This window comes from Asticcacaulis aquaticus, from assembly GCF_028550415.1.
Classification (GTDB): domain Bacteria; phylum Pseudomonadota; class Alphaproteobacteria; order Caulobacterales; family Caulobacteraceae; genus Asticcacaulis; species Asticcacaulis aquaticus.
In genome coordinates, this window is sequence record NZ_JAQQKX010000022.1 from 1 (window position 1) to 44,537 (window position 44,537).

General features: G+C 60.0%; 39 protein-coding genes and 1 pseudogene. 27 read left to right on the forward strand and 13 right to left on the reverse strand.

Going from position 1 to position 44,537, the window contains the following annotated elements:
* Both PQU92_RS17780 and PQU92_RS17785 read right to left on the reverse strand, forming a co-directional pair.
* On the reverse strand, positions 1-1,150 hold a 1,150-nt coding region (locus tag PQU92_RS17780; RefSeq protein WP_497006756.1), incomplete at its 3' end, for an exo-rhamnogalacturonan lyase family protein.
* Positions 1,151-1,359: 209 nt separating this feature from the next.
* Positions 1,360-5,013, reverse strand: coding sequence for a TonB-dependent receptor (locus tag PQU92_RS17785; RefSeq protein ID WP_272749644.1), 3,654 nt, complete (start codon positions 5,011-5,013; stop codon positions 1,360-1,362).
* A gap of 932 nt (positions 5,014-5,945) precedes the next feature.
* On the opposite strand from PQU92_RS17785, the gene PQU92_RS17790 reads away from it, so the two are divergent.
* On the forward strand, positions 5,946-7,922 hold the full coding sequence (locus PQU92_RS17790; protein WP_272749645.1) for a rhamnogalacturonan lyase: 1,977 nt from the start codon (positions 5,946-5,948) through the stop codon (positions 7,920-7,922).
* A gap of 209 nt (positions 7,923-8,131) precedes the next feature.
* Positions 8,132-8,854 carry a sensor histidine kinase gene (locus tag PQU92_RS17795; RefSeq protein WP_272749646.1) on the forward strand — a complete coding sequence of 241 codons (723 nt, stop codon included), beginning with the start codon at positions 8,132-8,134 and terminating at the stop codon, positions 8,852-8,854.
* A 19-nt stretch (positions 8,855-8,873) separates the two neighbouring features.
* Here PQU92_RS17795 and PQU92_RS17800 read toward each other — a convergent pair whose 3' ends face one another.
* Both PQU92_RS17800 and PQU92_RS17805 read right to left on the reverse strand, forming a co-directional pair.
* Positions 8,874-9,338, reverse strand: coding sequence for a response regulator (locus tag PQU92_RS17800; protein WP_272749647.1), 465 nt, complete (start codon positions 9,336-9,338; stop codon positions 8,874-8,876).
* Positions 9,335-10,771 (reverse strand): PAS domain-containing sensor histidine kinase, encoded by a 1,437-nt coding sequence (locus PQU92_RS17805; RefSeq protein WP_272749648.1) that lies wholly within the window; start codon positions 10,769-10,771, stop codon positions 9,335-9,337. The genes PQU92_RS17800 and PQU92_RS17805 overlap by 4 nt, the downstream gene beginning before the upstream one ends.
* A gap of 285 nt (positions 10,772-11,056) precedes the next feature.
* On the opposite strand from PQU92_RS17805, the gene PQU92_RS17810 reads away from it, so the two are divergent.
* Genes PQU92_RS17810 through PQU92_RS17820 form a run of 3 tightly spaced genes read left to right on the forward strand, consistent with a single transcriptional unit; the run spans position 11,057 to position 14,192 of the window.
* On the forward strand, positions 11,057-12,283 hold the full coding sequence (locus PQU92_RS17810; RefSeq protein WP_272749649.1) for a cytochrome P450: 1,227 nt from the start codon (positions 11,057-11,059) through the stop codon (positions 12,281-12,283).
* A 56-nt stretch (positions 12,284-12,339) separates the two neighbouring features.
* Positions 12,340-12,564, forward strand: coding sequence for a hypothetical protein (locus tag PQU92_RS17815; RefSeq protein ID WP_272749650.1), 225 nt, complete (start codon positions 12,340-12,342; stop codon positions 12,562-12,564).
* A 59-nt stretch (positions 12,565-12,623) separates the two neighbouring features.
* Complete coding sequence (locus PQU92_RS17820; RefSeq protein ID WP_272749651.1) at positions 12,624-14,192, forward strand: hypothetical protein; 1,569 nt, start codon at positions 12,624-12,626, stop codon at positions 14,190-14,192.
* Here the strand turns inward: PQU92_RS17820 and PQU92_RS17825 are convergent.
* Positions 14,189-15,247 carry a hypothetical protein gene (locus tag PQU92_RS17825; protein ID WP_272749652.1) on the reverse strand — a complete coding sequence of 353 codons (1,059 nt, stop codon included), beginning with the start codon at positions 15,245-15,247 and terminating at the stop codon, positions 14,189-14,191. The two genes, PQU92_RS17820 and PQU92_RS17825, sit on opposite strands and share 4 nt — an antisense overlap.
* Before the next feature lie 307 nt (positions 15,248-15,554).
* On the opposite strand from PQU92_RS17825, the gene rnk reads away from it, so the two are divergent.
* Positions 15,555-15,947, forward strand: coding sequence for a nucleoside diphosphate kinase regulator (rnk, locus tag PQU92_RS17830; RefSeq protein ID WP_272749653.1), 393 nt, complete (start codon positions 15,555-15,557; stop codon positions 15,945-15,947).
* Here the strand turns inward: rnk and PQU92_RS17835 are convergent, their stop codons facing one another.
* Positions 15,948-17,270, reverse strand: coding sequence for an oligogalacturonate lyase family protein (locus tag PQU92_RS17835; RefSeq protein WP_272749654.1), 1,323 nt, complete (start codon positions 17,268-17,270; stop codon positions 15,948-15,950).
* Positions 17,271-17,383: 113 nt separating this feature from the next.
* Between PQU92_RS17835 and PQU92_RS17840 the strand changes: the two genes are divergently transcribed.
* From PQU92_RS17840 to PQU92_RS17850, 3 genes are all read left to right on the forward strand, one after another.
* The gene (locus tag PQU92_RS17840) at positions 17,384-18,268 is read left to right on the forward strand and encodes an alpha/beta hydrolase (protein ID WP_272749655.1); all 885 of its coding nucleotides are present in this window, start codon (positions 17,384-17,386) and stop codon (positions 18,266-18,268) included.
* A gap of 49 nt (positions 18,269-18,317) precedes the next feature.
* Positions 18,318-19,847: an AMP nucleosidase gene (locus PQU92_RS17845; protein WP_272749656.1), complete on the forward strand. Its 1,530-nt coding sequence runs from the start codon at positions 18,318-18,320 to the stop codon at positions 19,845-19,847.
* Positions 19,848-20,311: 464 nt separating this feature from the next.
* Positions 20,312-21,718 (forward strand): anthranilate synthase component I family protein, encoded by a 1,407-nt coding sequence (locus tag PQU92_RS17850; RefSeq protein WP_272749657.1) that lies wholly within the window; start codon positions 20,312-20,314, stop codon positions 21,716-21,718.
* Between the two features lie 31 nt (positions 21,719-21,749).
* Here the strand turns inward: PQU92_RS17850 and PQU92_RS17855 are convergent, their stop codons facing one another.
* The 5 genes from PQU92_RS17855 to PQU92_RS17875 all read right to left on the reverse strand — a co-directional run bounded on the left by PQU92_RS17855 (position 21,750) and on the right by PQU92_RS17875 (position 24,057).
* Entirely contained in the window at positions 21,750-22,055 is a 306-nt protein-coding gene (locus tag PQU92_RS17855; protein WP_272749658.1) for a type II toxin-antitoxin system RelE/ParE family toxin, read from the reverse strand.
* Positions 22,055-22,312, reverse strand: a complete 258-nt coding sequence (locus PQU92_RS17860) for a type II TA system antitoxin, ParD family (RefSeq protein WP_272749659.1) — start codon at positions 22,310-22,312, stop codon at positions 22,055-22,057. Before PQU92_RS17860 ends, PQU92_RS17855 begins: the two co-directional genes overlap by 1 nt.
* A gap of 65 nt (positions 22,313-22,377) precedes the next feature.
* Complete coding sequence (locus tag PQU92_RS17865) at positions 22,378-22,956, reverse strand: TadE/TadG family type IV pilus assembly protein (protein WP_272749660.1); 579 nt, start codon at positions 22,954-22,956, stop codon at positions 22,378-22,380.
* Positions 22,956-23,513: a TadE/TadG family type IV pilus assembly protein gene (locus PQU92_RS17870; protein ID WP_272749661.1), complete on the reverse strand. Its 558-nt coding sequence runs from the start codon at positions 23,511-23,513 to the stop codon at positions 22,956-22,958. The genes PQU92_RS17865 and PQU92_RS17870 overlap by 1 nt, the downstream gene beginning before the upstream one ends.
* Positions 23,514-23,628: 115 nt before the next feature.
* A complete protein-coding gene (locus PQU92_RS17875) occupies positions 23,629-24,057 on the reverse strand; it encodes a pilus assembly protein N-terminal domain-containing protein (protein ID WP_272749662.1) in 429 nt (142 codons plus the stop codon).
* Between the two features lie 382 nt (positions 24,058-24,439).
* Between PQU92_RS17875 and PQU92_RS17880 the strand changes: the two genes are divergently transcribed.
* The 13 genes from PQU92_RS17880 to PQU92_RS17940 all read left to right on the forward strand — a co-directional run bounded on the left by PQU92_RS17880 (position 24,440) and on the right by PQU92_RS17940 (position 37,072).
* Positions 24,440-24,616 (forward strand): Flp family type IVb pilin, encoded by a 177-nt coding sequence (locus tag PQU92_RS17880; protein ID WP_272749663.1) that lies wholly within the window; start codon positions 24,440-24,442, stop codon positions 24,614-24,616.
* A gap of 76 nt (positions 24,617-24,692) precedes the next feature.
* Positions 24,693-24,860 (forward strand): Flp family type IVb pilin, encoded by a 168-nt coding sequence (locus tag PQU92_RS17885; RefSeq protein ID WP_272749664.1) that lies wholly within the window; start codon positions 24,693-24,695, stop codon positions 24,858-24,860.
* 31 nt (positions 24,861-24,891) lie between these two features.
* Positions 24,892-25,068, forward strand: a complete 177-nt coding sequence (locus PQU92_RS17890; RefSeq protein ID WP_272749663.1) for a Flp family type IVb pilin — start codon at positions 24,892-24,894, stop codon at positions 25,066-25,068.
* Between the two features lie 219 nt (positions 25,069-25,287).
* On the forward strand, positions 25,288-25,464 hold the full coding sequence (locus PQU92_RS17895) for a Flp family type IVb pilin (RefSeq protein ID WP_272749665.1): 177 nt from the start codon (positions 25,288-25,290) through the stop codon (positions 25,462-25,464).
* A 161-nt stretch (positions 25,465-25,625) separates the two neighbouring features.
* A complete protein-coding gene (locus PQU92_RS17900) occupies positions 25,626-26,141 on the forward strand; it encodes an A24 family peptidase (protein WP_272749666.1) in 516 nt (171 codons plus the stop codon).
* Between the two features lie 202 nt (positions 26,142-26,343).
* Positions 26,344-27,270: a Flp pilus assembly protein CpaB gene (gene cpaB, locus PQU92_RS17905; RefSeq protein ID WP_272749667.1), complete on the forward strand. Its 927-nt coding sequence runs from the start codon at positions 26,344-26,346 to the stop codon at positions 27,268-27,270.
* A 65-nt stretch (positions 27,271-27,335) separates the two neighbouring features.
* Entirely contained in the window at positions 27,336-29,084 is a 1,749-nt protein-coding gene (locus PQU92_RS17910) for a type II and III secretion system protein family protein (RefSeq protein WP_272749668.1), read from the forward strand.
* 9 nt (positions 29,085-29,093) lie between these two features.
* The gene (locus PQU92_RS17915; protein WP_272749669.1) at positions 29,094-29,771 is read left to right on the forward strand and encodes a CpaD family pilus assembly protein; all 678 of its coding nucleotides are present in this window, start codon (positions 29,094-29,096) and stop codon (positions 29,769-29,771) included.
* 8 nt (positions 29,772-29,779) lie between these two features.
* Positions 29,780-31,213 (forward strand): pilus assembly protein CpaE, encoded by a 1,434-nt coding sequence (locus PQU92_RS17920; RefSeq protein WP_272749670.1) that lies wholly within the window; start codon positions 29,780-29,782, stop codon positions 31,211-31,213.
* 8 nt (positions 31,214-31,221) lie between these two features.
* Positions 31,222-32,862 (forward strand): TadA family conjugal transfer-associated ATPase, encoded by a 1,641-nt coding sequence (locus tag PQU92_RS17925; RefSeq protein WP_272749671.1) that lies wholly within the window; start codon positions 31,222-31,224, stop codon positions 32,860-32,862.
* Between the two features lie 6 nt (positions 32,863-32,868).
* Entirely contained in the window at positions 32,869-33,849 is a 981-nt protein-coding gene (locus PQU92_RS17930) for a type II secretion system F family protein (protein WP_272749672.1), read from the forward strand.
* 12 nt (positions 33,850-33,861) lie between these two features.
* Complete coding sequence (locus PQU92_RS17935; RefSeq protein ID WP_272749673.1) at positions 33,862-34,839, forward strand: type II secretion system F family protein; 978 nt, start codon at positions 33,862-33,864, stop codon at positions 34,837-34,839.
* Between the two features lie 97 nt (positions 34,840-34,936).
* Entirely contained in the window at positions 34,937-37,072 is a 2,136-nt protein-coding gene (locus tag PQU92_RS17940; RefSeq protein ID WP_272749674.1) for an exonuclease domain-containing protein, read from the forward strand.
* A gap of 34 nt (positions 37,073-37,106) precedes the next feature.
* Here the strand turns inward: PQU92_RS17940 and PQU92_RS17945 are convergent, their stop codons facing one another.
* Positions 37,107-39,212, reverse strand: a complete 2,106-nt coding sequence (locus PQU92_RS17945; protein ID WP_438263835.1) for a M3 family metallopeptidase — start codon at positions 39,210-39,212, stop codon at positions 37,107-37,109.
* Positions 39,213-39,386: 174 nt separating this feature from the next.
* Between PQU92_RS17945 and PQU92_RS17950 the strand changes: the two genes are divergently transcribed.
* The 5 genes from PQU92_RS17950 to PQU92_RS17970 all read left to right on the forward strand — a co-directional run bounded on the left by PQU92_RS17950 (position 39,387) and on the right by PQU92_RS17970 (position 44,146).
* Positions 39,387-40,238, forward strand: a complete 852-nt coding sequence (locus PQU92_RS17950; protein ID WP_272749676.1) for a glutamate racemase — start codon at positions 39,387-39,389, stop codon at positions 40,236-40,238.
* Positions 40,239-40,526: 288 nt separating this feature from the next.
* Entirely contained in the window at positions 40,527-40,730 is a 204-nt protein-coding gene (locus PQU92_RS17955; RefSeq protein ID WP_272749677.1) for a hypothetical protein, read from the forward strand.
* Positions 40,731-40,809: 79 nt separating this feature from the next.
* Positions 40,810-42,153 (forward strand): glycosyltransferase family 2 protein, encoded by a 1,344-nt coding sequence (locus tag PQU92_RS17960; protein WP_272749678.1) that lies wholly within the window; start codon positions 40,810-40,812, stop codon positions 42,151-42,153.
* Between the two features lie 431 nt (positions 42,154-42,584).
* Entirely contained in the window at positions 42,585-43,688 is a 1,104-nt protein-coding gene (locus PQU92_RS17965; RefSeq protein WP_272749679.1) for a hypothetical protein, read from the forward strand.
* A gap of 11 nt (positions 43,689-43,699) precedes the next feature.
* Positions 43,700-44,146 (forward strand): hypothetical protein, encoded by a 447-nt coding sequence (locus tag PQU92_RS17970; protein WP_272749680.1) that lies wholly within the window; start codon positions 43,700-43,702, stop codon positions 44,144-44,146.
* 119 nt (positions 44,147-44,265) lie between these two features.
* On the opposite strand, the pseudogene PQU92_RS17975 reads toward PQU92_RS17970, so the two are convergent.
* Positions 44,266-44,430 (reverse strand): annotated as a pseudogene (locus PQU92_RS17975) (integrase core domain-containing protein); the annotation flags it as partial.
* Positions 44,431-44,537: the final 107 nt, after the last annotated feature.

Genomic DNA, 44,537 nt, shown 5'->3' on the forward strand with positions numbered 1-44,537 from the left:
TGACGCCGCCGACATAGGCTAGACCCTTGGTGCGGGTGCCCGCATTCGAGTCGATCCAGGCATGACCGGCGCGGGTGCGCTTTTTCAGCGTGTAACCGTCCGGCGTCAGCTGCGACAGGCTGAAATCGCCCCACTCCGGAATCCATTTCAGACCGTCCTGCACGGCCTTCGACAGGTCGGCCACGGCGACGGCCTTACCCTCGATCTGAGCGGCCTTAGGCGCCTTGCCCGCATCGCGGCGCAGGCCGGTGATCGGACGCACAGCCTCACCCCAGACGCCGACACCATCGCCCGACAGGCGGATATGACGGTTGTGTGTCTCTTCGGTCATCGGCGTCTTGGCCGTGACGCCCAGACCGCGGATGAAGTCCTTGGCCGGATCACCATCATAGATGAAGGAGTGGACGATGCGGACGCTTTCCGAACCGGCATAGAAGTAGAGACGGACGCTGAAAGGCAGCCAGTCGCGGCCATTTCCACCCCCCTCTTTACTTGAGTGCGTGCCTTCGACCTTGAGCACGGCACGGACCGGGCCGGTCTGTTCGACCGTGACCTTGGTCACCTTGCTGGTGAATTTCTGCTGGTTGACGCTGCCCGTAGCGTCGAGATCCGGCTGATCCTGCCACAGGGCAACCAGTTTGGCTTCTTTCAGCGTCAGGCGGCCCGCCCGAGTCGCCGAGGCGATCAGATACTCGCCCGAGGTCGGCACGACCCAGACGAGGTCGCCGGACGTCACGGTGACGGCGTCCGCCGCCTGTTTGACGCTCACGGCCTTGGCAGACGTGGCCGCCTTACCGGCGGTCAGCGACAGGCCGTCGGTCGGTGCACCACCGGCCACAGCGTGGGCGGTCCATTTGAGTGAGCCGTCGGGCCAGTAGGCAATCGGCCACGACTGTACCGGCACGTCACCCAGCTTGAACTCCGGCGTCTTGCCCTTGCTCAGCTTCACCGTGCCGCGCGGCCACGGCACGCCCAGCGTCCCGCCTTCGAACGCGTTCGGTTTACCATCCAGCCATTTGAGGTCGGTCGACGACACCGGCTTGGCGGCAACGGGCGCGGCCGCTTCGGCGACCCAGGGGACCGACGACAGGGCGCCAAAAGCGGTGGCCACCTGCAGGAGATGACGGCGCGAAAGCGAAAGGTTCGGCATGTTAGATTTCCCAGCCTGATAAATTGGTCTGCCGGTTTAACGGCACACACAGGGGTTTCCGGCGCGTGGTTGACCATTTTAGCGCCATTTTGATCGTAAATGACGCCAATGCGCATTTCATGTCAACATCAATCGGCAGGAGCGATACGGCATAAAAAAACCGCCGCCCGGAACCCCGGACGGCGGCATTTGGTTGTTTGGCTTATCGACTATTGCAGACGATAGGTCATACCGAAGGTCATCCGACGCCCGGCATAAACCGTCGACCAGGCATTCACTGTTCCATCCGAGAAGCCACGATCGGCAGAACCGATGCTGACCGCACCCTCGTTAAGCAGGTTACGACCTTCGACGTAGATTTCAACGCTTGGGCTCAACTTATGCGTAAGTTTGGCATCAAGATAACCGTACTTTTGCGCATAGACCGGTTCACCCGGGTTGTAGGGCAGACGTACGCCATTGATCGGGTTGAGGATCGGGAAGTTATTGACCGAGTAGTTTTCAATATTGGTCGGGAACGAGGTCGAGTTGGAGTTCGCCGACACGCTGCCGTTACCCGAGACGAAGTTCAGGACCTCATCACGCGCTTGATATGCCACGCGAACATTAGTCTTGCCGTCATCGTACCACAGAACCAGATTGGCGTAGTAATTGGGGCGACCCGTGACGCCGACGTTTTGCCCAGTGAGCGGATCGGTGTAGCCACCGGCGCCACTGGCCTTGTTCGTCGAGATGTTGAAATCAACACCCGTATAACGCAGGCGCCACGGCAGGAAGGTGAGCGCCGTCTTGGTCGCCAACTCCCAACCCGACATCACATAGCCGGGGCCGTTGATGTAGGTGTTGTAAGCGAAGGTGAAGTCCGAAATCGGACGACCGGTGGCCGGATCGATTTCATCCGTACCCGCAAACAGCGGCACATCCACAACGCGAACCACGACCGGTGCACCGATCTTCACCTTCTGGCGATAGTAGGCCAGAGACACGAAGGTGTCCTTGTTCGGATACCATTCGATCGAGGTGTTGTTTTTGGTGGCGGTATAGGGCTGCAGTTCCGGATTGCCGAAGGTAGTGCAGGTCATGTCCTCTTCAGCGCCCGCATCGACACGATCCTCGACGCGTTCGTCAACCGTACAGGTGCCGGCCGGCCACAGGCGGCCAATCGGAGGACGAGCAACGGTCTTCGACCAGTTGTAACGGGCCACAAGCTTGTCGGGGATAACCCAAAGAGCCGCGTTATAGCTGGGCAGCCAGTCGGTATAGGAGCGGTCGATATTGATCGGCTTAGTAATCGTCGTCGTCGTAATATTAGCCGCCGGATTGGTATCAACCCAGTTGGCATTCTTACGAATAGACGTCAAACCGACGAAGCCCGAGCCCTGAACGGAAGACTTGACATAGCGCACACCGAAGTTGCCGCTGAACTCCATCCCCAGCGGAAGCTGTTGCTCGAAGTCGAACATATAGTAGGCGGCGGTGACCTCTTCGTTCGACTTGCTGACCGGCTGGTCATACATGATGCCATCGCTACCCGCGCAGCGCTTGATACAGTCGAAGTTATAGTTCCTCGTGCTGGACAGCTGCGAGAAGGCTTTGTCGATATCGATGCTGTCCCACAGTTCGAGGCCATCGACACCTTCATAGCCGTTCATGAAAGCACCGTCGTTGTATTCGATGCTATTTTGCAGGATCGACACGAGCTGCGCACGGGTTACGGTTTCCGTACCATAGAGGAAGGTCGTACCCGTTGTGGCGTTCGGCACATAACCATAGACGCAGGCATTGGCGGCCGTCGTCGTCGAGATATTCTCACACGCACGCACAGAGCTACGGCCCGCCAGGGTAGGAACGAAAACGTTCGGCTTCGGCGAGAAGCCACCCGCACCCCAGTAATCGTTAAGAACCTGACGATAGCTGACGCCGGCCTTGAAACGCTTCAGGATCGGGAAGTCGTTCATGCTGTAAGTCGCATCGATCTTGGCGGCGTTTTCCGTCGTTTCGACCAGGCGCGGATTGTACTGCAACGTAATGCCGCCGGTATATTGCGGCATGCCCACCGCCGAAGCGGCATTAAGCTGAACATAATTGTTCATGTCGTTGAAGTCGAAGTTGGACGGCAGAACGAAGTCCCAGATACCGCTCGGCAGGACCTTCATCGTCGCCGTGCCGTAGTTCGTGCTACGCGACATGCGCTTGTCGTAACGCGTGTAGGTGGCTTCGGATTTGCTGCCCTGGAATTCAACCAGCAACGGACCGTCCTTATAGGTACCGCCCGCCAGAACGTAGTTATTTTTCCAGATCTGCTCGTTGTGGATGTGGTCCACACCGTAGCTGGCATTGGTCAGATCGAACTGCGTCAGGTGATGGTTGCTGTCCATCACAATGCTGGTCGGAACAATGTTCAGCGCCACACCATTCACCGGGAACGCCATATTGACGACCGAACCGGCCAGCGTCTGATCCAGAGTAGCCGCTTTGGTCGGCGTACCGGCATTATAGATATAATAGCCATTCCCAGCGACCGGCGTCAGAACAACTGGCGTACCCGTCGCAATATTGGTATTACTGACCAGATTCTGCGTGGTAATGCCGGTCACGCCGGCATAATAGGCGTTGATACTACCGCGTGTGCGCTGACGGTTATCTTCCGTCTGCAGACGATCCGCAACCTGATACTTGACGTAAACCGAGAGATGGTCATTGACCTTGTAATCGAAGCGAATATCCCAGTTGAGACGATCTTCATACTGGGTCAGGTTCTTGTCACGCACGAGGTTCGGAGCATAGTCGTTCCACTGATTCATGCAGGTGATCTGCTCTTGAATCCGCTGAGACTGAGCGGCGGCGCGGTTGGCGTTGCTGGTCCCCGCGACAATCGTGTTGAGCTGCGCATCCGTATAAAGCGGGAATTGCGTCAAGCATTCAGCTTTGGTCTTGGCCGCTGCCGAACGCGTCAGGATTTCCACTGGCGTCAGCGAATTGAACTTGCCACCCGCAGTAAGATCCCATGTGGCGACGGGATCATTGGCACCTGCGCCATTGGCCAGAGACGGATCAAAAGAGAAGGTCTTGTTGGGCGAATTGTCGAAGTCGAAGGCGCGCAGATATCCGTAAGCGTTATTCGTGCCGGCAACGTTGAGCTGATGGCTGTCATTCAAACGGCGTGTCTTGGTAACGTTAAAGATCACACCGAGACGGTTGTCGAAGAATTTGCGCGAGGCGACGATATTGACGTCAGGCGACCACTTCTGGCTCAGCGAATTCTGATCCAGACCCACCCGCATCGAGAGGTAGGGCTTTTTGAAATCCAGGCCCGAACGGGTCTTGATCTGTACCGTGCCGCCCAGACCGCCTTCGGTCTGATCCGGTGTTTGGCCCTTGACGACGTCGACGCTCTTGATCAGGTCGGCCGGAAGCTCGCGCAGGTCCGAACCGCGCCCCCCGCCATTGCCGCCGTTGACCGCCAGGTCAAAGCCCGACGAGTTGACCGACATGCCGTCCATTTCAACGCGCGTCAGGTCAGGGCCGTTACCGCGCAGCGTCAGGCCTTCGCCTTCACCGCCTTCACCGCGGTTCACTGACATACCGGCGATACGCGAAATGGCTTCATTGAGGTTACGGTCAGGGAAGGAGCCGACATCTTCAGCCACGATCGAATCTGTTGCCGTCTTGGCCTTTTTCTTACGGTCAATAGCCGACTGCTGAGACGCACGCGTACCAACAATAATAACTTCGGTGACTTCGTCGCCCTTGGCAGCGACCGGCGCTTGCTGCGCGAAGGCCGGGGCCGAAACGGCCAGCATGGCCAGGCCGGTGCCGGTCATCAGATAACGGGCGAACGCGCCCTTGGGTGATTTGTGCATTTATATTCCTCCGAATGCCGTGCAGACGGCATGCCCCTTAGCGATGGCGTTAGTCCTTAGACTGTACGAAGGAAAGCGACGGACCGGCGCGGGAAACGCCGAATCCATATGCCGGGATCGGATATCCGTTCCATTGACCGCCTAAGCGGTCGAACCACGTACCCTTCGTCTGTGCAAAGTGGCACTTAAATGGTGTTGGAAACGAACCTCGCGGTCCGGTTTTCACTCCCCTGCCAGGGTCCTGTTTTTGGTGGACCTCTGACCTAACAACCTGTTGGATGAGGTTGACCTTTGATTGACCGATAGTGATAAGTCAAGCCACATTACGATCACATTCGGGCATTCATCAGACAATATTGCAATATTTGGTCGGCAAAGTTACCCAAAAACCACAATCCTCGCCATCCGCGCGCAAAATGCTGCATCTGCGTCCACCTCCACCAGTGTCGACAGAGATCACTTCCATTGAAACGTGGTTCCAAAAAGAAGGATGAAATGGTTTCCTAAAAATAGATATAAATTAAATTCTCTTTATTTATCAAATAATTAATGAAAATTCACACATGCTGATTGCAGGTCACCCTCTGCGCGAATCGAGCTAGGCGCGACCCGTATGCAGCGCCCATATGTCCAAAACGATACAAGAGCGCCCCTCACAACCAATTGTAATATATAAATAAAATTATCAAGCCTTTTCAATTTCTTGCCAATTCCTTAACTTTAGGCGCAAATTGCGTCACCAGAGACAAATCATGTCCATCCTGCGATAAATATGTCGGACATTGTTAGCGCTAACAGATCAACTTCAATCACGTTCGCGCACCTTCTGTACAGTCCTGAACATTTATGAGATAAAAAACCGACAGGTAGGGGCGCATTCTGCGTAGAACCGCCAGACGCGGGCATTCGGGACACCGCACGGAGGACACATAATGACAATTCTGAAACGGCACCTGAGGCTGGGGGCCTGCGCCGTGGCACTGGCAGGAACCGGTATCGGCCTGGCCTTGCCCGCCAGCGCCCAGAACGCCAGCTCGACGAACATGCAGGTCGAATATCTCGACCGCGGTGCTGTCGCCGTGACGGCAGACAAGGGCGTGCTGGTCAGCTGGCGCGCGCTGACGACCGACGACGCGAAGCTCGGCTTCAACGTCTATCGCGACGGCAAGAAGCTCAATGCCAAGCCGATCAGCGACCGCACCAACTTCACCGACGAAACCGGTACGGCCAAAAGCGCCTATGAGGTGCGCGAAGTCTCGGGTGGCAAGGAAGGCAAGGCCTCGAAAGCCCAGATCATCGATGGCTATCTGACCATCCCGCTGAACAAGCCCGCCGACGGCACGACACCCGACGGTCAGGTCTATGGCTATACCGCCAATGACGCCTCGGTCGGCGATGTCGATGGCGACGGCCAGTACGAGATCTTCCTCAAGTGGGACCCGACCAACTCGCACGATAACGCCCATACAGGCTATACCGGCCCGGTGCTGATCGACTGCTACCGCCTCGACGGCACGCAACTGTGGCGCATCAATCTGGGCCGCAATATCCGCGCGGGCGCTCACTATACGCAGTTTCAGGTCGAGGATTACGACGGCGACGGCAAGGCCGAGCTGATCGTCAAGACCGCCGACGGCACGACCGACGGTCAGGGCAAGATCATCGGCGACGCCAATGCCAACTGGGTCGAAGGCGGCGGTGAGATCGAAAACAAGGACAAGACCGGGTCGCGTGTCGCCGCCGATGGCAAGCTGATGGCGGGCCTGACCGGGCGCATTGTCAAGGGGCCGGAGTATCTGAGCGTCTTCGAAGGCGCGACGGGCCGCGTCGTTGACACCATCGCCTATCCGTCGCCGCGCGGGCCGAACGGACCGGATGCGACGCCGGACGAGCTGAAAGAGCGTTGGGGCGACGCCTATGCCAACCGCTCGGACCGCTATCTGGCCGGGACAGCGTGGCTGGACGGCGTACATCCGTCGGCGGTCTTCGCCCGCGGTTACTATGCGCGCACGACCATTGCCGCCGTCGACTATAAGGGCGGCAAGCTGGTCAATCGCTGGTACTTCGATTCCAAGGAAAATGGTCTGGCCGAAAAATATTCGGGTCAGGGCAACCACCAGTTCTCGGTCGCCGATGTCGATGGCGACGGCAAGCATGAGATCATCTACGGCTCGCTGGCACTTGACGACAACGGCAAGCCGCTGTGGAGCACGGGCATGGGCCATGGCGATGCGCTCCACGTCTCCGACTTCGACCCCAGCCGTCCGGGTCTGGAGCGCTGGGGCGTCCACGAAAACATGAAGATGTCGGAAAACCACGGCTCGGCTCTGGTCGATGCCCGGACCGGCGAGATCATCTTCCGTATTCCGGCCGAAAAGGATACCGGTCGCGGCGTGGCGGGCGACATCGATCCGCGCCACCCGGGTGCCGAATTCTGGGGGTCGAACTCCGGCGATCTGTACGACGTCAAGGGCAAGGTGATCGGCAAGCGTCCGGGCCAGATGAACTTCATGATCTGGTGGGACGGTGACGCCCTGCGCGAACTGCTGGACGGCACGAAAATCTCCAAGTGGGACTGGGCAGCGGAAAAAGCCAATGTGCTGCTCGACGCGCAAGGCACTGACAAGAACAACGGCACCAAGTCGAACCCCGCCCTGTCGGCCGATCTGTTCGGTGACTGGCGCGAGGAGCTGATGCTGCGCAGCGCCGACAATACCGCCCTGCGTATCTATTCGACGGCAATCCCGACAGCGATCAAGCTGACCACCCTGATGCAGGATCCGCAATACCGCGCGGCGATCGCCTGGCAGAACACCGCCTACAACCAGCCGCCCTGGCCGTCCTACTTCATCGGCGACAAGATGAAAGCGCCGCCGAAGCCGAACGTCACGGTCGTGAAGAAACCCTGATAACCCTCACCCTCCGGAGCCTGCCTTCGGAGGGTTTTTACATCTGAAACGGCACAACCCCCGGACGGATAAGCGAAAAATTCGTCCGATCAAATTTATGTGCTTTTAATTCCGCTTTGAATCCCTATAGATTCACGATTAAGTTGCGTTTCTGGCTGTATCATACCGCTCAGGTATCGACGTTACCAACTTCAGGACGAGGACAGAACGTGCAGAAATATCAGATCAGGGGGATGACGGAGATGGACCCGGCCGAGGAGTTCAAGGACTTTGCCTATATCGTGTCCCATGATCTGGCCGGTCCCGTGCGTTCTCTGGTCGAGTTTTCGCGTCTGCTGGTCGAGCAGGCCCCCGTGCCGCAAACCGACGAAGCCAAGACCAACCTGTCCATGGTGCTGGAAAGCGGTGAAAAGCTTCAGGAAATCCTGCAGGGCCTGCTGCAGTTTTCCCGGCTCAATACCGTGCCGCGCCTGAACCAGAAGGTCGATCTGGAAGAGGTCGTCGCCCGCGTGCACATGAACCGTCAGGAAGACCTCGACATGATCAAAGGCACGCTGAACCACAGCAAACTGCCGGAGGTCAGCGGCGACCCCAACCGCCTGTATCAGCTGTTTTACATGCTGATCGACAATGCCATCAAATTCCGCAGCCATGAACGCCCGTTGAGCATCGACATCGCCTGCGAAGACACCGAGCGCGATTACTGGATCTCCATCGCCGACAACGGTCTGGGCATCGACCCGATGTTCTATGACGACGTCTTCCGTCCGCTGCGCAAGCTGCACACGGACGAGCTCTATGACGGCTCCGGCATGGGGCTTACTCTAGCGCGCAAGATCGCCATCATGCACGGCGGTCAGATCGGCATCGGCTCATCGGAAACCGGAACGGTAATCTCGTTCAGCTTGCCGAAAAAGGGCGTGGCGGCCTAGGGTCTTTACATCCACCCGCTCAGGTCTGACGGCCAGCGAAACGGTCCGGACCGCCCAGGATCGCCATGTCGAAAAAAAAATCGGTCACCGCGCTGACAAAGCGTTTGAACTGATCGAGGCTGCCCGGCTTGATGACGTAGCCCGAGGCGTGCAGACCGTAGCTGACCGTCACGTCGCGCTCGGCCCCCGATGACGACAGGATGATCACCGGAATATGCCTCAAGGCCGCATCGGCCTTGATCTGCGTCAGGACGTCGGTGCCGCTCATCTTCGGCAGGTTGAGATCGAGCAGGATCAGGTCCGGCAAGGGTGCATCGGCGTATTCCCCTTCACGCGCCAGAATGGCCAGCGCTTTTTCCCCCGTATCGGCCACCGTCAGGTTCGACTCCAGATCGGCGGCCTTGAAAGCGCGCGCGGCCAGGATCGCGTCGCCGCGATTGTCGTCGACGACCAGTATTTCCGCCGGGCGGTTCAAACGGGTCATGGATGGGCCTCCGTGGAATGAACTGGTTTTATCAGGGATTTCGCTATGGTGAAATAGAAGCGGCTGCCGTCACCGGGCGCCGAATCGAGCCAGATACGTCCGTCATGATTTTCGACGATCCGCCGGCAGATGGCCAGACCCAGACCGGAGCCCTGCACCTTTTCCCACTGCTGCAAGCGACGAAACGGCTCGAAGACGTCTTCGTGGAAGGCCACGTCGATGCCGACTCCGTTGTCGGCGACGCAAAACCGCCAGTGCGGGCCTTCGTCGCGCGCCGATACCGCCACATAGGGGACGTTGTCGTCGGGCTGATACTTGATGGCATTGGCGATCAGGTTCTGGAACAGGCGCAGCAGCTGCACCGCATTGCCATGGACGCGCGGCATGGGCTCTATGCGCACCACCGCCCCGGATTCGCGGATCATTTCCCCCAGATTTTCGCGGACGTGGCCCAGCTGATCGTACAGGTCGATCTCGCCATAGGTCAGGCCTTCGCGCCCCAGTCGCGCATATTGCAGCAGATCGCGGATCATGGCCTGCAACCGCTCGGCCGACCCGGCAAGGATATCGAGATAGTCCCGGCCATCGGCGTCGAGCCGCTCGGCATAGTCCTCGCGCACGATCTGGCTGAAATTGGCGATCATGCGCACCGGCTCCTGCATGTCGTGCGACGCGACATAGGCAAAGCGTTCCAACTCCGTATTGGAGTCGATCAGTCTGGCCAGAAGGGCCTCGCGCTGCCGCGCCTCGGCCTCGCTCGCCGTCATGTCGCGGACAATGCCGCAAAACCCGATCGCGTCATCAAGCGTGAACTGCCGGAACGACATCTCCATCGGAAAGGTCGTCCCGTCCTTGCGCCGCCCCTGAGGCGTCTCCGGCGCGTCGCCCGTGGCCGCCCGCGCCGCCTGACTCGCCTCGAAATAGCGGATGAAGCCGTCATGTCCCGAATGATAGGGTTCCGGCAGCAGGGTCTTCATATGCCGGCCGATGACCTCGGCAGCCGCATAGCCGAACATGGCCTCGCAGGCCGGGTTGAAGCTGTCGATCACCCCGTGCGCGTCCAGCGTCATAAGACCGTCGGGCACGTGGTCGAACACGGCTACGGCCCGCGTCCGCGCCGCCCGGGCCAGAGCCTCCGCGGCCTGCCGCTCACCCGCATCGCGCAGGATCAGGACCGCGCCGTCCGCATGAGTCGAGACAGAGACATCCAGAGGGACGGGCCGCCCCGAACGGTGTCGGGCGATGAGGTCGCCCCGGCTGAAACCGGTCGCATCGAACCCCTGACTCAGCAACAGGGCCTGAAAACCGTGTCCGTGCAGTTTCTCCGGCCTGTAGCCCAGCAGGCGGCCCGCCGCCGGATTGACGTAGCTGATCACGCCTCCGGTATCGAGGGTCATGAAACCATCGGGCGCCGCCTCGAAAAGAACCTTCACATCCACCGCCATACGGCAGCTTTCCCTTACGCTTCGATGAACTGAACGGGTACGCGGACACTAACAACGGATTGGCAACACATTTCGCGACTCATTTCGCCACGCATTTCGCGACTCTGGCGCATCGCCGGACTATACGCCCTAAAGGCGAAATGCCGCCTCACAATTACGGGAAGTGCGTTTTTAATCAAGAGGCTTGATAAAGCACAAGGTAAGTGGTCGGTGGGCGTCGGGACTTGACGCTGCGCATCGTGTCTGAAATCGTCGCCTTTTGCGGAGAACCGGATGCACCTGCCGCCGAAACAAGGCGCCGCCTTCGATCCCCTGAGCGAAGCCTTTGCGCGCGATCCCTATCCCGCCTATGCCGCCCTGCGCGCCACCGCTCAGCCGGTCTATTACGCCCCCTTCGATATCTGGCTGTTGTCGCGGTATGCCGACGTGCAGGCGGCGGCGTTGAACCCGCTGTCCCTGCGTTCGCTCGATCACCTGATGAGCGCGGACGAGATGGCCGAAGAGCGCCGTGCCCAGAACTGGCACGACATGCCGTTTCACGCGCGCTTCGTGCAGTTTTCCATGCTCAATGCCGACGGCGAGGTCCATCAGCGCCTGCGCAAGCTGGTGTTTCGCGAATTCACGCCGGGTCAGATCGAGCGTCTGAAAACGGGGGTCGCGACCTATGTCGGCGGGCTGTTCGATCGGCTGGGCGGGCCATTCGACTTCATCGAAGACCTGGCGGCGCATGTGCCGGGACTGGCCATCGGGCGCTTTCTCGGCGTGCCGGACGAGGATTGTCCGCAGCTACGCGGCTGGTCCGACGACATCGTGCAATATTTCGATATCGATCGCACGGACGCCCGCAAGGCCCTGGCCGAACGCACGACGAAAACCTTTTACGACTACCTCACCGACCTGTCGAAACACCGGCGGCGACACCCGAAAGACGACCTGATCTCGCGCCTGATCGCCCGCTGGGACACCGGTGAGCTGAGCGAGGACGAATATATTTCGACCTGCATGCTGATCCTCATGGCCGGGCACGGCTCAACGATCGATGCACTTGGCAATGGCCTGACGGCGCTGCTCCGTTTTCCGGATCAACGATTGATGTTAAGCGCCGATCGGACGCTGATGCCGACCGCGATTCAGGAGATGTTCCGCTACGACGCGCCCCTGCCCTTCTTCCATCGGTACGCCTCGGAGGATATGGAAATCAACGGCTGGGAGCTGCCGAAAAGCACGAAGATCGGCCTGCTCTACGGTTCGGCCAATCGCGATCCGGAGGCCTTTGCCGACGCCGATACCTTCGACATTACGCGGACGCCGAACCGGCATCTGGCCTTTGCCGCCGGGCCGCATTTCTGCCTCGGCAACCATCTGGCGCGCCTGAATATGGAGGCGGTGTTTTCGCAACTCCTCGATCGCTACCCTCGGATCGAGCCCGTGACCGAACCCGTCTTCAAACCGGGCCTGTCGTTACGCGGGCCGAAATCCCTGCCGATCGCCGTGCGTTAACCTTTCGTTAACCCTAAGCGTTCACGGTTTGTGCGAAAGCTTCCGTGAGAGTTCCCATGCGTAAATCCCGTCCCCTCGGCCTTAGGCTGTACGACCGCGCCCTGGTCGAAATCCTCGGTCAGACCCGACCGCAAACCGCCGAACGCGATGAAACCCGAGCCGGCCTTTATCGTATCGGTGGCTTCGTTTACCGCGAAAACGGCACGCCCCTGCCGTCGAAGCCGCCCGCCCCGCCGGTCCTGCTTGTCTATTCCACGGGGTGTAGATTGGTGAGGGGATAAGGGGCTGACAAACGGCCCGGCCCGTCTTACATAAGAATCCAGGCCGGAGGGGGAATACCATGACGATCAGACACGCTACAGGACGGGCGGGGGCGCTGGCTTTCGCACTCGTTTGTACTCTGGGAAGCACATTGGGCGGCACGCCCGCGGCGGCGGCACCCGCGGCACCGGCCCATCCGGCGACGGTCGAGACCGATTTCGCCTCCCTGACCCGCCTGATGACCCAGGCTTCCGAGCAGTTGGACAAGGGCGACACCGAAGGCGCCGCCGACACCCTTCTGGCGGTCATCCGTCACCCGCGCTTTGCCGACCTGCCGCCCGACGGCCACTACGCCACCTTTGCCGCCCTGGCTCTAACCCTGTATGCCAACGGCCAGACTCAGGAGGCCTATGACCGGATGAAGCAGGCCGGTCTGGCCGCGCCCGCCCTGCGCGACGCCGACTACTGGTTCGGCATGGCCGATATTTGCAGCGAACTGAACCGCGAGGAAGAGGCGCTCGACGCCATCATCATCGTGGCGCAGAAATGGCCCGAACCGTTCAGGGCGCTGGAAAGCGAATATGTGTTCAGCCTGCTGACCCGAGCCAAGGCACTGGACGACGGCGGCGCGCGGCGACTGAAGCTGCTGGAGGCGATGTACGCCGGAAAATATGTACCGGAAAATCCGTTCATGCTCGCCGAAGGCCTGTGGTTCGACCTGTTCGATATCTACGTCAACAAGGGCGAGACCGAAAAAGCCGCCGCTCTGGCCCGGACTTTCGTCGAATTCAGCAGTCTGGTCCGTATCCGCATCGACCACCGCTACGCCGCCTTCCGGGCCGCGGCGCCGCTCGACCTGTCCGGGGCGGTAGCGCAGTCGGTGCAACGCGCCCGGGCCCGGACCGAGGCGCATCCCGACCTGATCGAAGGCGTCAATTTCTATGCGCTCGAACTGCTCGACGCCAATCGCCCTGCCGAGGCGCTGAAGGTGATCGACGCGGCACTGAAAAAGGCGCAAGGTGCCAAACCGCCCTTCACCGATCTCGATGAGCATCTGAACTGGGCGCTGGACGCGCGCAACTCGATCCTCGGCAAGCTGGGCCGCTGGAAGGAGGCCGAGGCGGCGCAGGTCAAGGCCCGCGACCACGCCCTGGCCAAGGGCGAGGATATCGTCAGCCAGAAGATCAATCTGGGTGGCTTCTATTATCTTCAGGGCAAGCCCGATCTGGCGCTGGAAGAGGTCGCGGGCGTCGACCTGACCCAGACCAGCCCCTACGGCATCATGGCCGCCGAAGAGGTCCGCGCCTGCGCCTACGCGCAAAAGGGCGAGCCGGACAAGTTGAAAGCCTCGCTCGATTTCATGAAGGGACAGGCGAAGGACGGCTATGGCCCGCTCCGCTCGGCGCTTCTGTGCGCCAACGATCAGGACGCTCTGGCGGCGCTGATCGTGGCGAAGCTGGACGATCCGGATACGCGCGCCGATACCCTGATCGACGTGCAGACCTACCTGCCGGAACCGGCACCGACGCCGATCATGGCCGAACTGGACGCCCGGCGCGCTCACGTCATCGCCCGCCCGGACGTACAGGCGGCGGTGGCCAAGTACGGCATCATCCTGTCACTGCCGACGTTCCGTCCGACGAATTAACGCGGTTCCGGGGGTGCACGCGGAATGAGCCTGAAGCCATATCCTTTAGACGTGCCGTAATTTGGCAGGGTATCGATTAGAATATAATCCGGGTCACCGAAATTTACCGAAATGCCGCTAATGGCCTCCAGCTTTGGATATGGGGTTCGCGAGACAAGTTTGCCGTCCTTGAATTGGTAGACCCCATTCTCGCCCAGAGCCACGAGCCGATCCCCCACTGCCAGCAGGTCGTAGAAGCGCATGTACCGCTCCGGTTCATATCCCGGACGTTCATACAGCACACTGCCTTGACGACCACATAATTTGAGTATGCCCGCTTCGGGCATCATGGGCATCGAAGCCGCCAAGGCAAAACACTCTCGCTGCCAAGGCACATAGGTCATGGCATAGATGTTATGGCACATAATGGAATTGATATTGGAACAGCTATCATCACGTTCGGCCATACCCATAGCTATGGTTTGAGCCGTCTTGCGGTTGATTAAATATAGCCCGGTAGCAAATTCACCGGCATTCAGCCCCGCATACAGATAGTCAGCGTTTTTGAACAAGGCCGTGTTTAATTCACTGGAATCATCTTGAATCTGGATGGGCTTTTCAAGAGTCTGAACCTTCACTTCGCCCTTATGAATTTCGGCGATCCGCTGACGGGTTAAAACCGTTATGGCATCGCCGGTACAGTCCATTCCAACCAAGGGTGCCGGATCATCCGGCAAGTTAGCCTCCGTGCGCCACTCTGAACCTACCTTGCGCCTGAGCACACGCCGGGGACTGTCAGTGACCCCTGTCAGCATCCAAAGCGCGCCGTCCCGCAGACACATATCGCGCCCGCGTTCAGGCAGGGCCTGATCGACACGCACCCCCTTTTCCCGATTGAGGGTCGCAAGCCGTCCCTCATTATCGAGAATCCATACCTGTCCTTCATAATAAAAGGCTCGCTGGATACCGGGCGATTCCGGCGCACTTTGCCGTACAGGCGTATCCGACGGTTCGGCATAATCTGGCGAACATCCAATCAGACCCAACGCCCCCAAAACGCACAGCATGCGCTTCATTCATCCCTCCCCTAAGTCCCGGCAAGTTAGCACGGATGGGTTGACAGCACCACATAACTTGACAATCCGGCCCCTGGCGCTAGGGTCCGGCGCATGGCTATTCGCGCGCTTTTGCACCTCACCGGTTCGCTCAAGGGATATCCCGTCACGGGATCATAGCCCGAAGCCCGGCTGCGCGCTTTCCGGGTTTTGGGACCATCATCGCTGACGGCGGGTGTCCACCCGCCCTTGGCGCGTTTCAGGCGCTCACCCTACCCCTCAAATCCTTCCGCCCGGTGCGCCGCATCCGGGCCTATCGTGGTGTGCCATGACCGCTCAAAAAACCAGACTTCCCGCCATTCAGATCGGCGATGACGACTTCCGCGCACTTGAAGCCCTGACCGGCAGCGTGTCCGGTCCGCTCGCTGCCGCTGCCGAACGGTTGCTCACCGAACTGGAGCGCGCCCGCCGCAAGCCTCAGCATCAAATCCCCGCCACCGTGGTTTCTATGGGCGATCGTATCACGTTCGACCGCAATGGCGTCGAGACCACCGGCACCCTCGTCTTACCGCATGAGGCGGATATCAGCGCCGGACGCCTGTCGGTGCTGACGCCCGTCGGCGCAGCCCTGATAGGTCTGTCGCTCGGGCAGTCGATCGCCTACCGCACGCCCGGTGGCGACAGTCACACCCTGACGGTGCAGGCGATCGACAGGTCTTGATCAGGCCTTGGCCACCTCGACGGCGTAGACGTGGATCGGGCCGTGCATATTGGAGCGGAAGACCAGCCATTTACCGTCCGGCGTGAATTGCAGGTTCGGCTCGGTCGTGTAGGCGTGCTTGCTGAGATTGACGAGCTTCGTCGCCCGCAGCACGCCCGGCCGGACCAGATCGGCGGCATCGGGGGCCGAGACGCCGAGGTCTTCGATGATTTCCGGCGTGAACAGGTACATCCACTTGCCGTCGGGGGCCCTAGCGACCATGTCGGCATCACCGCCGTCACCGGCAAACAGCGTACCATCGCGCGTCACCTGAAAATGCACCGACCATTCGTTGCGTTGCAGGTGATACCAGACGCGCTTGTGCGTCGTCAGGTCGTAGCTGGCCAGCCAGAAGTCCTCGCCGCGCGGGGTTTGCAGGTCGTAGAGGATGCGGTTGCCGTCATAGGCAAAGAACTCGTGCCCGGCGATTTCCATGTTCATGGCGCGTTTGTGGACGTTTTCCTTGCCCGTGCCGTCGGTCTTGATCGTCCAGATACGGTCGACCCCGTGCCACGGCCCTTCGTGACAATACATCAGGCGGTGCGGATCGGCGGGCGAAAACTGCACGTGGTTGAGCCAGTCGGTCGAGGCGGTGACCACCTTGCGCTCACCGGTTTTGATATCGAGCGTGAAGATTTCCATCGGGATGTTCTGCTTGAGCCGCTCGGCCATGCGCACTTCCTTGGCCGCCTGAAAACTCAGCGGCTTGCCGTCCGGGCCGATGGCATTATAGCCGCCGTCGGTGCCGCCGACCTTCGGCCCTGGCTGGAGCTGATATTCGCGCTCGGCCCAGGTCCCGGCCAGAAGCGTATCGTCGGCATTGACCGAGGTGACGTAGCCCTTGATGTCCTTGGCGATGGTGCGGATCTTGCCCGTCGTCATGTCGATGGCGACGATCTCGATACCGGCGCGGCCGGCATCATCGGCGGTCTTGATCACGCCGCCGGGATATTTGCGCGCATAGCAGATGTTTTTGGTGCGCGACACCATCAGCGTGCCATACCCCGCCGGGGTCAGATGACGCAGCTTGCGCGTCGCCAGCTCGACCATCTGGATGCCCGACGGGCTATCGAAGACCAGCCACTTGCCGTCCGCCGTAAAGGCATTGTCGTGGAAATAGAGCGATTTCGAGCCGTCTTCCTCGGACAGGCGCACGATGCGGTGCCCGGTGTCGGGATCGATCCAATCGCGCGGAATGTCCGCCTTAGCCGGAGGCGTTTGCGCCAGAACGGGCGTCGCGAAAGCCGCGGCGGCGGCCCCTAATAAAAACTGTCGCTTATCCACGTCCGGCACTCCCTGAATTACGTATGGTTTCTTGAGAGGCGATAGTATGGGATTATCGTCGCAATTCAATCATGTTCACGCAAAAATGCGCAACACCGCCAATGGGGACCGGCATGACCACACTCGATAAACGTCATCTGCTGGGGGGACTGATCCTCGGCACAGGCATCGGTCTGGTTCTGTCGGGCTGTTCGACGCTAACGGCGTTCAATAATATGACGCCGAAAGATAGCGGGTCGAAGCGCGTGGCGCAGGACGTGGCCTATGGCGATCATCCGCGCCACAGATACGACGTTTACGCCCCGACCGGGAGCAAGCCGGTCAAAGGTTGGCCGGTGCTGATCTTCTTTTTCGGAGGCGGCTGGGAGTCCGGCGACAAGAAGGACTATGCGTGGATGGGTCGGTCGCTGGCGGCGCTCGGCTATCTGGTCGCCGTGCCGAACTATCGTCTCTATCCGGAGGTGGTCTATCCGCGCTTTATGGAGGACGCCGCCAGCGCGGTCCGTCATATCCAGCGCGAAGCCTCGACCTATGGTGGCGATGCCAAGCGACTGGGCGTCATGGGACATTCCGCCGGTGCCTATATCGCCGTCACCCTGGCTCTGGAGGAAAGCTTCCTCAAATTCGATCCCATGGCGTCGAACCCGTTCAGGGTCTGTGTCGGCATCGCCGGCCCCTATGACTTCTATCCCTTCGACGTAAAGGCGGCCATCCAGACCTTCGGCACCTATCCCCGACCGCAGGAAACCCAGCCGCTCAACCACGCCACTCAATCGACGACGAAGTTCCTGCTGCAACACAGCCGCGCCGACACGGTGTGCGGTGTGCACAATTCGGTCAATCTGGATAAGGCGCTGAAAAAGGTCGGCACCTCGTCGACCCTGCAACTCTATGACGGTCTGAGCCATCAGGACTGCGCCGCCGTCTATTCGGTGCCGTTCCGTGGCAAGGCGCCGTTGCGCGCCGATGCGGCCGCGTTTTTGAAGGCGAATCTGTAATTTTGCGCCGCACCCTTTTCAGGCGCGAATTTCCGTGGCACAATATTTCATGACAAATGAAAGCAAAGCGGCACGTCATGCCGAAAATGACGCACACCTCGAAACCCTGACCGCAGGCGAGGCCATCCAGAAGCTCAAAGAGATCTACTCTGCCGCCGTAAAGGCCTTGCAGTCCGATCTTCAGGCCTATCTTTCTGACCGCACCAAACCGTCGAAAACCGCACGCGAAGCGGGCCGGTACTGCTATCCGCGCCTGATCGTGGTGTGGAAGGGCGTCGATGTCGACGAAGACGACGAAGCCCCCCTGACCCACCGCCATCCGGTCGTCAACCGCGCCTTCGCTCGCTTCTCGCGCCCCGGCACCTATTCGTCCTCGATCACCCGCCCCGACCTGTTCGGCGACTCGGTCGAGGAGCAGCTCGAATTGCTGCAAAAAGACTATAATGCCACGATCAGCGTCGGCGTCTCGGATCAGGAAATCCCCTATCCCTACGTGCTCGACGGCGCAGGCCTCGATCTCAACAGCGTCTCGGCCTTCGATCTGGCGCGGCACTTCCCGACGACCGAACTGGCCCTGATCGGCAACGAAGTCGCCGACGGCATGGACCTGCTCGACCCGTCGGGCCATCGGCCTCTGGCCCTGTTCGACGGTCTGCGCACCGACTTCTCGCTGGCCCGCCTCAAGCACTATACCGGCACCCCGGCCGAGCATATCCAGTCCTATATCCTGATGACCAACTATCATCGCTATGTCGATGTGTTCGTCACCTACGCGCTTGAGCAACTCAAGAAACCCGACAGCCCCTATACGGCCCTGTCGTGCTGCGGCGGTATTGTGATTACCAAGGATACGCCGAATCCGCTGGAGCTGATCGCCAATTCGCCCTGGCGCAAGTTCCAGATGCCGTCCTATCATCTGCTGTCCGCCGACCGTCAGGGAATCAGCCTCGTCAATATCGGCGTCGGCCCGTCCAACGCCAAGAACATCACCGACCACCTCGCGGTCATGCGCCCGCATGTGTGGCTGATGATCGGCCACTGCGGCGGTCTGCGTCCCTCGCAAAGCATCGGCGACTATGTGCTGGCCCACGCGTACTTGCGCGACGATCACGTGATGGACAACGTCCTGCCGCGCGAGATTCCGATCCCGCCGATCGCCGAAGTCCAGCAGGCCCTGCAACAGGCCGCCGTCAACATCACCGGTCAGGACGGCGACGCCCTGAAAAAGCGCCTGCGCACCGGGACCGTCGTCACCACCGACGACCGCAACTGGGAGCTTCGTTACTCCTCCTCGGCGCTGCTGTTCTCGCAAAGCCGCGCCGTCGCCATCGACATGGAATCGGCGACTCTGGCCGCGCAGGGGTATCGTTTCCGCGTCCCGTATGGCACCTTGCTCTGCGTGTCGGACAAGCCGCTGCACGGTGAACTGAAGCTGCCGGGTCAGGCCAACCACTTCTATGAGCGTGCCATTGCCGAACATATCGATATCGGCTTTGAGACGATCAACCTGCTACGCAAGGCCGGTGAACGCCTGCACTCACGCAAGCTGCGCGCCTTCGACGAGCCACCGTTCCGCTGATAATATACCTCCCCAACTTGTTGGGGTATAGCGCAGGCGAAAGTATAGCTTTCGCCAAGCGATGGGACCGCACGAACCACGAAGTGGTGAGATGTGGTGGTGGGGGTTCTTGCTTACTTACGACCGCAGATGTGGGAATAAAGTAAGATACCCCACCACCCCTTTGCTGCGCAAAGCGGTCCCCCTCCCCGGCATAGCCAGGGAGGTATAAGTATAGGCATAAAAAAACGCCCAAACCGCGGGACACTCCCGCCGGGTTGGGCGTTCAAGGATACATCTCATGGACCTCCATCCATAGGCCGTTCCCGTCGGACCTGCCATCGATTGCCTAAAGGGTTACATCGACAGCTGGGCCTCGGGGAGAACCTGAGATCAGTATGAGCCTCAACGGCTTAACTAACGAATCAAGTTGTTGTGAGCGTTAAGGCCTTGTTCGTGAAGCCATTTCTCGTTACCCGGAAGCAATGACCGCCCCCGCCCTCACCCATCTGCACGTCCTCAAGCTGCCCTTCATGCCGGCGGATAATCTGTATGAGGCCTTCTTCGAGCAGGATCATGCCGTGGGCTTCCTTTCGGATGGCGGTAAGCTGGGGCGCTGGTCGTGGCTGTGCGCCCATGCCGACGCCATCAGCGTGCTGGAATTCACCGACAAGCGCACGCCCGAGACCGTCCTGCGGGCGTCGATGGCGGTCACCCACTATCAAACCACCGAGATCGCGGGCGATGGCGGCGACCTGCCGCCTTTCACCGGCGGCTTGGTCGGGCTGGCGGCGTTCGAGTTGGGGATGCGGCTGGAGAACCTGCCCCAGCGCCCGTTCCGCATCGAAGGCCGCAATCCGTGGCCGGAGCTGATCTGCCTGCGGTTTCCCGCCCTGCTCGCTTTCGACCATAAACAACGCCGCCTGCTGGCGCTTGGTCGGGGGCGCGACGGCGTCGAAGCCTATAATCGCGCGGTCGGGATGCAGAAACTGCTGCATCAGTGTCTGGCGAAGACGCAACACACCTCGCCCCAGCCGATCATGCGCGGCCCCCTGACGCTGGAAACCGCCGATCAGGTGCATGAAGACAAGGTCGCCAGCCTTGTCCAGCAGATCCACGCCGGCGACCTGTTTCAGGCCAATCTGGCGCGCGGCTGGCAAGGACAACTCAGCGACGGCATGACCATCGGACGCGTGACAAAAGCGCTCGGGCGGCAAGGGGCCAGCCCGTTCGGCGCGGTCTTCCGGCTGCAAAAGCGCGCCATTATTTCCAACAGCCCGGAGCGGTTCATTCGCCTCGATGCCGACGGAAAGCTGGAAACCCGGCCGATCAAGGGCACCCGCCCGCGCGGAAAAACGACCGCCGCCGATGCAGCCTTCGCCAAGGCCCTGATCGCCAGCGAAAAGGACCGCGCCGAAAACCTGATGATCGTCGATCTGATGCGACACGACCTGTCGAAGGTCGCCGAGGTCGGATCCGTGAAGGTCGAGGCGCTGAACGCGCTGGAAACCTATCCCAATGTGCACCATCTGGTGTCGACCGTGACGGCACACCTGCGTCCGGAATGCGACGCGGCGGACGTGCTGCTGAACACCTTCCCGCCCGGCTCGATTTCCGGCGCTCCCAAGGTACAGGCGCTCAAGGTCATTCAGGCGCTGGAAGCCCCGCGCGGACCCTATTGCGGCTCACTGTTCTGGGTCGATGTCGGCGGCGCGATGGATTCGAGCGTGCTGATCCGCACGGCGGTGTGCGAACAGGACGATCAGAACCGCTGGCAGGTGCGCCTGTGCGCCGGGGGCGGCATTGTCGCCGACTCCGAGCCGAAGGAGGAACGGCGCGAGACCGAAACCAAGATGTCGCTGTTGAAGGCCGTCTTTGAGGGGACGGGCTGAACCGTTCGTGATGCCATCCCTCGACAGTCGGCTATTCCAGTCGGCTGCCAATTTTAACGAGCATATCCATACGTTCGTGAAGTATGGCCACGATCAGCATCGGTTGATTTTCCCGGACCAAGCCGAAGATGAAATGATGTTCGCAACGCATGACCCGCAGGCCATCGATCATATCGGAAACGTCTCTGAACCGTCCCCGGCCATCGGCCAGCCGCTCGATAGCCTGTTTCAGTTTTGCCGCATAACGCCGGGCCTGATCGTCACCCCACCTGTCGCGCGAATAACTGACGATAGACCTCAGATCTTCGGCGGCTGACGTCCCAAGAATGAAGGACATCACTCGCCGTGGGGCCTTTTGGCCATCTCTTCCGCTACGATTTCATCGAAGGTATCCGACGTAACGTCGCCGGAAACACCAGCGTCAATCCGCGTCTGGAGGAATGTTTTCAGCTCCGCCCAGGCCTGCGTTTCCTCGTCGAATGAGGGAAGCAGCCGTTCAAGCGCATATTGACGAAGCGTCTTACCCTCAAGTGCCGCCATGGCTTCGAGGGTCTGATGCTGTTGCTCTGAGATATTGATCGTGAGACGACTCATAACCGTGCCCTTTGCCATACCCCACAGTATCACAGATGCGGGCCGCCAGCCATGCACATAACGTATTACGACGCCTTGCGCGTCACCGTCGTGCCCGTGCGTGGGTGGTGGTAATAGGTGTCCTTGAACGTCGAAATGCTCGGCAGGAACTGCGTGAAGGGCGACGTATAGGCATATTCGACTTCGGTCACGATCAGGCTTTCGCCCTGCGGCAACTGGGTCGTCGTAATATTGGTCAATACGTAGTTGTTGGCGTATTTAGTCAGGTTGCGACCGTCGCTCCACTGGACTTCGGCCTTGTTGGCCGTGCTCATCTTGACGCAGCTCAGACGAATCTTGAGCACCGTACCCGTGGTCGTAAACGGCTGCAACATGCTGGTGCCGATGTCGAAGATATCGCTGACATTGGCGTCGGTCAGGCTTTCGGACTGCGCCGCCAGATCGCCGACGGTCGCCGCCAGGTGCGACGTCCGGCGCGAGGCCATCATGCCCAGGGTCAGTTCGGCCAGCCCCAGATACAGCACGATCAGGATCGGCGCGATCAGGGCGAATTCCACCGCCGCGGCCCCGCCCCGAGCCTCCGAGAATGCCTGCGTGAATGTTTTTAGTTTCAGGCGGTTCGCCAGACGTGACAGGCTGATCATCAGAAGGGCTCGTTCCTGAACACGACCTTGCTCGACAAAACGGCGTTGCCGTTCGACAGGGTCGTCATGCCGGTCTTGAGGAACGGCGTGAACATCTTCCACTGATAATAGGCCCGCACCAGCTGGATCTTGCTGCCGCCACCGATGGCATAGCTCATCTTGGTCGAATCGTAGGCGCCGTCCTTGATCGGGGTGGTCGCCTGCGCCGCGAGGGCGAAATTGTCGTAGGTGCGGACATCGACCTGAAGATTGCCGACGCAGCTTGAGCCCAGCCAGCTGATATTGTTGCATATCTTGGTCTTGAAATCGGACAGGGAGGTCGAACTGGTCGTGACGCCCGTGCGGATTTCCCGGGCCGCCTTTTCCGTGGCGATATCGAGCGACACCGACACCAGCACGATCAGGGCCAGTTCGAAACAGGCCATGATCATCATGATAAACGGCATGGCGACCATGGCGAATTCGAGCGCGGTCGCGCCCCGGCGGTCACGCCACAGGGCTTTCAGGCCCCTTAAGGGCTTGCCTGCGTTTGCCGCGCGTGAAATCGAAAGTGCCATGCCGTGCCAGGGTATCCGGTATTATCGGGTAGGTCGGGGCACGAAGGCCCCTTTGGCACCAGCCTAACCGGATCGGGTCAATAGTCCGTTAAGACCCTGATCGTTTCTATATTTTTTAACCTGCCGGCGCCGGGGCGGGCTGGACCACGGCCTCGGATGACGTCCCGGGCGCGGCCTCGCCCTGCTCGACGCAGACGCGCGAACACACCATATTGGTCGGCTTGAGCCCCTTATAGATGGTCACCCCCCCCGTCGCCGGCGAACCGACGGTCACTTCGCCGTCCCAGATCGTGCGCCCGGCCGCATCGGTCACCGTCACCGACGAACGCCCGAACCCGCGACCCACTATATATATAGTCCGCGAGTCGACGACGCTGACGTCGGCGATGGCCGGATTGCCAACGATGACCGAACCGGCCGCCGCGGACAGATTGACACGCGCCGTATGATCCTTTTCGACGATGAGCTTCTGACCGGCCTGGGCCGCGCCCGCCATCATCATTACAGCCCCGATCAGTGGCACTAAAATCTTTGTCGTCTTCATGGTCGGACTCACTTTGTTAAAGCGCTTTAACGCGAACGGTTTCGGCGTCGCCCCTTACATAGCCCGGGACTCATAAGCGTCCGGTTAGGATTAAAGGTAAACAGTAAGTGTTTAAAAATGCTAAACACAGTATTAACGAAAAAATTTTCCTTTATGAATCAATTTTCGACATGATTAATAAAGAGTAAGGTTAATTGAAATTTACAGTAAATCATTGTTAACTATAGAAAAAATTCAAAAAAATATAAAAATTTACTCCGAATTAATCACGACGAACTATTCTGGATACGTGTTCGGGAGCAAGTGAGACGAGTTACTCACCCTCTGAGCTCAAATATACAACTCACTTGCTTATATTAATCCAAGTAACAGGAAACTTCTCATGACCAACCTCATCAAGAACTTCGCCCAAGACGAGTCCGGCGCCACGGCCATCGAATACGGCCTGATCGCTGCCCTGATCGCTGTGGCCCTGATCACCGTGCTCGGCACACTGAAGGGCAGCCTGGTCACGACCTTCACCAAGGTCTCGACCACCCTCGACACCGCCTCGAAGTAAGAGCCTTCGGGTCGACCGGTAAAGGTCGGCGGGCGGCACTTCGCTTCCCGCCGACACCCCCGCAAAAGGTACGGACATGCTGAAGAAGTTTTTCCGCGACCAGAGCGGCGCCACCGCCATCGAGTACGGCCTGATCATCGCCCTGGTGTTTCTCGGCATTTCAACGGCCCTGTTTACCTACGGCGAGCATGTCCAGGGCATGTACACCTATCTCTCCAATTCCGTGGCCGCCGCCAGTAAATAAGCGCCGTCCTGCATATAAAGGAAATCTCCTCATGACCAACCTCATCAAGAACTTCGCCCAAGACGAGTCCGGCGCCACGGCCATCGAATACGGCCTGATCGCTGCCCTGATCGCTGTCGCCCTGATCACCGTGCTCGGCACGCTGAAGGGCAGCCTGGTCACGACCTTCACCAAGGTCTCGACCACGCTCGACACCGCTTCGAAGTAAGCTGCGGCAACGCAAGGCACGGCGTCAGCCGATGCACGAAGGGCCGCAGGTGATCGCACCTGTGGCCCTTTGTCGTCCGCCTGACGGGTTCCGGGCACGCCCAGTAAATAGACCCAGTAAAAGCGTTCGGAAGAGACCGGCCACCGGCCTTTTTCATCCCTTTATCCAGTACGCGTAGCATTCCACTTCCGGGTTTACTGTCTAAAAAGGACATTCAAGATGAAAACGTTTCTCCAGTCTTTCGCCAAGGATGAATCGGGCGCCACGGCTATCGAATACGGCCTGATCGCCGCCCTGATCGCCGTCGCCCTGATCACGGTTCTGGGTACGATGAAAGACAGTCTGGTCACGACCTTCACCAAGGTTTCGACGACGCTGGACACCGCTTCGAAGTAAGACGGCGCCCAAACCGCAAAAGAAGGGTCACGGTTCACGCCGTGGCCCTTTTGCGTGCGCGGCAGTCGGCTCCCACCGACGCCAATGTTAACCAAAAAACAGCTTTCTACCCTTAGAACTCAGGGTCTGTTCACCGGCGCGCGGCGCCTTCGAAAGCTCTCATGTCTCCGATCCTCATCCCGCTTTTGTTCGCCCTGACCTTTCCGGCCTGCCTGATCTGGGCCGCGCTGAGCGATCTCAAAAGCATGACCATCCCCAACCGGCTCTCGATCACCCTGGCTCTGGCCTTTCTCCCGGCGGCGTTGCTGCTGGGCCTGCCGCCGATGATCATTCTGCAGCATCTTGGCATCGGTGCAGCCGGGCTGGCGCTGGGCATCCTCGCCTTCGCTTTCCGGGTCATGGGCGGCGGCGACGCCAAGCTGATCGCGGCGACGGCCCTGTGGTTCCATCCGCAAGGCGTCCTCGCTTTCGGGCTCTATACGGCTCTGGCGGGCGGTGCACTGTCGCTGGTGCTGCTGCTGGGGCGTCAGTTCCTGCAAATCTATACCCCGACCCTGCCGAAGTGGCTGCAAACCCTGCTCAAGCCGAACGGCGACATTCCCTATGGGCTGGCCATCTGCGCGGGCGGGCTTCTGGCCATGCCGCACAGCGATCTTTACCCCTTGTTAGGGTTCTAAAAACCCAGGCGCCAGAACAGCGCAACTTTCGTGCCAGAGAAATCAATCTGAACGCGAAATTCGACTCGTTTTTTAATTAATTCGCCGGTGCGGCGGTTTCTTTAGCCTAACGTTAACCAACGTTAAGCGAAGATTCCCCGCAATTATGAATTGACCTGTCTCACGTTTCCGACCGCGCACGGAAAACTCAAGGGGAACACGCATGAAGGCGTCACGTTACGTCGTAATCGGGATCGCAGCCATCGCCGCCCTGCTGCTGGCCTTTCTGGTCCGTGGCATGATCGGCGGCAATGGCAGCCAGCCGGCCGCCGCCACGCCCGTCGCCGCCGAAGTCCCTCAGGTCAAGGTGCTGGTCGCCGCGCGCGATCTCAAGGTCGGCGAACGCCTGACCGAGGCCGACCTGACGTGGAAGGACTGGCCCGAAAGCGCCGTCACCGCCGCCTATCTCACCGACCGCCCCGTCACCCCGGCGGCCGCCACGGCGGTCAAGTCGCCCGAGGAAACGCCGCAAAAGGTCGAGGCCAAGACGACCGACGCCGCCGGTAAGGCGGTCGAGGCCGCCGACAAGATGCTCAACCCCACCAAGGGCATGGATGCCGTGCTGGGCGGCGTCGTCCGCGAGGAAATTCTGGCCAACGAGCCGATCATCATGCGCAAGGTCGTCCGCGCCGACGAAGGCGGCTTCATGGCCGTCATGCTGGCACCGGGCATGCGCGCCATGGCCGTGCCGGTCAGCGTCGAAAACACGGCAGGCGGTTTCATCCTGCCCGGCGACCGCGTCGATATCCTCGTGTCCGCCGAGGTGCGCAAATCCGACGGGCAGTCGAACTTCGTCGCCCGCCCCGTCCTGCGCAACGTCAAGGTCCTCGCGATCGATCAGGCGGTTCAGGCCAAGGCCGACCAGCCGTCGGTCATCGGCGCCACCGCCACACTGGAACTGACCCCCGAAGACGGTCAGGCTCTGGCGCAGGCCAAGGCGCAGGGCACCCTGTCGCTGATGCTGCGCTCCTATGCCGATGTCGGCGGGCCGTCGGGCCGCGTCGCCGCCCTGCCGCAAAACGCGCCCGCCGACCGCAAGGTCACCGTGATCCGCAACGGCCAGTCGTCGGAGGTTCCGGTTTCCCGATGACCCACGCCCCTATCCGCGACTCCCAAAAACGCGACTTCCAAAAACGCGACTTCATGAGAACGCTTATGACCGCTTCCCCTGCCCGTCGCCGGACGCCCGGCCTGACCGGCCTGCTGATCGGCGCGACCGCCATGATCGCCGGCTCCGTCGTCGCCGAGCCCGTGCCTTACAAACCCGGTGCGGGCGGACACGGCAACCTGTCCGTTCAGACCCAGAACGCCCCGGTGCGTACTCAGGTGCTGAACCTGCCCAAGGGCCGCTCCGCCGTCATCGACCTTCCGGTCGACGCGGCGGATGTTTTCGTCTCGAACCCCGCCGCCGCCGACGCGGTGCTGCGCACGCCGCGCCGCATCTTCGTGCTGGGTGTCGCGCCGGGTCAGTCGGACGCCATCTTCTTCGACGGCACCGGCCGTCAGATCCTCAACCTGTCGATCCGCGTCGATGCCTCCACCGACCAGCTGACCGACACCATCCACCGCCTCTATCCGCAGTCCAAGGTCGAGGCCCAGAGCGTTAACGGCTTCATCATCCTGTCGGGCGTCGTGGCCAATGCCGCCGAAGCCGACGCGATCACGCGTCTGGCCTCGGCCTTCGCGGGCAAGCCGGAAAACGTCGTCAATACGCTGGCCATCGCCGGTAAGGATCAGGTGGCCCTCAAGGTGCGCATCGTCGAGGTCGAACGTTCGACGATCAAGCAGCTGGGCATGTCCGCCGACGTGACCTACAACAGCGGTACGCGCTCCTACTCCTTCGGTCGCGCCAACACCTTCGGCACCAATGGCTCCTATATGGGCGGCACTGGCCTGTGCTACGGCCAGAAGGGTGCCCGGACGACCAACTATTCGACCGGCAGCAATGCCTCGGACAGCACCACCGTCGTCAACGGCGTCAATAACAGCGTCACCAACAGCCTGAGCAATAATAATGTTCAGACGACCCTCAGCGGTTCGGGCGTCAACTACACCAATTCGCTGAACGGCCAGTTCGTCCAGAGCGGCGGCACCAACACGACGACCGTGACCAGCGATTCCACTATCACGGACGGCACCACCAGTTCCAACACCAATACGGTGACCAATGCCGTGACGGCAGCCGCCTCCACCGCCTGGTCGACCATCACCGGCAACAATATCGGCGGCTGTCTTCAGGCCTTCGAGCGCGTCGGTCTGGTCCGCACCCTGGCCGAGCCGAACCTGACCGCCGTGTCGGGCGAAGCCGCCAAGTTCCTGGCCGGCGGCGAGTTCCCGATCCCGGTCTCGCAGGACTCCACGGGCCGCATCACGGTCGAATACAAGCCTTTCGGCGTCGGCCTCGGCTTCACACCGGTCGTCCTGTCGGGCGGTCGCATCTCGATCAAGCTGTCGACCGAAGTGTCTGAGCTGACCAATAACGGCGCCTTCACCTCGGGCACCCTGACCATGTCGGCGCTGAGCGTGCGCCGCGCCGAAACGACCGTCGAGATGCAGTCGGGCTCGTCGCTGATGATCGCAGGCCTGCTGAAATCCGACTATCGTCAGTCGATCGACTCCCTGCCCGGCCTGACCAACCTGCCGGTGCTGGGTTCGCTGTTCCGCTCGCGCGACTTCCAGAACGAAGACAGCGAGCTGGTCATCATCATCACGCCGTACATCGTCAGCCCGACCGATCCGAACGCGTTCCAGACGCCCGCCGACAACCTTCAGATCGCGTCGGACCCGGAGACCATCTTCCTCGGCCGCCTGAACAAGTCTTACAAGCAGAAGCGTGGCGACACGCGCCCGGATCAGGTGGCCGCCGCCCCCTATCAGGCCCCCATCGGCTACGTCATCGAGTAGGTACAGATCATGTCGAACCTTACCCCCGTTCTGCGTCTCGCCGCTCTCGCCCTCACCGGCCTGCCGCTGCTCGCCGCCTGCGCCAGCGACAACAGCGCGAAGCTGGAAGCGCCCCTGCCGACCGAGGCCTACACCCTTCAGGCCCAGTCGCGCAGCGAAGCCATCCACCTCAAGATCAATCCGAAGGGCTTTTCGGAAAATCAGCGCCGCGCGCTGGATCAGATCGCCCGCCGCGCCAGCTGGGACAGCGGCGAAGCCGTCGATGTCCGCATCGTGACCGCCAACGGCCCCGACGCCGTGCGCGCGGGATATGCCGTGCGCGACTACCTGATGCAGCATCAGGTCGAGGCCCACGTCATCGGCTATTCGACCGCCGAGGCCCAGCCCGCCGACGTCGTCAGCATCAGCCTGGTCGAATACCGCGCCGACATTCCGCAATGCGGGCAGAGCTGGGAAAATCTGGGTCGCACCGGCGGCAACAAGGCCTACAAGAATTTCGGCTGCTCCATCACCGCCAATCTGGCGGCGCAGGTCGCCGATCCGCGCGACCTGGCCGGACCGCAAACCGCCACCCCGGCGGATGCCGGACGCCGCGCCGTCGTCATCGACAAGTACCGCAAGGGTGAAGTGACCTCGGCCGCCGACAACGAAGCGGCCAAGGGCACCATCTCCGACGCCATCAAGTGAGCCATAGCATGTCCTCCATCGCTACCCAGCACGATCCTTTCGACAGTTTCGACGACGCGGACGACGGCTTCACGCAGGACTATGGTCCGGTGGGCGGCGATCCCCTCGATCTCGACGATCCGTTCAGCGACCTTGAGCCGCTCAACGCGCGCGACGGCACCGCGCGTCAGGCCCTGACGCCCGCAGCTCTGGTCCATAACGAGCCGCCGGCCCTGCCGGACGGCTTCGGCGGCGACACACTGGGCTCGGTCTCGATCCCGCGCATCGCCATCCACTTCTTCCCCAACGGCGACAGCACGCTGCAGGCCTGCGATACCGCGGCGCTGGATCGCCGCATGGCCCGCGCCCAGTCGCTGGTTCGCCGCGGCGGCATCGAAGAGGCCATCACCGTCTATCGTCAGGAACCGACGCCGTCGCTTATCCTCGTCGAGAGCGATGCGCGTGGCCGCGACCTGCTCGACCAGCTGGGACAACTGGCCGAGGTCTGCGACGCCAATACCAAGGTCGTCGTCATCGGTCAGCACAACGACATCTCGCTGTTCCGCGAACTGATGCGACAGGGCGTGTCCGACTACATGGTCGCCCCGGTGCAGCCCCTGCAACTGATCAAGGTCATCTCGACCCTGTTCAACGATCCGGAAACCCCGTTCGTCGGTCGCGCCATCGCCTTCATCGGCGCGCGCGGCGGCGCAGGCTCCTCGGTTCTGGCGCACAATTTCGCCCACGCCCTGTCCGAAACCATGCAGGCCAATACGGTCATCGCCGACTACGACCTGCCCTTCGGCACCGCCGGGCTCGACTTCAATCAGGACCCGATGCAGGGCATGGCCGACGCGCTCAACGAGCCCGACCGTCTCGACCCGGTCCTGCTCGACCGTATGCTGACGCGCTGCACGGAGCGCCTGTCGCTGTTCTCGGCCCCGGCCTCGCTCGATCAGGACTATCTGGCCGACGACGACGCCTTCGAGGAAGTGACGCGCAAGGTGCGTTCGGTCGCGCCGTTCATCGTCATGGACCTGCCGCACGTCTGGACACCGTGGCTGAAAAAGTGCCTGATCGCCGCCGACGAGGTGGTCATCGTGGCGACGCCGGACCTCGCCTCCCTGCGCAACGCCAAGAACATGATCGAGCTGCTGAAGTCGTTCCGCCCGAACGACACGCCGCCGCGCATCGTGCTGAACCAGACCGACATGCCGGGCCGCCCGGAAATCCCGCTCAAGGACTTCACCGCCGCCCTGGGCATGGAGCCCGTCTGCGCCATCGGTTTCGACCCGAAAACCTTCGGTCAGGCCGCCAATAACGGTCAGATGCTGGCCGAATGCGCCCCGGCGTCGAAGGCGCACGAGGCCCTGATGACCCTGACAGCGGCGATCACCGGTCGCGTCGCGGAGCCGTCCAAAAAACAGTCGAAATCGCTGCTCGGTAAACTTTTCAAGAAGTGAGACCCTAAGTGTTCGGAAAGCGCCCTACGGATTCCAGCGGCAAGCCCATCGGTCTTGCCGACGCCCCCCGCCCCGCCCCCACGGCGGGTGCGCAGGCGGCCGCTCAGGTGCGCCCGCAGGCCCTCAGCGGTGCCACGCCCGCCGCTTCGGCAAAACCGCAACAGCTCAAAGGGGCCCCGCCGCCCGCAGCCAAGCCGAACGCCGACATCGCGACTCGCCCTCAGGGGCAGTCTCTGGGCATGGGGCACGACGCCAAGGCCGAGCCCGCGGTCGAACGCCGCACCGATAAGGGCGCAGCCAAGGGTAATGGCAAGCTGTCGTCCGGCATCGACCAGATGCACAAGGCGCAGGCCGTCACCGAGATCGTCCGCGAACAGTCCGACTACTACCACGCCACCAAGACCGCGATCTTCAACGCGTTGCTGAACACCATCGACCTGTCGCAACTGGCCCAGCTGGACCAGAAGGCGGCGTCGGAGGAAATCCGCGACATCGTCGCCGAACTGGTGACGATCAAGAACGTGTCCATGTCGGTCGTCGAACAGGACGCCCTGGTTCAGGACATCATCAACGACGTCCTCGGCTACGGCCCGCTGGAGCCGCTGCTGGCCCGCGACGACATCGCCGACATCATGGTCAACGGCGCGGGCCGCGTCTTCATCGAAGTCGGCGGCAAGGTGCAGCTGACCAATGTCCGTTTCCGCGACAACGGCCAGCTGATGAACATCTGTCAGCGCATCGTGTCGCAGGTCGGCCGCCGCGTCGACGAAAGCTCACCGATCTGCGACGCCCGTCTGCCCGACGGGTCGCGCGTCAACGTCATCGCGCCGCCGCTGGCGCTGGACGGCCCGACGCTCACCATCCGTAAGTTCAAAAAGGACAAGCTGACCATGCGCAATCTGGTGGAGTTCAACTCCATCAGCCCGGAAGGGGCGCGCGTCCTCGGCGTCATCGGCGCCTCGCGCTGCAACGTCCTGATCTCCGGCGGTACGGGTTCGGGCAAGACGACCCTGCTCAACACCCTGACCGCCTTCATCGACCCGACCGAGCGCGTCATCACCTGCGAAGACGCCGCCGAACTGCAATTGCAGCAGCCGCACGTCGTGCGTCTGGAAACCCGTCCGCCGAATCTGGAAGGACAAGGCGCGATCACCATGCGCGATCTCGTCAAGAACTGTCTGCGGATGCGTCCCGAGCGCATCATCGTCGGCGAAGTCCGCGGCCCGGAGGCCTTCGACCTCCTTCAGGCCATGAACACCGGCCACGACGGCTCGATGGGCACGTTGCACGCCAACTCGCCGCGCGAAGCCGTGTCGCGTCTGGAATCGATGATCACCATGGGCGGCTACGGCCTGCCGTCGCGCACCATCCGCGAAATGATCGTCGGCTCGATCGACATCATCGTTCAGGCAGCGCGTCTGCGCGACGGTTCACGCCGCATCACCCACATCACCGAAGTCCTCGGCCTCGAAGGCGACGTCATCATCACGCAGGACCTGTTCCTGTACGAGATCGAAGGCGAAAGCAAGGACGGCAAGATCATCGGCCGTCACCGCTCGACCGGCATCGGTCGTCCGCGCTTCTGGGACCGCGCCAAATATTACGGCCTTGAGCGTGAGCTGGCCGAAGCGCTCGACGCGTCGGAGTAGTTCCATATGACCTTCGTTCTTATCGCGTTTCTGAGCTTCGTCATCATCGCCTCGATCGGCTTTGTCCTGACCAGCGGTAACAGCGCGTCCGACGTCGCTGCCAAGCGCGCCCAGGCCATCGTCGTCAGTACGCCCAATGCCCGCCGCAAGGGCGGCAAGGCCCAGACCGCCAAGACCCCCGAAGAACGCCGCAAGCAGATCCTGCTGCAACTGAAGGAATCCGAACGCCGCGACCGCAAGGCGCGTCTGTCTCTGGCCGCCCGCATGCTGCACGCCGGTCTGAGCCCCGACGTCAAGAAGTTCTGGATCATCTCGATCGCCATGGGCGTCTTCGCGGCCCTGATCGGGTTTCTGGTCAGCCAGAATCCGTTCATCGCATTGGGAGCCGCCTTCGTCTTCGCCTACGGCATACCGCGCTGGTTCCTCGGCACCCTGGCCAAGGGCCGTATCAACAAGTTCACCGCCCTGTTTCCCGACGCCATGGATATTCTGGTGCGCGGCATCAAGTCGGGCCTGCCGGTCAATGACGGGCTGAAGATCATCGCGCGCGAAATGGGCAAGCCACTGGGGCCGGAGTTCCAGCGCCTCAATGAGAACGTCGCCATCGGCATGGCGCTGGACGGCGCATTGGAAAAGATGTGCGAGCGCATGCCAACGTCCGAACTGCGCTTTTTCACCATCGTCATCGCCATTCAGGCCAAGACGGGCGGCAACCTGGCCGAAGCGCTGGGCAACCTGTCGAACGTCCTGCGCGCCCGCCGGATGATGCGCGAAAAGATCAAGGCCCTGTCGTCCGAAGCCATTGCCTCGGCCTCGATCATCGGCGTCCTGCCGCCGGGCGTCGGCACCATGATCTCGCTGGTCAATCCCGGCTATATCGGCCCGATGTTCACCGACCCGCGCGGCAATTTCATGCTGATGGGCGGCGCGATATGGATGCTGCTCGGCATCCTGATGATGCGCAAGATGATCAACTTCAAGTTCTAGGGTGATATCCAGATGAGAGACCTCGCCCTGTTCATTCTCGATCCGGTCAATCTGATGACGGGTCTCGTGGCCCTGTTCGTCTTCTTCACGGCCATGACGCTGATGAAGTCGGTGACCTCCGGCGACCAGCTCGACAAGCGCATGAAGGCCGTGGCCGCCCGCCGCGACGAACTGCGCCGCCAGTCGCGTCAGGGCATCGTCCAGCCCGGCGCCAACAGCGGGCTGCGTCACACCGACGAAGGCCTGTACAAGCGTATCGTCGAAAAACTGAACCTGAAAACCCTGCTCGAAGACCCCAAGGTCGTCGACAAGCTGGCCATGGCCGGTTACCGCGGCCCCAAGCCCGTCTCGACCTTCTACTTCTTCCGCTTCCTGATGCCCTTCGTGCTGGGGGCCTTCACCACCTTCTACATCTTCGTGGTCAACGATTTCGGTCAGCCGACCAATATCAAGATCCTGATCTGCGTCGGCATGTTCGTGGCCGGTTACTACGCGCCGAACCTCTATATCTCCAACATGGCATCGAAGCGCCGCGCCTCGATCATCGCCGCCTTCCCCGATGCGCTCGACCTGCTGCTGATCTGCGTGGAATCGGGCATGTCGATCGAAGCCGCCATCAACAAGGTGTCGCAGGAAATCGGCTCGGCCTCGATCGAGCTGGCCGAGGAAATGTCGCTGCTGGTCGCCGAACTGTCCTATCTGCCCGAACGCCGCATGGCCTACGAAGGTCTGGCGCGCCGGACCAATCACCCCGGCATCAAGGCCGTCTGCACGGCCATGATTCAGGCCGAAAAGTACGGTACGCCGCTTGGTACGGCGCTACGCGTCATGGCCAAGGAAAACCGCGAACTGCGCCTGTCCGCCGCCGAAAAGAAGGCCGCCGCCCTGCCGGCGCAGCTCACCGTGCCGATGATCGTCTTCTTCCTGCCGGTGCTGTTCGTCGTCATCCTCGGCCCGGCGATCCTCAATGTGATGGACATGAAGAAGTAGGCCGCTCCGCCTCCCGTCAGGTGGGGTAGCTTGCCTCAACGAAAAAGAACATATATAGAACTTAAGCCCGGTTTGTCCGTTCCGAGGTTTTCAGTATATGCGTCCTTTTCCCGTCCTGCCGCCCACCTATTATCATTCCCATTTCATGGAAATGCTGACCTTTGTGCGCGAGGTCTACGGCGCTCTGCTCGGCGACGCGGAAACAGCGTTTCTGAGCGCGTTCGAGGCCCTGAGTCCGGAAGCGCAGTGCGTCTATATCCGCATGTCGAACCGCAAGCGCGCCATCTTTACGCGCGCCGATCTCGACTACAGCGAAATCCATCATATCGATCTCAGCCTGCAGGAGCTGCACGAACAGGGTTTCGTGCGCGGCCTCAGTCCCGACGACTATCGCACCTGCCTTGACGGCCTGACCCGCCCGGCACTGACCGATCTGGCACGTGCCTACGAGATAGAGGTGAAATCGACCTGGCCCAAGGCGCGCCTGTGCGATCACCTGCACGGGCAACTGAGCTTTGAGGATTTTCTCGCGGCGCTCGCCGATACCCCACGCTTTTTGCCCGCGCATCGCGAGACGGTCGGCTTTCTGCTCTACCTCTATTTCGGCAAGCTGAGCGGCAATCTGCTCGGCTTCACCCTGCGCGACCTCGGCGTGGTGCAGGTGCGCCAGAAGGACAGCTATCAGGCGCGGTTCATCAGCCGCGAAGAGGCGCTGGGCGGCTATGCCTATACGCGGCAACTGAGGGCGCTGAAAGGCGCAACGCCAAAGGCCTATCTGGCGGCTGCCGATGTCGTAACCGACCTGCCCCCGGCGACGACCGAGTTTACGCAAGGCCTGCGCGACAAGTTGCTGCACGATCTGGGGCGCTTTTTCGAACGGCAGAAAGACAACGAACGGGCGGTGGAATTCTACGCGCAGTCGGGGCTGTTCGAAAGCCAGGAACGCGTGGTGCGGATGCTCTATGCCCAGGACGATCACGACCGCGCCCGGACCCTGCTGGAGGCCATGCTCGACGCCCCGGTCCACGACGAAGCCTTCATCTTCGCCGACGACTTCTACCGCCGTAAGTTCAACGGCAAGCGCACCAGCGTCTTCACCGACCTGCTGCGTGACGGGCCCCTGATCGAGGCCGACGATCTTTATCGCGGCCTGCCGGAACTGGCCGCCGCCCGCCATTACGAAGCGCAGGGTTTTGACGTCCACCACGTCGAGAACGGCCTGTGGCCCGCCCTGTTCGGCCTGTTGTTCTGGGATGAACTGTTCGAATCCGAAGGCGCTTTATCGTCAGGCTTCGACCGCCTGCCCGTTGCCCTGCGCGACCGGACCTTTCAGCATAAATTCGCCGAGGCCATCACGCAAAAACTGGCCCTCATAGAACGCGGTGACGCGACTGAGATAATTCTGGATAAATGGAATCGTCACGGAGCCGAGGAAAATGGCGTCTTCTACGGCTGGCCCGGGCTGGGCGACCTGATCGCCGCCTTCCTGTCCGTGGCCCCGCCCCTATCGGTGCGGCAGGTGCTGGAGGCCATGACGCAGGATTTCCATGGCTTGCGCGACGGCTTCCCCGACCTGCTCCTGATGGGGCCGGATGGCGTGCACTTCGTCGAGGTCAAGGGCGACGGGGATCAGGTTCGTCGCCATCAGCTCGCGCGTCTGAACCTGCTGAAAACCGCCGGGTTCGCCGTCGATATCGCGCGGGTCACCTTCGTGCCCGACCCCGATCAGATCTATGTCGTGGTCGACATCGAGACCACCGGCGGGCGGTCGCAGTCCGAACGCGTGACCGAGATCGGCGCGGTGAAGATTCAGCGCGGCGAAATCATCGACACCTGGCAAACCCTGATCAATCCTGAACGCCGCATCCCGGCCTTCATTACCGAGTTGACTGGCATCACCAATGCCATGGTCAGGGACGCACCGGTCTTCGCCGATATCGCCGACGATTTTGCCGCCTTCATGAAGGGCGGCGTCTTCGTCGCGCACAACGTCAATTTCGACTACGGGTTTCTGTCGCAGGAATTCAGGGGGCTGGAGCGCCCGTTCCGCTATCCGAAACTGTGCACGGTCGCTTCGATGCGGAAACATTTCCCCGGTCTTGCCGCCTATGGGCTGAAGCCGCTATCGCGCGAATTCAATATCGATCTGAGAAATCACCACCGGGCGATGTCGGATGCTTTAGCTGCGGCAGAGCTACTCAGGATGGTGAATGCAAAAAGGGCCGGGAACTAATCCCGGCCCTTTTCATCCTTATTGCGCTATAGATTTACGCAAACCCGCGCGAGCGCATCAGGGCTTTCGGATCGGCGTCGCGACCGCGGAAATTGCGGTAGGCGATCGCGGGATCGATCGTATTGCCGACGCTGAGGATGTTTTTCATCATCTTGCCCGCCACCGTCTGATCGTAGAAGCCGCCCGGCGCCTCGGCAAAAGCTTCGGAGCAGTCCGCCGCGACGACATCGGCCCACAGATAGCTGTAATACCCTGCCGAATAACCGTCCGAAGAGAAGACGTGCGCGAATTGCGGCGTGCGATGGCGCATGACGATTTCCTTCGGCATACCCAGTTTCGCCAGTTCCTCGCGCTCGAAGGCGTCCGGATCGATGTCGGCGTCACCGGCCAGATGCAGCTTCATGTCGATCAGGGCCGAGGACAGATATTCCACCGTGGCGAAGCCCTGATTGAAGGTATCGGCCTTCTTGATCTTGGCCAGCAGTTCGGCGGGCATCGGCTTACCCGTCTTGTAATGCAGAGCGAAGCGGCTGAGGACTTCCGGCGTCGACAGCCAGCGCTCGTTGACCTGCGACGGGAACTCGACATAGTCGCGCGCCACCGAAGTGCCCGACAGGGTCTGGTAGGTGACGTTCGACGACAGGCCGTGGATGGCATGGCCGAATTCGTGGAACAGGGTCGAAGCGTCGTCCCACGAGATCAGAACCGGTTCGCCCACCGCCCCCTTGATGAAGTTCGAGTTGTTCGACACGATCGGGATGATCGCCTTGCCGCCCTCTTTCGACTGGCTGCGATAGGCGTTCATCCAGGCCCCCGAGCGCTTGCCCTTGCGCGCATAGGGGTCGAGATAGTGGACGCCGATGACCTTGCCATCGCGCAGGACTTCGTAGGTCGTCACGTCCGGATGGAAGACCGGCAGGCCCTCGACCTTACGGAAACCGAAACCGTAGGTCTGCGACGCCGCCCAGAACATGCCTTCGATCAGCTTGTCCAGTTGCAGGTACGGCTTGATCTCGTTCTCATCGAGGTCGTAACGCGCCTTGCGCACCTTTTCGGCGTAGAAGCGGTAGTCCCACGGTTCGATGGTAATGTTGGCCTTCTCGGAATCGGCGACCTTCTGCATGTCGGCGACCTCTTCGTGGACGCGCTTGACCGCCGCCGGCCACACCGACTCCATCAGCCCCATCGCCGCTTCCGGCGTCTTGGCCATGGCGGTCTCGACGCGCCAGTGGGCATGGGTCTTGTAACCGCGCAGATTCGCGCGCTCGACCCGCAGCTTGAGGATCTTTTTGATGATGGCGTTATTGTCCGACGCGTCGCCATTGTCGCCGCGATTGACGTAGAAGCGCCACACCTTTTCACGCGTCGCCCGATTGGTAGCGAAGGTCGTCACCGGCTCCATGGCCGAGCGCGTATTGGCGACCGCATACTGACCGTCCTTGCCCGCCGCCTTGGCCGAGGCCGCCGCCGAGGCGAGGAACCCGTCGGACAGACCGGCCAGCTCGTCCTTGCTGAAATAGAGGGTCTGCTCTTCGTCGTGGAGCAGGTTGTCGGAGAACTGATTGAACAGGACGGACAGCTCTTTGTTGATCGCCGCAACGCGCGTCTTGGCCTCCGGCGACAGGGCGGCGCCCGACCGGACGAAGCCGTTATGCGTCACCCACAACAGGCGATCCTGCTCCGGCGTCAGCTTGAACGCGGCCTTGCCCTCGTAAACAGTTCTTATTTTTTGGAACAAAACTTCATTCTGATTGATTTCATCGCCAAAGGCCGCCAGTTTCGGCGACAGACGCTTCGATATTTCCTGAAGCGTTGGCGTAGATAGTCCGCTGGACCATACGCCATAGACGGTGGAAACGCGTTCCATCTCGGCCCCGGCGGTTTCCAGCGCGACGATGGTGTTCTCAAAGGTCGGCGCCGCCGTATTGGCGGTAATCGCGGCGATTTCTTTGCGTTGGGCGTTCATCGCCGTATCGAAGGCCGCTTCGAAGTCTTCGACCTTCACCTTGTCGAACGGCGGCACGCCGCCATAGGGACCAGTCCAGGCCTGGGTCAGCACGGGGTCGCCTTCGGCGGCGAACGCCGTCGCGGGCAAGAGGCTGGCCGAGGCCATCAGGCCCATAATCGTGCGGCGATCCATTTCCATCATTACTACTCCTGACAGGCGCGTCGGACATGACGTAGTCCGCTGCAAAAATTTTGTCTCTCTTGTAACCACGCGGTTCCACTCAAGGCAAGAGCGGACCCTATGGACGAGAAGCACACACCATCCTATGTAGGAGCATCAGCCTGTCCAATTAAGGAAAGTTCATAAATGGCCATTGGTGTTTTCGATTCCGGCGTCGGCGGCCTGAGCATTCACCGGGCGCTGGTCGACCGGATGCCTGAGGCCGATTTCATCTATCTCGGCGATCAGAAACACGCCCCCTATGGCGAGCGGTCCGGCGAAGAGATCGTCGAACTGACGCGACAGGGCTGCGAAACCCTGTTCGCGGCGGGCGCGTCTCTGGTCGTTCTGGCCTGTAATACCGCCTCGGCCGTGGCGCTGCGCCGCCTGCAATCGACCTGGCTGGCCGGGGTGCGCAAGACCTATAGCCGCCCCGTCAATGTGCTGGGCATCATCGTGCCGACCATCGAAGCCGCCACCGGCCTGCCGTGGGAGCACGAGGCCGAACGCCGCGGCCCCAAGATCGAGAACCTCGACATCCTCGGTATCTTCTGCACCACGGCGACGGCGCGGTCGCGTGTCTATGAGATCGAGATCGACAAGCGCCGTCAGGATCTGGCGGTGTTTTCCGAACCCTGCGTCGGCCTGGCCGGCATGATCGAGGCCGGGGAATCCGAAGAGACGCTGAAAGCCGTGGTGGAAAGCCGCGTTCAGGCCCTGAAAACGCGGATCGGGCGCTATCCCGACCGGGCGATCCTCGGCTGCACGCATTATGAGATCATCGGCGACCTGTTCAAGGCCGCCCTGCCGCCCGGCACGCCCCTGATCCACCAGCCGTCCTCGGTCGCCGACTCGCTGGGGCGCTATATCGAGCGTCATCCGGAATACGATATCGGCACCGCAGGGCTGCGACGTTTTCTCACGACGGGCACCGCAGCGCAGCAATCGGCTCTGGTCGAACGTTTCTGGGGTGCGCCGATAGGGTTTGAAAACCTATAGATGCCAGATCGCAAAAGGTTGTCAGGCCTGCGATAGAGCCGCAGCGTTATGATAACAGCGATATAATTGACGCACTTATCATTTTGTGCAGCGCAACTATGGATTTTTTATTTTTTGCGCCGCACACTTAGGTCGCGGGCGTTATAGGCCCGTGCCTGTAGTTTTTGCCCTACACCATTTCAGTAAGACGTGCGCCGCGCCTTTATGCGCCTCCAATCGGCCAGCCGCGCACCGATAGTGTACCGCTCAGGAAAATCCCGATCACTATCTCATTTCTGGAGGCCAAAAATGGCACAACACGACACCACAGAAACATCGACCTCGATCCAGAGCCGCGTCTTCTGGTTAACCCTGTCGCTGCTTATTGCCGCCCTGTTCTTCTACGCCGCCTCGACCACGACCGGTGAAGCCTATGCGCAGGGCATGGGCGAAGGCGCCGCCTCCGCTTCGGACTGGAGCGGTTCGGCATCGAGCGAAGACGCTTCGATGTAAGTCTGTAGCCCCTGCCGTATTCCCCCGGCAGGGGCTTTTTATCTCGACTAAGACGGCGGATCGCGCGATAAAACGTTCTATGCCCGCTGTGATATCTGCCGACGTTTTCATTCCTGATCCAGCCCCCGATCTTACCGGGGATTTTCATAGCGTGGAAACAGACCCGGCAAGCCAGGTGCCAGGATCCCGTGTTTTTACACTAGGCGGACTTTATTGCCTGAGTACGACAACACCGCTTGAGGTAGAGTTTACCGAAATTCTCACGAAGCGCCGGACGGTGCTTTATGTCCAGGTCAAAAATGACACTTTTCTGTTTTTGCCCGCCGGTCATTACGGCGCGCACTACCGATTGATCGCCGCACCGATGTCGGACATCCGCATCGACATGCGGCGCCTCAACCGCTTCCAGAAACTCGGCCTCTATGCTGCCAAGGCCTTGCGTCTCTTGCAACATCCCGGTCGCTGGATTTCAGTTGCTCACGGCCTGTTACGCCGCCGCGCCAATACGGCTGTCGGCATGCGTCTTGCCACCCCGAAGGCTCACGCCGTGCCGACACCCGTCACCACGCGACCGATAGAACGCCCTGTCGCGCTACCGGAGCATCGATCCGTTTCCATCATCATCCCCACCAAGGTGCGGCACGACCTGCTCAGGGCATGCCTGGATTCTTTGCGCAGGCTTGAAGGCGTGGCCTTCGAGATGATCATTGTCGATAATGGGGCAACGAACCCCGACATGTGTGATCTGCTGACCGGGGCCGCGCTGCGCCTGAACGTCAGGGTGATCCGCCACGATATTCCCTTCAACTTTTCACGTCTGTGCAATCTAGGCGCGGCCGAGGCCCGGCACCCGTATCTCTTGTTTCTCAATGATGATATCGAAGCTGTTGACGGAACCTGGCTAAACGCCATGCTTGGATTTGCCGCACGAAAAGACGTCGGGGTGGTCGGGGCGCGCCTGCTCTATGCATCAGGCGATCTGCAACACGCCGGCGTCGCGACCAACCTTATCCCCGGCCCCGGCCATCCCTGGCGCAACGCTCCCGAAAACGTTTGGCGTACGCACCCTTTATTGGCTGAAGCTGGTGAGGTCGATGCCGTGACGGGGGCCTGCCTGTTGATCAGGCATGACCTTTTCGAAGAACTGGAAGGGTTCGATGAGGTACGCTTCCCGATCACCCTTAACGATATTGACCTCTGCCTCAAGGCACGCCGCAAAGGACTGAAAGTAATCTATACGCCCGACGCTACCCTCCTGCACAAAGAGGGGCAGTCACGGCGGACTGAAGACCGTCCCGAAGAACAGACCCGATGGGAGGCCGAACTCAAAGCCTTCGTCGAAGCCTGGCCCGATTACGCCCGTCAATCGGTGTTTTATCCGCTGCACTTGCGCCGCGACACCGATACAGGTACCGCGATCTAACTGCCGTCGCGTATCAATCCCGCCCTTAAAACATTTTTCCTACATATTGGATCGTAGCCGCAACGGGTGACGTCATTTCTACATTCGTTTGGAAGGCCGCACTGCGGGTTTGACTAGCCAAGTCAATATCGGTCCAGTTCTGGCAGGCGACACGCCCGACGTTCACTTAGGCCATGGTCAGACTTAATCGACTGCGCAGTTCGCCGTTTTATGTCGAGCATCAGTCGCTTTTATCGCCAGATCCTTCGACGCTGCATGTCCAGTATCGCTTCGATCAGAAACCCCTTCAATCGGCCGTCATCCTCCTCATTGAGGGCTCTGCAAATTACTGGTCGGAAATCAGGGGACCGGCTCAAGAGCAATCGGAGTAGCGGTGGACAGGTAGTTTATCGCCTTATAAACTAAGCGATATGACTGGAGCGAAGAGATTTATGAAAAATACAGCGATTATCGTTTTGGGAATGCACCGTAGTGGCACTTCAGCATTGGCGGGTGCCTTGAGCATCCTCGGCGCCCATCTACCGAAGAACCTCATGGAGGCAAACGACGATAATAAAAAGGGTTTTTTTGAGTCCGTGCCGATTATGCACTTGAATGACCGCATCTTGCAAAGTTACGGCTCCAAATGGGATTGCTGGAAAGAGCTTGAGGTTGATGAACGCAACCCGGCAGGAAAGGCCGCCGTCAAACGCATTCAAAAAGTCATAGAGTCTGAATTTAGCGGGCAGAGCCTTCTCTTGATAAAGGACCCCAGGGTATGCAGAATCGTTCCCCTATGGACCGCCGCATTGGATGAAATGGGCTATGGTGTAAAATTTATTCTCCCCATTCGAAATCCACTTGAAGTTGCCGCATCACTTAACAAGCGCAATGGAATTTCCGCTACAAAGGGGCAATTACTATGGCTTCGCCACGTTCTAGATGCAGAGCGTTATACGCGAAGTTTACCCCGCAAATTTCTTCTTTGGGACGATGTTTGTCAAAATTGGCGGCGTGAAATTCTAAGCGTGGGAAACGAACTTTCCATAAAGTGGCCAAACTGGACAAAACGCACTGAGAAAAAGGTAGACGATTTTATTACTCCAGATATGGTAAATCATCATTTTCAAATGAATTATGATAATAATGAAAATTCAAGACACTTAATTTACCAAGCTTATAATTCTTTTAAAAACATCACAAAATACGCAGACAAAAAGCAAGAGATAGAATTATTAGAGGATATATCTCTTGTTTTTAGAAATTCCACCTCTTTATTATTGCAGTCAATGGGGGAATTTGATGCAATATTGAATAAAACTCATTCACTGTCTCGAGAATTGCAAAATTTAGAGCGCGAAAATATCGCCTTGAAGAAATCATTAGACAAAGCGCTAAACATAGTTGGAAATCCTCAAAAAGTTTTAGAGGAAATTCAAAATACCGTCTCATCCCTTGAGTCTATTGAGCCCATTTTGAAAGAGATTTTATATAAAAATGGCAGCAGCGTTAAGAATATAAAAAAGTCATTAGCGTCAATTTCAAAATTAGTTTAAGGAGCTGATTGATGTATAAAGGAAATTTTGATTGCATTGCCGAGGGCCTTGCAAAGGGTTGGATTGCATTAGATGGAAGCACCGACCCGGTCGAGGTTTTACTTATCGTTGATAAAAAAATTAAAGATAAAAAAATTGCAAAAGAATTTAGAATTGATCTTTTAGAGGCGGGAATTAACCAGGGATACCATGCCTTTTCTCTCATTATTCCTGATGAGTGCTATGATAATGGAGAGCATTTATTTGAAATTGCCGTTATGAAATCAAAAAAACAATTAACGATATTCTCTTTAAAAGAATCATTATCAGAACATGATCGAGTTGATGCGCTAGAACGTCAGTATATTGAATTGAAATCGAAAGATTTAAATGAAGAAATTCAGGCGTTCGATTTATTACAATATCGGAACTTAAAAAAGAGAACTATAAAGCAGGCCAATAAATCGAAGCCGGGATAAAACCGGGTTCCTCGACATTACCTGCTCATCCTGAGCTTGCTCGGATGTTTTAAGTTGGTCCCACTGACGTGCTCCCCGTTTCTTGGCCACCCGGTGCTCGAATTTTGCCGGGTTAAGGCTCATGGCGCCGCGGGAACGGCTGAGCCGGATATGAGCGATATCGGGGGTTGGTTGCCGATGGCGCTGTGAGGGCGAACCTCATTGTAGTCTCTACGCCAAGCCTCCATCTTTTCTCTCGCGTCGTCAAGACTCATGAACCAGTGTGCGTTCAGACTGAACCGCCCCGGCTTTGCCGGAGGCTCATTGGTTTAAGTTACGCGGCCAATTCTAAAGTGTCGAGGGCAGCGTAGTAGAGTTGTTCGGCCTCGGCTGGTGGGATGTTGCCAATGGG

What these genes read in the sequence shown, in the direction of transcription:
- PQU92_RS17930 (WP_272749672.1), top strand. Translation starts at nt 32,869, where the DNA reads ATGACCTTCGTTCTTATCGCGTTTCTGAGCTTCGTCATCATCGCCTCG.
- PQU92_RS17820 (WP_272749651.1), top strand. Translation starts at nt 12,624, where the DNA reads ATGACGATCAGACACGCTACAGGACGGGCGGGGGCGCTGGCTTTCGCA.
- PQU92_RS17920 (WP_272749670.1), top strand. Translation starts at nt 29,780, where the DNA reads ATGTCCTCCATCGCTACCCAGCACGATCCTTTCGACAGTTTCGACGAC.
- PQU92_RS17900 (WP_272749666.1), top strand. Translation starts at nt 25,626, where the DNA reads ATGTCTCCGATCCTCATCCCGCTTTTGTTCGCCCTGACCTTTCCGGCC.
- PQU92_RS17790 (WP_272749645.1), top strand. Translation starts at nt 5,946, where the DNA reads ATGACAATTCTGAAACGGCACCTGAGGCTGGGGGCCTGCGCCGTGGCA.
- PQU92_RS17885 (WP_272749664.1), top strand. Translation starts at nt 24,693, where the DNA reads ATGCTGAAGAAGTTTTTCCGCGACCAGAGCGGCGCCACCGCCATCGAG.
- PQU92_RS17785 (WP_272749644.1), bottom strand. Translation starts at nt 5,013, where the DNA reads ATGCACAAATCACCCAAGGGCGCGTTCGCCCGTTATCTGATGACCGGC.
- PQU92_RS17915 (WP_272749669.1), top strand. Translation starts at nt 29,094, where the DNA reads ATGTCGAACCTTACCCCCGTTCTGCGTCTCGCCGCTCTCGCCCTCACC.
- cpaB (WP_272749667.1), top strand. Translation starts at nt 26,344, where the DNA reads ATGAAGGCGTCACGTTACGTCGTAATCGGGATCGCAGCCATCGCCGCC.
- PQU92_RS17840 (WP_272749655.1), top strand. Translation starts at nt 17,384, where the DNA reads ATGACCACACTCGATAAACGTCATCTGCTGGGGGGACTGATCCTCGGC.
- PQU92_RS17850 (WP_272749657.1), top strand. Translation starts at nt 20,312, where the DNA reads ATGACCGCCCCCGCCCTCACCCATCTGCACGTCCTCAAGCTGCCCTTC.
- PQU92_RS17815 (WP_272749650.1), top strand. Translation starts at nt 12,340, where the DNA reads ATGCGTAAATCCCGTCCCCTCGGCCTTAGGCTGTACGACCGCGCCCTG.
- PQU92_RS17945 (WP_438263835.1), bottom strand. Translation starts at nt 39,212, where the DNA reads ATGGATCGCCGCACGATTATGGGCCTGATGGCCTCGGCCAGCCTCTTG.
- PQU92_RS17965 (WP_272749679.1), top strand. Translation starts at nt 42,585, where the DNA reads ATGAAAAATACAGCGATTATCGTTTTGGGAATGCACCGTAGTGGCACT.
- PQU92_RS17895 (WP_272749665.1), top strand. Translation starts at nt 25,288, where the DNA reads ATGAAAACGTTTCTCCAGTCTTTCGCCAAGGATGAATCGGGCGCCACG.
- PQU92_RS17940 (WP_272749674.1), top strand. Translation starts at nt 34,937, where the DNA reads ATGCGTCCTTTTCCCGTCCTGCCGCCCACCTATTATCATTCCCATTTC.
- PQU92_RS17860 (WP_272749659.1), bottom strand. Translation starts at nt 22,312, where the DNA reads ATGAGTCGTCTCACGATCAATATCTCAGAGCAACAGCATCAGACCCTC.
- PQU92_RS17880 (WP_272749663.1), top strand. Translation starts at nt 24,440, where the DNA reads ATGACCAACCTCATCAAGAACTTCGCCCAAGACGAGTCCGGCGCCACG.
- PQU92_RS17870 (WP_272749661.1), bottom strand. Translation starts at nt 23,513, where the DNA reads ATGGCACTTTCGATTTCACGCGCGGCAAACGCAGGCAAGCCCTTAAGG.
- PQU92_RS17865 (WP_272749660.1), bottom strand. Translation starts at nt 22,956, where the DNA reads ATGATCAGCCTGTCACGTCTGGCGAACCGCCTGAAACTAAAAACATTC.
- PQU92_RS17845 (WP_272749656.1), top strand. Translation starts at nt 18,318, where the DNA reads ATGACAAATGAAAGCAAAGCGGCACGTCATGCCGAAAATGACGCACAC.
- PQU92_RS17855 (WP_272749658.1), bottom strand. Translation starts at nt 22,055, where the DNA reads ATGTCCTTCATTCTTGGGACGTCAGCCGCCGAAGATCTGAGGTCTATC.
- PQU92_RS17970 (WP_272749680.1), top strand. Translation starts at nt 43,700, where the DNA reads ATGTATAAAGGAAATTTTGATTGCATTGCCGAGGGCCTTGCAAAGGGT.
- PQU92_RS17950 (WP_272749676.1), top strand. Translation starts at nt 39,387, where the DNA reads ATGGCCATTGGTGTTTTCGATTCCGGCGTCGGCGGCCTGAGCATTCAC.
- rnk (WP_272749653.1), top strand. Translation starts at nt 15,555, where the DNA reads ATGACCGCTCAAAAAACCAGACTTCCCGCCATTCAGATCGGCGATGAC.
- PQU92_RS17955 (WP_272749677.1), top strand. Translation starts at nt 40,527, where the DNA reads ATGGCACAACACGACACCACAGAAACATCGACCTCGATCCAGAGCCGC.
- PQU92_RS17960 (WP_272749678.1), top strand. Translation starts at nt 40,810, where the DNA reads ATGCCCGCTGTGATATCTGCCGACGTTTTCATTCCTGATCCAGCCCCC.
- PQU92_RS17910 (WP_272749668.1), top strand. Translation starts at nt 27,336, where the DNA reads ATGACCGCTTCCCCTGCCCGTCGCCGGACGCCCGGCCTGACCGGCCTG.
- PQU92_RS17875 (WP_272749662.1), bottom strand. Translation starts at nt 24,057, where the DNA reads ATGAAGACGACAAAGATTTTAGTGCCACTGATCGGGGCTGTAATGATG.
- PQU92_RS17800 (WP_272749647.1), bottom strand. Translation starts at nt 9,338, where the DNA reads ATGACCCGTTTGAACCGCCCGGCGGAAATACTGGTCGTCGACGACAAT.
- PQU92_RS17890 (WP_272749663.1), top strand. Translation starts at nt 24,892, where the DNA reads ATGACCAACCTCATCAAGAACTTCGCCCAAGACGAGTCCGGCGCCACG.
- PQU92_RS17825 (WP_272749652.1), bottom strand. Translation starts at nt 15,247, where the DNA reads ATGAAGCGCATGCTGTGCGTTTTGGGGGCGTTGGGTCTGATTGGATGT.
- PQU92_RS17810 (WP_272749649.1), top strand. Translation starts at nt 11,057, where the DNA reads ATGCACCTGCCGCCGAAACAAGGCGCCGCCTTCGATCCCCTGAGCGAA.
- PQU92_RS17935 (WP_272749673.1), top strand. Translation starts at nt 33,862, where the DNA reads ATGAGAGACCTCGCCCTGTTCATTCTCGATCCGGTCAATCTGATGACG.